The sequence below is a fragment of the Novosphingobium sp. BF6 genome, from assembly GCF_058273105.1.
On sequence record NZ_CM177775.1, the window covers coordinates 3,128,535 to 3,183,424 of the forward strand.

At 66.8% G+C, this 54,890-nt stretch carries 54 protein-coding genes and 2 tRNA genes (2 of these 56 cut by a window edge); 28 read left to right on the forward strand and 28 right to left on the reverse strand.

Annotated features, from left to right (window positions below; translation table 11 throughout):
- The 6 genes from AC4D6D_RS15290 to AC4D6D_RS15315 form a co-directional block, all read left to right on the forward strand.
- On the forward strand, positions 1 to 162 hold the 3' portion of the coding sequence (locus AC4D6D_RS15290; protein ID WP_021232333.1) for a hypothetical protein. Its footprint begins 3 nt before the window's first position; only the last 162 of its 165 coding nucleotides appear in the window; its start codon lies beyond the left edge, outside the window; it ends in the stop codon at positions 160 to 162.
- Positions 162 to 761 (forward strand): 3-isopropylmalate dehydratase small subunit, encoded by a 600-nt coding sequence (leuD, locus tag AC4D6D_RS15295; RefSeq protein WP_491325957.1) that lies wholly within the window; start codon positions 162 to 164, stop codon positions 759 to 761. Before AC4D6D_RS15290 ends, leuD begins: the two co-directional genes overlap by 1 nt.
- A gap of 108 nt (positions 762 to 869) precedes the next feature.
- On the forward strand, positions 870 to 1,187 hold the full coding sequence (locus AC4D6D_RS15300; protein WP_147219471.1) for a DUF1476 domain-containing protein: 318 nt from the start codon (positions 870 to 872) through the stop codon (positions 1,185 to 1,187).
- A gap of 18 nt (positions 1,188 to 1,205) precedes the next feature.
- Entirely contained in the window at positions 1,206 to 1,439 is a 234-nt protein-coding gene (locus AC4D6D_RS15305; RefSeq protein WP_147219470.1) for a BolA family protein, read from the forward strand.
- Positions 1,440 to 1,467: 28 nt separating this feature from the next.
- Positions 1,468 to 1,797 (forward strand): Grx4 family monothiol glutaredoxin, encoded by a 330-nt coding sequence (grxD, locus tag AC4D6D_RS15310; protein WP_147219469.1) that lies wholly within the window; start codon positions 1,468 to 1,470, stop codon positions 1,795 to 1,797.
- Between the two features lie 349 nt (positions 1,798 to 2,146).
- A complete protein-coding gene (locus AC4D6D_RS15315; protein ID WP_491325958.1) occupies positions 2,147 to 2,941 on the forward strand; it encodes an NUDIX hydrolase in 795 nt (264 codons plus the stop codon).
- Positions 2,942 to 2,965: 24 nt separating this feature from the next.
- Here AC4D6D_RS15315 and AC4D6D_RS15320 read toward each other — a convergent pair whose 3' ends face one another.
- From AC4D6D_RS15320 to AC4D6D_RS15340, 5 genes are all read right to left on the reverse strand, one after another.
- Positions 2,966 to 4,246: an MFS transporter gene (locus AC4D6D_RS15320; protein WP_491325959.1), complete on the reverse strand. Its 1,281-nt coding sequence runs from the start codon at positions 4,244 to 4,246 to the stop codon at positions 2,966 to 2,968.
- Between the two features lie 132 nt (positions 4,247 to 4,378).
- On the reverse strand, positions 4,379 to 4,720 hold the full coding sequence (locus AC4D6D_RS15325) for a PilZ domain-containing protein (RefSeq protein ID WP_147219466.1): 342 nt from the start codon (positions 4,718 to 4,720) through the stop codon (positions 4,379 to 4,381).
- Between the two features lie 55 nt (positions 4,721 to 4,775).
- Positions 4,776 to 5,771, reverse strand: a complete 996-nt coding sequence (locus AC4D6D_RS15330) for a bile acid:sodium symporter family protein (RefSeq protein WP_491325960.1) — start codon at positions 5,769 to 5,771, stop codon at positions 4,776 to 4,778.
- Positions 5,772 to 5,871: 100 nt separating this feature from the next.
- A complete protein-coding gene (locus AC4D6D_RS15335; protein WP_147219464.1) occupies positions 5,872 to 6,558 on the reverse strand; it encodes a type 1 glutamine amidotransferase domain-containing protein in 687 nt (228 codons plus the stop codon).
- Positions 6,559 to 6,687: 129 nt separating this feature from the next.
- Positions 6,688 to 6,764, reverse strand: a tRNA-Arg gene (locus AC4D6D_RS15340).
- A gap of 118 nt (positions 6,765 to 6,882) precedes the next feature.
- Here AC4D6D_RS15340 and AC4D6D_RS15345 point away from each other — a divergent pair.
- Together AC4D6D_RS15345 and recF are read left to right on the forward strand one after the other, a co-directional pair.
- Positions 6,883 to 7,701 (forward strand): queuosine precursor transporter, encoded by an 819-nt coding sequence (locus AC4D6D_RS15345; protein WP_147219463.1) that lies wholly within the window; start codon positions 6,883 to 6,885, stop codon positions 7,699 to 7,701.
- Positions 7,702 to 7,754: 53 nt separating this feature from the next.
- Complete coding sequence (recF, locus tag AC4D6D_RS15350) at positions 7,755 to 8,846, forward strand: DNA replication/repair protein RecF (protein ID WP_491325961.1); 1,092 nt, start codon at positions 7,755 to 7,757, stop codon at positions 8,844 to 8,846.
- Here recF and AC4D6D_RS15355 read toward each other — a convergent pair.
- A complete protein-coding gene (locus AC4D6D_RS15355; RefSeq protein ID WP_491327259.1) occupies positions 8,815 to 9,516 on the reverse strand; it encodes an arylesterase in 702 nt (233 codons plus the stop codon). The two genes, recF and AC4D6D_RS15355, sit on opposite strands and share 32 nt — an antisense overlap.
- A 79-nt stretch (positions 9,517 to 9,595) precedes the next feature.
- Here AC4D6D_RS15355 and AC4D6D_RS15360 point away from each other — a divergent pair, with 79 nt between their 5' ends.
- Together AC4D6D_RS15360 and AC4D6D_RS15365 are read left to right on the forward strand one after the other, a co-directional pair.
- Positions 9,596 to 10,306 (forward strand): ABC transporter ATP-binding protein, encoded by a 711-nt coding sequence (locus tag AC4D6D_RS15360; protein ID WP_491327260.1) that lies wholly within the window; start codon positions 9,596 to 9,598, stop codon positions 10,304 to 10,306.
- A complete protein-coding gene (locus tag AC4D6D_RS15365; protein WP_491325962.1) occupies positions 10,275 to 12,839 on the forward strand; it encodes an ABC transporter permease in 2,565 nt (854 codons plus the stop codon). Before AC4D6D_RS15360 ends, AC4D6D_RS15365 begins: the two co-directional genes overlap by 32 nt.
- Here the strand turns inward: AC4D6D_RS15365 and AC4D6D_RS15370 are convergent, their stop codons facing one another.
- Positions 12,840 to 13,304, reverse strand: a complete 465-nt coding sequence (locus AC4D6D_RS15370; RefSeq protein ID WP_147219460.1) for a DUF805 domain-containing protein — start codon at positions 13,302 to 13,304, stop codon at positions 12,840 to 12,842.
- A 576-nt stretch (positions 13,305 to 13,880) separates the two neighbouring features.
- Here AC4D6D_RS15370 and typA point away from each other — a divergent pair.
- A complete protein-coding gene (gene typA / locus AC4D6D_RS15375; protein ID WP_334181696.1) occupies positions 13,881 to 15,707 on the forward strand; it encodes a translational GTPase TypA in 1,827 nt (608 codons plus the stop codon).
- Between the two features lie 105 nt (positions 15,708 to 15,812).
- Here typA and AC4D6D_RS15380 read toward each other — a convergent pair whose 3' ends face one another.
- Positions 15,813 to 16,673: an outer membrane protein gene (locus AC4D6D_RS15380; RefSeq protein WP_491325963.1), complete on the reverse strand. Its 861-nt coding sequence runs from the start codon at positions 16,671 to 16,673 to the stop codon at positions 15,813 to 15,815.
- Positions 16,674 to 16,948: 275 nt separating this feature from the next.
- On the opposite strand from AC4D6D_RS15380, the gene AC4D6D_RS15385 reads away from it, so the two are divergent.
- The 3 genes from AC4D6D_RS15385 to AC4D6D_RS15395 all read left to right on the forward strand — a co-directional run bounded on the left by AC4D6D_RS15385 (position 16,949) and on the right by AC4D6D_RS15395 (position 19,412).
- Positions 16,949 to 17,353: a hypothetical protein gene (locus tag AC4D6D_RS15385; protein ID WP_491325964.1), complete on the forward strand. Its 405-nt coding sequence runs from the start codon at positions 16,949 to 16,951 to the stop codon at positions 17,351 to 17,353.
- Positions 17,354 to 17,594: 241 nt separating this feature from the next.
- A complete protein-coding gene (locus AC4D6D_RS15390; RefSeq protein WP_491325965.1) occupies positions 17,595 to 18,092 on the forward strand; it encodes a hypothetical protein in 498 nt (165 codons plus the stop codon).
- 168 nt (positions 18,093 to 18,260) lie between these two features.
- Complete coding sequence (locus AC4D6D_RS15395) at positions 18,261 to 19,412, forward strand: glycosyltransferase family 4 protein (protein ID WP_147219455.1); 1,152 nt, start codon at positions 18,261 to 18,263, stop codon at positions 19,410 to 19,412.
- A 158-nt stretch (positions 19,413 to 19,570) separates the two neighbouring features.
- Here the strand turns inward: AC4D6D_RS15395 and AC4D6D_RS15400 are convergent, their stop codons facing one another.
- Entirely contained in the window at positions 19,571 to 20,008 is a 438-nt protein-coding gene (locus AC4D6D_RS15400) for a hypothetical protein (protein WP_491325966.1), read from the reverse strand.
- Positions 20,009 to 20,107: 99 nt separating this feature from the next.
- On the opposite strand from AC4D6D_RS15400, the gene AC4D6D_RS15405 reads away from it, so the two are divergent.
- From AC4D6D_RS15405 to AC4D6D_RS15420, 4 genes are all read left to right on the forward strand, one after another.
- Positions 20,108 to 21,430, forward strand: coding sequence for a replication-associated recombination protein A (locus AC4D6D_RS15405; protein ID WP_491325967.1), 1,323 nt, complete (start codon positions 20,108 to 20,110; stop codon positions 21,428 to 21,430).
- 11 nt (positions 21,431 to 21,441) lie between these two features.
- A complete protein-coding gene (locus AC4D6D_RS15410) occupies positions 21,442 to 22,326 on the forward strand; it encodes a hypothetical protein (RefSeq protein WP_491325968.1) in 885 nt (294 codons plus the stop codon).
- A 69-nt stretch (positions 22,327 to 22,395) separates the two neighbouring features.
- A complete protein-coding gene (locus AC4D6D_RS15415) occupies positions 22,396 to 24,132 on the forward strand; it encodes a DUF885 domain-containing protein (protein WP_491325969.1) in 1,737 nt (578 codons plus the stop codon).
- Positions 24,133 to 24,226: 94 nt separating this feature from the next.
- A tRNA-Thr gene (locus tag AC4D6D_RS15420) sits at positions 24,227 to 24,302 on the forward strand.
- Positions 24,303 to 24,324: 22 nt separating this feature from the next.
- On the opposite strand, the gene AC4D6D_RS15425 is transcribed toward AC4D6D_RS15420, so the two are convergent.
- The 4 genes from AC4D6D_RS15425 to AC4D6D_RS15440 all read right to left on the reverse strand — a co-directional run bounded on the left by AC4D6D_RS15425 (position 24,325) and on the right by AC4D6D_RS15440 (position 29,584).
- Positions 24,325 to 25,269: a MarR family transcriptional regulator gene (locus AC4D6D_RS15425; RefSeq protein ID WP_491325970.1), complete on the reverse strand. Its 945-nt coding sequence runs from the start codon at positions 25,267 to 25,269 to the stop codon at positions 24,325 to 24,327.
- An 84-nt stretch (positions 25,270 to 25,353) separates the two neighbouring features.
- Positions 25,354 to 26,361, reverse strand: coding sequence for a ferrochelatase (hemH, locus tag AC4D6D_RS15430; protein WP_491325971.1), 1,008 nt, complete (start codon positions 26,359 to 26,361; stop codon positions 25,354 to 25,356).
- Entirely contained in the window at positions 26,361 to 28,616 is a 2,256-nt protein-coding gene (locus tag AC4D6D_RS15435; protein ID WP_491325972.1) for a xanthine dehydrogenase family protein molybdopterin-binding subunit, read from the reverse strand. Before AC4D6D_RS15435 ends, hemH begins: the two co-directional genes overlap by 1 nt.
- Positions 28,616 to 29,584, reverse strand: a complete 969-nt coding sequence (locus AC4D6D_RS15440; RefSeq protein WP_491325973.1) for an Mrp/NBP35 family ATP-binding protein — start codon at positions 29,582 to 29,584, stop codon at positions 28,616 to 28,618. The genes AC4D6D_RS15435 and AC4D6D_RS15440 overlap by 1 nt, the downstream gene beginning before the upstream one ends.
- 167 nt (positions 29,585 to 29,751) lie before the next feature.
- On the opposite strand from AC4D6D_RS15440, the gene hflK reads away from it, so the two are divergent.
- The 3 genes from hflK (at position 29,752) to AC4D6D_RS15455 (ending at position 33,503) form a co-directional block, all read left to right on the forward strand.
- Positions 29,752 to 30,999: a protease modulator HflK gene (gene hflK / locus AC4D6D_RS15445; protein ID WP_491327261.1), complete on the forward strand. Its 1,248-nt coding sequence runs from the start codon at positions 29,752 to 29,754 to the stop codon at positions 30,997 to 30,999.
- Between the two features lies 1 nt (position 31,000).
- On the forward strand, positions 31,001 to 31,840 hold the full coding sequence (hflC, locus tag AC4D6D_RS15450; protein ID WP_491325974.1) for a protease modulator HflC: 840 nt from the start codon (positions 31,001 to 31,003) through the stop codon (positions 31,838 to 31,840).
- Between the two features lie 127 nt (positions 31,841 to 31,967).
- Positions 31,968 to 33,503, forward strand: a complete 1,536-nt coding sequence (locus AC4D6D_RS15455; RefSeq protein ID WP_186830021.1) for a Do family serine endopeptidase — start codon at positions 31,968 to 31,970, stop codon at positions 33,501 to 33,503.
- 387 nt (positions 33,504 to 33,890) lie between these two features.
- On the opposite strand, the gene AC4D6D_RS15460 is transcribed toward AC4D6D_RS15455, so the two are convergent.
- From AC4D6D_RS15460 to AC4D6D_RS15480, 5 genes are all read right to left on the reverse strand, one after another.
- Positions 33,891 to 36,083, reverse strand: coding sequence for a transglycosylase domain-containing protein (locus AC4D6D_RS15460; RefSeq protein ID WP_491325975.1), 2,193 nt, complete (start codon positions 36,081 to 36,083; stop codon positions 33,891 to 33,893).
- Between the two features lie 106 nt (positions 36,084 to 36,189).
- Positions 36,190 to 37,062: a dienelactone hydrolase family protein gene (locus tag AC4D6D_RS15465; RefSeq protein WP_491325976.1), complete on the reverse strand. Its 873-nt coding sequence runs from the start codon at positions 37,060 to 37,062 to the stop codon at positions 36,190 to 36,192.
- Between the two features lie 76 nt (positions 37,063 to 37,138).
- Positions 37,139 to 37,540 carry a VOC family protein gene (locus tag AC4D6D_RS15470; protein WP_491325977.1) on the reverse strand — a complete coding sequence of 134 codons (402 nt, stop codon included), beginning with the start codon at positions 37,538 to 37,540 and terminating at the stop codon, positions 37,139 to 37,141.
- A 96-nt stretch (positions 37,541 to 37,636) separates the two neighbouring features.
- Positions 37,637 to 38,491, reverse strand: coding sequence for a formyltetrahydrofolate deformylase (gene purU, locus AC4D6D_RS15475; RefSeq protein WP_491325978.1), 855 nt, complete (start codon positions 38,489 to 38,491; stop codon positions 37,637 to 37,639).
- Between the two features lie 3 nt (positions 38,492 to 38,494).
- Positions 38,495 to 39,517 carry an NAD(P)H-dependent flavin oxidoreductase gene (locus tag AC4D6D_RS15480; protein WP_491325979.1) on the reverse strand — a complete coding sequence of 341 codons (1,023 nt, stop codon included), beginning with the start codon at positions 39,515 to 39,517 and terminating at the stop codon, positions 38,495 to 38,497.
- Positions 39,518 to 39,738: 221 nt separating this feature from the next.
- Between AC4D6D_RS15480 and AC4D6D_RS15485 the strand changes: the two genes are divergently transcribed.
- The gene (locus tag AC4D6D_RS15485) at positions 39,739 to 41,271 is read left to right on the forward strand and encodes a catalase (protein ID WP_491325980.1); all 1,533 of its coding nucleotides are present in this window, start codon (positions 39,739 to 39,741) and stop codon (positions 41,269 to 41,271) included.
- 378 nt (positions 41,272 to 41,649) lie between these two features.
- Here the strand turns inward: AC4D6D_RS15485 and AC4D6D_RS15490 are convergent, their stop codons facing one another.
- Complete coding sequence (locus AC4D6D_RS15490; protein WP_491325981.1) at positions 41,650 to 42,909, reverse strand: aspartate kinase; 1,260 nt, start codon at positions 42,907 to 42,909, stop codon at positions 41,650 to 41,652.
- 84 nt (positions 42,910 to 42,993) lie between these two features.
- Here AC4D6D_RS15490 and ubiG point away from each other — a divergent pair, with 84 nt between their 5' ends.
- Entirely contained in the window at positions 42,994 to 43,743 is a 750-nt protein-coding gene (gene ubiG / locus AC4D6D_RS15495; protein WP_491325982.1) for a bifunctional 2-polyprenyl-6-hydroxyphenol methylase/3-demethylubiquinol 3-O-methyltransferase UbiG, read from the forward strand.
- A gap of 182 nt (positions 43,744 to 43,925) precedes the next feature.
- Here the strand turns inward: ubiG and AC4D6D_RS15500 are convergent, their stop codons facing one another.
- The 4 genes from AC4D6D_RS15500 to AC4D6D_RS15515 are packed head-to-tail and all read right to left on the reverse strand — an operon-like array spanning position 43,926 to position 45,679.
- Positions 43,926 to 44,420 carry an ATP/GTP-binding protein gene (locus AC4D6D_RS15500; protein ID WP_147219437.1) on the reverse strand — a complete coding sequence of 165 codons (495 nt, stop codon included), beginning with the start codon at positions 44,418 to 44,420 and terminating at the stop codon, positions 43,926 to 43,928.
- Entirely contained in the window at positions 44,417 to 44,983 is a 567-nt protein-coding gene (pnuC, locus tag AC4D6D_RS15505; protein WP_147219436.1) for a nicotinamide riboside transporter PnuC, read from the reverse strand. The genes AC4D6D_RS15500 and pnuC overlap by 4 nt, the downstream gene beginning before the upstream one ends.
- Before the next feature lie 37 nt (positions 44,984 to 45,020).
- Positions 45,021 to 45,368: an arsenate reductase gene (locus AC4D6D_RS15510; RefSeq protein WP_491325983.1), complete on the reverse strand. Its 348-nt coding sequence runs from the start codon at positions 45,366 to 45,368 to the stop codon at positions 45,021 to 45,023.
- Positions 45,365 to 45,679: an antibiotic biosynthesis monooxygenase family protein gene (locus AC4D6D_RS15515; protein WP_147219627.1), complete on the reverse strand. Its 315-nt coding sequence runs from the start codon at positions 45,677 to 45,679 to the stop codon at positions 45,365 to 45,367. The genes AC4D6D_RS15510 and AC4D6D_RS15515 overlap by 4 nt, the downstream gene beginning before the upstream one ends.
- A gap of 95 nt (positions 45,680 to 45,774) precedes the next feature.
- Between AC4D6D_RS15515 and aroC the strand changes: the two genes are divergently transcribed.
- Together aroC and AC4D6D_RS15525 are read left to right on the forward strand one after the other, a co-directional pair.
- Positions 45,775 to 46,857: a chorismate synthase gene (aroC, locus tag AC4D6D_RS15520; protein ID WP_491325984.1), complete on the forward strand. Its 1,083-nt coding sequence runs from the start codon at positions 45,775 to 45,777 to the stop codon at positions 46,855 to 46,857.
- A gap of 12 nt (positions 46,858 to 46,869) precedes the next feature.
- Positions 46,870 to 47,370, forward strand: coding sequence for a GNAT family N-acetyltransferase (locus AC4D6D_RS15525; protein WP_491325985.1), 501 nt, complete (start codon positions 46,870 to 46,872; stop codon positions 47,368 to 47,370).
- Positions 47,371 to 47,380: 10 nt separating this feature from the next.
- On the opposite strand, the gene AC4D6D_RS15530 is transcribed toward AC4D6D_RS15525, so the two are convergent.
- From AC4D6D_RS15530 to AC4D6D_RS15545, 4 genes are all read right to left on the reverse strand, one after another.
- Positions 47,381 to 47,941, reverse strand: coding sequence for a sugar O-acetyltransferase (locus AC4D6D_RS15530; RefSeq protein ID WP_147219433.1), 561 nt, complete (start codon positions 47,939 to 47,941; stop codon positions 47,381 to 47,383).
- A gap of 7 nt (positions 47,942 to 47,948) precedes the next feature.
- Positions 47,949 to 48,530 carry a Smr/MutS family protein gene (locus tag AC4D6D_RS15535; RefSeq protein ID WP_147219432.1) on the reverse strand — a complete coding sequence of 194 codons (582 nt, stop codon included), beginning with the start codon at positions 48,528 to 48,530 and terminating at the stop codon, positions 47,949 to 47,951.
- 1 nt (position 48,531) lies between these two features.
- A complete protein-coding gene (gene mltA, locus AC4D6D_RS15540; protein WP_491325986.1) occupies positions 48,532 to 49,797 on the reverse strand; it encodes a murein transglycosylase A in 1,266 nt (421 codons plus the stop codon).
- Positions 49,798 to 49,949: 152 nt separating this feature from the next.
- Positions 49,950 to 50,648 (reverse strand): Tim44/TimA family putative adaptor protein, encoded by a 699-nt coding sequence (locus AC4D6D_RS15545; RefSeq protein ID WP_491325987.1) that lies wholly within the window; start codon positions 50,646 to 50,648, stop codon positions 49,950 to 49,952.
- Positions 50,649 to 51,042: 394 nt separating this feature from the next.
- Between AC4D6D_RS15545 and secB the strand changes: the two genes are divergently transcribed.
- From secB to trpS, 3 genes are all read left to right on the forward strand, one after another.
- Positions 51,043 to 51,555, forward strand: a complete 513-nt coding sequence (gene secB / locus AC4D6D_RS15550) for a protein-export chaperone SecB (RefSeq protein WP_147219429.1) — start codon at positions 51,043 to 51,045, stop codon at positions 51,553 to 51,555.
- Between the two features lie 135 nt (positions 51,556 to 51,690).
- A complete protein-coding gene (gene murJ, locus AC4D6D_RS15555; RefSeq protein ID WP_491325988.1) occupies positions 51,691 to 53,262 on the forward strand; it encodes a murein biosynthesis integral membrane protein MurJ in 1,572 nt (523 codons plus the stop codon).
- A gap of 195 nt (positions 53,263 to 53,457) precedes the next feature.
- Complete coding sequence (trpS, locus tag AC4D6D_RS15560) at positions 53,458 to 54,474, forward strand: tryptophan--tRNA ligase (RefSeq protein ID WP_491325989.1); 1,017 nt, start codon at positions 53,458 to 53,460, stop codon at positions 54,472 to 54,474.
- A 46-nt stretch (positions 54,475 to 54,520) separates the two neighbouring features.
- Here trpS and AC4D6D_RS15565 read toward each other — a convergent pair whose 3' ends face one another.
- A protein-coding gene (locus AC4D6D_RS15565) for an MOSC domain-containing protein (protein ID WP_491325990.1) crosses the window boundary here: on the reverse strand, positions 54,521 to 54,890 show its 3' portion. Its footprint extends 311 nt past the window's final position; 370 of the gene's 681 nt are visible here — the last part of the coding sequence; its start codon lies beyond the right edge, outside the window; the stop codon is at positions 54,521 to 54,523.

The window sequence follows — 54,890 nt, forward strand, 5'->3', positions numbered from 1 at the left end:
TCGAACGATTCGGAAAACAACCTGGCCGGAAAGGCCGCTCTCGCTGCCGGTGCCGCCATCGGTTCCGCCGCGATCGCCGCTGCCCTGCTCTTCGTGAAGCGCCGCAAGGCCCGCCAGAACGAAAAGCCGCTGCACCCCGAACAGGCCCCCGAGACCGACTGATGAAGGCGATCTCCCACGTTGCCGGACGGGCCATCCCGTTCGGCCGCAAGAACGTCGATACCGACGTCATCATCCCGGCGCACTGGCTCAAGACCATCACCCGTGAAGGTCTGGGCAAGGGCGCGTTCGAGGCGGTGAAGAAGGAAGAGGGCAACGTCTTCGAGAACCCCGAGTTCTCCGGCGCACCGATCCTGATCGCGGGCGACAACTTCGGCTGCGGCTCCAGCCGCGAACATGCCGCCTGGGCGCTGCTCGACATGGGCGTGACCAGCGTGATCGCGCCGAGCTTCTCGGACATCTTCTCGGGCAATGCCTTCAAGAACGGCATCCTTACCGTGGCCCTGCCGCAGGAAGCGATCGACCGACTGATGGAAGTGGCCCAGACCGATCCGATTGAGATCGATCTGGAGACCCAAACCGTCACCACCCGTTTCCAGGACCGCTACAGCTTCGAGATCGATCCCTTCCGCAAGCACTGCCTGCTCGGCGGTCTCGACGAAGTGGGCCTGACCATGGCGCAGGACGATGCGATCTCGACCCATGAAGCCAAGGCGCGCGACGCTCTGCCCTTCCTGGCGAAGACGCCCGCGACCATCTGAAATCGCCACCCGTCCCGGACAGGATCCGGGACGGGTGCACAAAACGGCATTGCCCCCGCCCGCTTCGCCCCCTATCGGCAGGGTGAAGTCCTATTCCGAGGGTATCCGATGACGAGTTTCCAGGATCGCGAGCGCGCCGAAGAAGCGAAGTTCGTGCATGACGCCGACACCCAGTTCCGCATCCAGGCGCGCCGCAACCGCCTGCTGGGCGAATGGGCTGCCGAGCGCATGGGACTCTCTCACGCCGAAACCGAAGCCTATGCCAAGGCCGTCGTCCAGGCCGACTTCGAGGAAGCCGGTGACGAGGACGTGATCCGCAAGCTGCTGGGCGACCTCATCGCCGCCGGTGTCGATGCCTCCGAACCAGAGATCCGCGCCGCCCTGGAAGCCAAGCAGGTCGAAGCCCGCCGCGCTTTCCTCGGCTGAATTCAAGGAACTTTTCCCATGGCCATGCCAGCCAGCGAAATCGAAGAGATGATCCGCGCCGCCCTGCCCGACGCCGTGGTCGAGATCACCGACCTTGCCGGAGACGGCGACCACTATGCCGCGCGCGTCACCAGCGCCGCCTTCGCGGGCAAGCCCCGCGTCGCCCAGCACAAGATGGTCTACGAAGCGCTGGGCGGCCGCATGGGCGGCGTGCTCCACGCCTTGCAACTCACCACCGCCGTCCCCAACTGATGTCGGTACAGCCAAAGGTTTAACTGAAATGTCCGACGCCAACGCCCGTATAGACGAGATTGTAAAGAACAACGACATCGTCCTCTTCATGAAGGGCACCCCGCTGTTCCCGCAGTGCGGCTTCTCCAGCCGCGCCATCGCCATCCTCGAACAGCTCGGCGCCCCTTACGAGAGCGTCGACGTGCTTCAGGACATGGACATCCGCCAGGGCATCAAGGCCTATTCGGACTGGCCGACGATCCCGCAGCTCTACGTGAAGGGCGAATTCGTCGGCGGCAGCGACATCATGATGGAAATGTACGAAGCCGGTGAACTGCACCAGCTCTTCATCGATACCGGCCTCGCCACCCAGGGTTAAATCCTTAGGGCTGAGCAGCCTGATCGAACGGAATGCCAAAAGGCGCTCGTGGGGAACCTCGGGCGCCTTTTCGTATGGAAGGTAAAGGTGCCGGGCGGCTCGGGAGAGACGGGGCCGGGAGACATTCGGCCCCGTCTCGGTCGAGACTTCTCTCGGGGTACGTTATCCCATAAGCACGAGCCGTGCCATTTCCCGGTTTCCTGCGGAATTACGTTCTTTCAGGGATTGGTCCGGCCCACAGCAGCGGGACGATTGTAAAGTATCCCGACAGTCACGATACTTCGCAATACGACTGTCCATTGACACAATTCCCCTTGCCTCTCCCGTCCTGCCGCGCAAACTCGCGGTCATGACCCTCTACGCCCCCAGCAACGAACCGATGCCGATGGACGGCCCCAAGGTAGTGCCGGCAGCAACCCTCGTGATCTTCCGCAATGCGGCCGATGGCGGGCCTCCGGAGCTGTTGATGGTCCAGCGCGCCCGCGAAATGCGCTTCGCGGGCGGTGCGGCAGTCTTCCCAGGCGGGCGCGTCGATCCGGCCGACCGCGACCTCGCCGCCGCACTCCTGCCGGAAGAGCCGCTCGAACCGGCCGCCGCCCGCATCGCCGCCATTCGCGAGACGCTGGAAGAGACTGGGTTGATGGTCGCCACCCGCCAGCCGGTCAGCACCGCCGAGGCCGCCGAGGGCCGCCTGCTGCTGCTCGAACGCGGCGCCCTCGCCCCGGTGCTGGAGCGGTTCGGCTGGACCCTCGCCCCCGAACGCCTCACGCTCTATGCTCACTGGTGCCCCCCTTGGGACAAGGGCTTCGACACCCGGTTCTTCGTGACCGACCTCGGCACCGGTGCGGTCGACGTGACAGTGGACGCCACGGAAAACACACGTCTGTTCTGGATGAGCGCAGCACAGGCGCTCGACATGGCGACGCGCGGGGAGATTTCGGTAATCTTCCCCACCCGCCGCAACCTGGAACGGCTGGCCCGCTTCGCCAGCCATGAAGAGGCGCTTGCCGATATCGCCCGGCATCCGGTCGAACGCATTCACGCCCGGATCGAGACGGTGGACGGCGAGGAATGGCTGATGATCCCGGAGGGCCATGGCTATCCGGTGCGCGGGCAGCTCAGGTCGAGTGCCGAGCGCGGCTGATCCGCGATCGGCCTCGGCCGGGGGTCAGACCGGTGCCGTTTCCGGCTCCCGTACATTGCGCGGCCCTTCCGCCTTGGGGCCGGTCGCACCGTAGAGTCCGAAAACCACGGCCAGCACGAAGAACACGACCATCGCCTTGATCGCGGGATCGTAGCTACCTGTCAGCGAGAAGGCCTTGGCCGATCCGATCACGGCCGAGGCGATGAACGGCAGGCCGATCAAGGTATTGAGCCCGAAACCCCGGCTATAGCTGGCCTGCCCGAACGCGTCCGACAGCCCCCGCCCCAGCGTCGGGATCGCGCCGACGCCGTGCATGCCGATCAGGGCGACGACCAAGGCGGTCACGGCGAAAGGCGGGTGGAGCAGCAGCACTGCCCAGAGCAAGGCGCAGTCGAACCCGATCAGCGCCAGCGAGCGGCCACCACCGATCCTGTCGGCAATCCAGCCGAAGAGCACTGAGCCGACGATCCCGGCAAGCGACATGAACGACTGAAGCTGCGCCGATTCGGCGCGCGTGAATCCCCAGGACTCGCCCATCGGCACGAGCAACGACCCCAACATCACCGACCCGGCCATGCTCGCTACCGCCGCGAGGCACAGCGCCCAGAAGCGCGGCCGGGCGAGCAGCTGACCCACGCTGAGCGAGCCGTCCGAGGTGCGCCGGTCTCGCGCGACCGGGGCAACCGTCTCCCGGCCGGGCGGATGGTCGATCGTCATCAGGCCGAGCGGGATCATCACTGCCGCCGCGACAAGGCCGATCGCCAGATAGAGTGTGGTCGGCGCCACGCCGCCCAGCGCCTCGTGCAGCAGCCAGGGCATTATCGCGATCACCACGGGCAAGTGCACCACCCCCAGCGCCAGTCCGCGATTGCCGTTGAACCAGCGCGTCACCAGCGTCGCCGGTCCCACCGATCCTGCAAGGCTGAGCGCGGGACCGAAGAACAGACCATAGGCGACCAGATAGAGCGCATAGCTCTGGGTAAAGGCGAGCAGGAAATAGCCGCCGACCATCAACAGCGCGCCCGCCAGCATCAGCAGGCGCAGCGAGACTTTCGCGATCAGCACGCCGACGAACGGCGCCAGGATCGACGAGCCGACCAGCACCAGCGGAATCCCCGCCGCCGCCGCCTCGGCGCTGACGCCGAGGCGCTGCTCTACCGAGGCCAGCAATATCCCGAAGGAGCCCATCACGGTGCCGATCACGAGATTGTGCGAAACCCCGGCGATCACCCCCATGCGGATGGCGAGCGGATGATTCGGCCGCTGATCGGTTTGGTCCGCTGCCCGGCGGGTTGCATGTGCCATAGCTCTCTCCCCGATGGCGAAGCGCCGGACTTTGCCCGTCGCACTTTGCGGGGAAGATACGTGGCCTCGGCTCAGGCGCGAGGAGATTGGCCGCCGGGGCGGGAAATACCGCCCCGGCGAACAGCGGCCACCCTAACCGGCGGCACGCCACTGCGGGGTCGGCTGCGGCGTGAAAGTCGCGTGGAGCCGCACGAGATGGTCCACCACCGGCCCATAGAGCGGATGGTCGAACTCGATTCCGGCGCAATCCGCGCTGACCCAGCGGACGATGCCGGTCAGCCCTTCGAGCGCTTGCGGGCGAATCACCACGCGCATGCCGACGCGCAGCAGCAGGCCGGTGGTCCGCACGCAACAACCTTCGGCGGTGATGTCCGATATCTCGCCCTGATCGCGCAGCCCATTGGCGGTGCGGCACTGCGCCGCCAGCGAAACCGGATGCCGTCTGGATCGGCGCGGAAGGAAGGGGCGGTTCATGTTCCGATCATGACGCAAATCGGTTGATCAACCTTTAACCACGGAGTCCACACGATCAGGCCATCGCCTTCGCCCCGAGCGCTTCCTGCTTCTCACCCTGCGCGGCCAGCCTGCGGGCAAGCACCGCACAGACCATGAGCTGGATCTGGTGGAAGAACATCAGCGGAAGGATGATTGCGCCGACTTGCGCCGCCGGGAACAGCACCCCCGCCAGCGGCACCCCGGTCGCCAGGCTCTTCTTCGAGCCGCAGAACAGGATGACGATGCGGTCCTCATGGCTGAACCCCAGCATGCGGCCCATCACGTTGCCGATCACCATAATCGCGGCCAGCACCGCCAGCGAAAGCGCCGCAATCAGCCCCAGCTCACCGAGAGTTACCTTCTGCCACAACCCTTCCAGCACGGCGGCGCCGAAAGCGGTGTAGACCACCAGCAGGATCGAACCGCGGTCGGTATAGCCCAGCACTTTCTTGTGCCGCTGCACGAAACCGCCGATCCATGGTCGCAGCAGGTGTCCGGCGACGAAAGGCAACAGCAGTTGCACCGAGATCGAGATGATCGGATCGGTCGAGAAGCCCTGCGCCTTGCCGGTGATGAACAGCGCCGTCAGCACCGGAGTAATGAAGATACCGGCGAGGTTGGAAAACGAGGCACTGCACACCGCCGCCGCCACGTTGCCCCGCGCGATCGCGGTAAAGGCGATGGAGGACTGCACGGTCGAGGGCAGCAGGGTCAGGAACAGTACGCCGATCGCCAGCGAAGGCTCCAGCCCCGGAATTGCCATTACGCCGAGTCCGAGCGCGGGGAAGACCACGAAAGTCAGGCAGGCCACCGTCAAATGCAGCTTCCAGGCCCGCGCCCCGTCGAGGATCGCCTCGCGCGAGAGCTTGGCGCCGTGGAGGAAGAACAGCAGCGCGATGGCCGCATCGGCAACCCCGCCTGCAATTCCCGCCCAGATCCCGCGCGCCGGCAGAATCGAGGCAAGACCGACGGTCGCAAGCAGCAGGAGAAGGTAGGGATCGAGGTTGAGGCGGGCGAGCAGACGGTTCATGCGGCCTGTCTAGGAAATAGCGGCCCGAAGCAAAAGCCCCTGCATCAGGCTGTCGGCGCACAAAAACTTGAAGCGTGGCGCGGAGCACCGCCCGATGATTTTATCCCTCCGGCCGCCCCGCCGCCAGCATGGCCCTGGCAACGCCTTCGCTGCTGGCCGGGTTCTGGCCGGTAATCAGGCGTCCATCCTCGACGACGAACGGCGCCCAGTCGGCGCCCTTCTCATAAAGGCCGCCCAATGCCTTGAACTCGTCCTCGACCAGGAACGGCACCACGTCCGTCAGCCCGACGCCCTCTTCCTCGCCGTTGGTGAACCCCGTGACCCGCCGACCGGCCACCAGCGGCCTGCCGTCCGCGGATTTGACATGGCGAAGCACGCCGGGCGCGTGACATACGAAACCGGTGATCTTCCCTGCCCGCTCGAACGCCTCGATAAGGGCGATCGATACCTCGGATTCGGCAAGGTCCCACAAGGGGCCGTGCCCGCCGGGGTAGAAGACCGCATCGAAGTCGTCCGCACGGACCTTGTCCAGCTTCACCGTATTCGCCAGCACGGCCTGGGCATCGGCATCGGTGCCGAACCGGCGGGTCAGGTCGGTCTGAAACTCGGGGAGATCGCTCTTGGGATCGAGCGGCGGCTGACCGCCTGCCGGCGATGCGACCTCGATCTCGGCTCCGGCGTCCTTGAAGGTGTAATAAGGTGCCGCGAATTCCTCCAACCAGAAGCCCGTCTTCTGGCCGGTATCACCGAGGGCATCGTGCGATGTCAGGACGATCAGTATCTTCATAAAGGCTCTCCTGCTCCGGTCGCAGGATACTGCCAGTTCCGCCGTTACGCGGGAAGAGAAGAGTTGGCGCGCCCGTCCGAACAAAGTTCGGACCGCCCGTTGGACTCAGGGCGGACATTCCTCTGGAATTGGCGCGCCCGACAGGGTTCGAACCTGTGACCCCAAGCTTAGAAGGCTCGTGCTCTATCCAGCTGAGCTACGGGCGCGCGTCGCGCTCCCCATAGCGCGGTTCGTCGCGCACGCAAACCGTGCATCCGATCGATCCCCAATGAACTTGAACGGCCGTCAACTTGTGCTTTCCCGAAAGTTCCCGGCGGGTTACCCATGGCCGCGATGAGCGAAGCACCTCTTTCCCGTATCGACGGCATGGCCGGCGCCCGGCGCCATTTCCGCTATTTCGACTATATGCTGGTCGCCTTCGTGGTCATCCTGCTGCTCTCCAACCTGATCGGTGCGGCCAAGCAGGCGGAAGTCTCGTTCCCCTTCGTCGGGCCGGTGACGTTCGGCGCGGGCGTGCTGTTCTTCCCGGTCTCCTACATCATCGGCGACGTGCTGACCGAAGTCTACGGCTATGCCAATGCCCGCCGCTGCATCTGGGTGGGCTTCTTCGCGCTGCTGTTCATGGTGCTGATGAGCGTGGTCGTCGTGGCTATCCCTGCGAACCCGGAATGGGCGCTCGCCTCGGCGACTTACACCGTCGCCGGTCAGCAGGTGACGGCGCCGAACCAGGCCGCGTATTATGCGATCTTCGGCCAGACCCCGCGCATCGTCTTCGCCTCGGTCTGCGCGTTCTGGGCGGGCGAGTTCGTCAATTCCTTCGTGCTGGCGCGGATGAAGGTCTGGACCCAGGGCAAGCACTTGTGGACCCGCACCATCGGATCGACGGTGTTCGGCGAAGGCGTGGACAGCGCGCTGTTCTACCCTCTCGCATTCCTCGGCGTGGCCGGATTCACCCCGCATTCGATCGCGCTGCTGGCGCTGACCCAGTGGCTGATCAAGACCGGCTGGGAAGTCGTGCTGACCCCGGTGACTTACGTGGTCGTCGGCTGGCTCAAGAAGCGCGAGGGCGTCGACGTATTCGACAGCAACGTCGACTTCTCGCCCTTCGCGAAAGCGCGCAAGGCAGTTGCAACCCCGGAATAAAGAGCGCGCGCAGCTTGGCAGGACCGGCCCGCCCCGGTAGGCCCGCGCAAACCATGCTCGACCGCATTCTCCTGTCCCGTTTCCGCAACCACCGCGAGACCGCGGTGGAAGGCACGGCGCAGTTCAACCTGCTGGTGGGCGAGAACGGCGCGGGCAAGACCAATGTGCTGGAAGCCATCTCGCTGCTTTCGCCGGGCCGGGGCCTGCGCCGCGCGGGCCTTGCCGACATGCCGGGACAGGACTTCGACGGCGGCTTCGCGGTCAGCGCCGCGCTTAGGGTCGCGGACGAGGAACCCGTGCAACTGGGCACCGGCGTCCTCGCCGAACGCCCCGGACGGCGCCTCGTCCAGATCAACGGAGCCGAGGCTCCGGCGGTGCGGCTGGCCGAATGGATGTCGATCGGCTGGCTGACCCCGGCCATGGACCGCCTCTTCGTCGAAGGCGCCGGCGCGCGGCGGCGCTTCCTCGACCGGCTGGTACTGGCCGTCCGCCCCGACCACGCGGGCAACGCCACCCGCCTCGAAAGCGCCCTGCGCGAACGCAATCGCCTGCTGTCCGACGATCTGCCGCCCGATCCGCGCTGGCTCGACGCGATCGAGATGCAGCTTGCCGAGGCCGGATCGCTGGTCGCCGCAGCCCGCGCGGAACTGGTCGAGCGGCTGGAGGAAGCCCTGGCGGCCCTGCCGGAATCGCCTTTCGCGCGGCCCTCGCTCGCCTATCAGCCGGGCGGGCCGATCGCGGCCGAGGCGCTCGCCCAGGCCCTGCGCAGCGGCCGCGCCCGCGAACGCGCCGCCCAGCGCACCCTGACCGGGCCGCACCGCGACGAGATTCTCGTGACGATGGCAGGCAAAGGCCAGCCCGCCGCCGAATGCTCGACCGGCGAGCAGAAGGCGATGCTGATCGCGATCACCCTCGCCCATTCGCAGCTGCTGGAAACCGGAACGGAGCAACGCCCGCGCCTGCTGCTGCTCGACGAAGTGGCCGCCCACCTCGATCCCTTACGGCGGGAAGCCCTGTTCGACCGCCTGCGCGCAGGCTCCGCGCAAGTCTGGCTGACCGGCACCGAACTCGCCCCGTTCGACCCGATCGCCGGCGAAGCCGCCGTCTGGGAGGTCAGTTCGGGGGCGGTGCGGCGGCTGGGCTAGCGGTCCCCTCCTGCTTCGGTAAAGCCTCCACCACATCGTCCACCGTGGCGGTCACGATCGCATCGATGCCCAGCGCGGTCGGATGGACGTGGTCCTTCTGCATCAGATCCGGCTTGTCGATTACCGGCTGGAGGAAGAACGGCACCAGAGTCGCGCCATAGTCCTGCGCAAGCTGCGGATAGATCGGGTTGAACTTTGCCGCGTAATCCTTGCCGAGGTTGGGCGCAGCCATCATGCCCAGCAGGACGACGCGGATATTGTCGCCCTTCAGCCGCTTGAGGATCGCTTCCAGATTGCGGCGCGTCTCGGCCGGGGGCAGCGAGCGTAACATATCATTGCCGCCAAGGCTGATGATGGCGAGTTCCGGCTTTGGCGACTGGCTGTTCAGCGTGAAATCAAGCCGCTCCAGCCCCGCCGCCGTCGTGTCGCCCGACACCCCGGCATTGGCGATCTTCGCGTTCACGCCGCGCGCGCGCAGGGCCTGTTCGAGCCGGTCCGGATAGCTTTCGCCGTCGTCGAGACCATAGCCCGCCAGCAGCGAATCCCCGAAGGCGAGAATCCGTCGCTCCGGTCCCATGACCGGAATCGCGGGCGGAGCATCGACGGCGCTCTGCGTCTGCTCGGGCGCGGGAGAGGCGGCCTGATCGCAGGCACCGAGCAGGAACGGCATCAGCAGCGCAGGGGCCAGCAGGACTTTCGCATGGGCGCGCAAGGCTTTCTCCTTGAACTACGGGACTTTGACCACCCATATGGGGCAAGTGAGCGATCCTTCCCAGCCCCCCGCCCCGTCAATTCTTGCGCAGGACCTGCGCCTTACCCTCGGCAGCGGCGAAAGCGCAGTCGAGATTCTCAAGGGCATCGACCTCTTCGTGCCGCAAGGGCAGACGCTGGCACTGCTCGGCCCTTCCGGCTCGGGCAAGTCCTCGCTGATGTCCGTGCTTTCCGGGCTGGAACGCGCGAGTTCCGGCGCCCTCAGCGTCGCCGGACAGGACTTCGCGGCGATGGACGAGGACGCCCTCGCCCGCGCGCGGCGGGGCCGGATCGGCGTGGTGCTCCAGGCCTTCCACCTGCTACCGACGATGACCGCGCTCGAAAACGTCGCGACCCCGCTGGAACTCGCCGGATTGGATAATGCCCGCGAGCGCGCGGAGGCGGAACTCCTCGCCGTCGGCCTCGGCCACCGGCTCTCGCATTATCCGGCCCAGCTTTCCGGCGGCGAGCAGCAGCGCGTGGCGATCGCCCGCGCACTGGCCCCGCGCCCTTCGCTGGTCTTCGCCGATGAGCCGACCGGCAACCTCGACGCCGCCACCGGCGCCGCGATCGTCGACCTGCTCTTCGCCCGCCGCGCCGAAGCGGGCGCGACTCTGCTCATCATCACCCACGACGAAAGCCTCGCCCATCACTGCGAGCGCGTCGTGACCCTCGGCGATGGGCGGATCGCGAGCGACCGACTTGCCTGACCCCCGCGACATCTCCTCGCTCCCCTGGGCCACTGCCTGGAAACTCGCCCGGCGCGATCTTTCCGCGCGGTTCCGGGGCCTGCGCCTGCTGCTGGTCTGCCTGTTCCTCGGCGTCGGCGCGCTGGCTGCAATCGGTACGCTGACCGGCTCGATCGAGCGCGAACTGACGACGCGCGGGCGGGAAGTGCTGGGCGGCGACATCGAACTCCGGACCTGGCAGCGCAGCCTCTCGCAGGAGGAACTGAGCGCCCTCGCCCGCTACGGCAAAGTATCGCCCGGCCTGCGCCTGCAGGCCATCGCGCGCAAGGGCGACCTCACCGCCCCGGTGGCGCTGAAGGCGGTGGACGCGAACTGGCCGCTCTACGGCAGGCTCGAACTCAAGGATGGCCGCAAAGTCGGCGCGCCGCCCCCAGGCACGGTCTGGCTCTCCGAGGGCACCGCCGCCCGGCTCGGCGTGAAGCCCGGCGACACCGTCGCGCTCGGCGGGGTGGAGCAGCGGATCGGCGGGCTGATCGCCAGCGATCCCGAGAAGCTCTCCGAAGGTTTCGCGCTCGGCGATGCGGCGATTTCCACGCTGGACCTGCCCGAACGCGCCGGTCTCACCCAGCCCGGCGCCATGTATCGCAGCGCCACCCGCGTGAAGTTCACCGATCCCGTGCGCGATCCGGATGGCGCCATCAAGGCCCTCGACAAACGCTTCGGCGACGATGCCTTCGAGACCCGCACCCGCAAGTCCGCATCGCCTTCCACCGAGCGCTTCGTCAGCCGCATGGGCCAGTTCCTGACGCTCGTGGGCCTCGCGGCGCTGGTCATCGCCGGGATCGGCATCGGCGGCGGCGTTTCGTCCTATCTCGAAGCGCGGCGCACCTCGATCGCCACGCTCAAGGTGCTCGGCGCCACCAGCCGCGACATTTCCCGCATCTACCTGCTGCAAGTGGGCGCCGCGGCGCTCGTCGGCAGCCTTGCCGGACTCGTGGCGGGCGTGCTGGTCACGCCGCTGCTGGCGGGTGCACTCGGCGCACTGCTGCCGGTCGATACCGGCTTCACGGTCTCGCCGGGGGCGCTGCTGACGGCGGCAGACTATGGCCTGCTGGTCGCGCTGATCTTCGCCGCGCCGCCGCTCGCCAAGGCACGGAGTTTCCCGGCGATGGCGCTGATGCGCGCGCAAGTCTCGCCGCTAGCGGCAAACCGTCGGGCCTGGCTGCTGCCGGTCACGCTGGGCCTTGCCGCCGTGGTGGCACTTGCCCTGCTGAATGCCGCGCAGCCCCTGGTGACGCTGGGCTTCCTCGGCGGCGCCGCGCTGATGCTCGCGCTGCTGGCGCTGATCGGGACCGGCATCCGCCGCCTCGCCGCCAGACTGCCGCGCCCGCGCGATCCGATGCTGCGCGCGGGTCTCGCCAACCTCCACCGCCCCGGCGCCCAGACCGGCGCGCTGGTAACGGCGCTGGGCTTCGGCCTCTCCGCCTTCGTGCTGATCGCCGCCGTCCAGACCAGCCTCGACGCCAATATCCGCAGGACCGTGCCCGCCCGCGCGCCGGACTTCTTCGTGCTCGACGTGCCCAAGGACAAGGCCGGGGAATTCCGCGATGTCGTCGCGCGGGAGGCGCCGGGTTCGACCCTGCGCATGGTCCCCAACATGCGCGGCCGCATCCTCGCCTATGGCCCGAAGGACCGCATGACCCGCGTGTCGGACCTCAAGGAAATTCCCGAGGACGCCTGGGCTCTCAAGGGCGAGCGCGGACTGACCTACTCGGTCGGCGTGCCGGAGGGCAGCACCGTGACTTCCGGCCAGTGGTGGGGCGAATTCCATCGCGGCGAACCGCTGGTCTCGGTGGACGAGAAGTTCGCGCAAACCGTCGGCCTCAAGGTCGGCGACTATGTGACGGTCGGCCTGCTCGGCGTGGAGCGCACCGCGCGGGTCGCGGCGCTGCGACGGATCGACTGGGACACGCTCGGCTTCAACTTCGTGCTGGTGTTCTCGCCCAATGCGCTGGCCGATGCTCCGCACAATCTCGCCGCGACGATCGAGGTTCCACGTGGAAAATCCACGGCAGGACTGCTGCCGCGCCTCGCCCGCGCCTTCCCGTCGAGTTCGGTGATCGAGACCGGCACCCTGCTGCGCGATGCCCGCGACCTGCTGGACCAGATGACGCTGGCCATTCTCGCGGCTGCCTCGGTCGCGGTGCTGGCGGGTCTTGCGGTGCTGCTGGGCGCCATCGCGGCGGCGCGGGCCAGCCGCACTTACGACAACGTGATCCTGCGCGTGCTGGGCGCCAGCCGGGGCCAGCTCCTGCTGCTTCAGATGGCGGAATATGGGCTGATCGCAGCGGTACTCGCCCTCGTCGCGCTAGGCGCTGGCAGCGCCATGGCCTGGGCGGTGATCGTCAAGCTCTTCGCGTTTGAATGGATGCCCGACTGGCCCCGCATTCTCGCCGTGCTCGGGGCCGGGATCGTGCTGATCCTGACCTTCGCTCTCGCCGGTTCGCTGCCGCTACTGCGGGCGAAACCGGCGAGGGCACTCAGAGAGCTGTGATCAGGCGAAAACGTCGGCCCCTGCCGGGTCGAGCGGGTCCGGGCCGAAACGGTTGGGACCGGGTGTGCCCGGCAGGCAGGTAATCACGAACGAGGCAATCGTCGCGATCCAGCCGACGAAGGGGATCACGCCAAGCACGATGAAGCCGAGATACCACCAGCCGCTCATGTCACGGTCGTGGAAGCGGCGCACGGCCACGGCGATACTTGGGATGAATACCGCGAGGCCGTAAAGACCGGCAAGACCGACGAGCGCAAAGAAACCGGCACCGAACAGCGCCGAAGGATCGCCGCCCTGCTCGACTTGCGCAAACGCGCCGAAGGAAAAGCCCAGCACCATCGAAATGCCGAGAATCACGGCGAAGACGATGAAATTGAGCAGTGCGAAGCCCCAATATTCGATCCGAAGCGAACGGCCCTTGAAGTCCGCGTAACGCTTGAACGGCATCACCATATAGTCGAGCATATCTTCCCCTCGTGTTCAAGGCCTTGCGTTATAAGGACAGAAAGCTGAGGAGCAAGCACGCGACATGGTGAAGACACCGGAAAGCAAGATACCGGGCATGGGCGAAGGTCAAAGGAAAAGGTCAAAAAAGGAAAAGGGACGCACAGGCGTACCCGCGCGTCCCTGGCTGAGTTTGCGGTGCCTGCGACTCCTCCCCTGCGCCGTCACCGCTTTTCACGCTCCGGCTGTGCGCCGGTAACGCGCCGCCGCACCCGTAGAGGCACGGCTGGATCTGTTTTCGTTGGATGGCGAAGCTTCGCCCCTTATGGGAAAAACCTAGCGCATCCTCTCCCGGCGGCGATGACTTCTTCGAGTCACCGTCTCGCTCTGATTACGGAACCGACACTAAGAGATTAAGGCGGCCAAAACAATAACTCATGCGGATCCTGCGCAGGCTCCTTCCGGATGTGACACAAGCGCCACAATTGCAGAAGACGCCTTGCGCGCTTGCCGAAATTGCCGGGATCGGTTAAGGGCGCGCCAATTTTGCGGCGCAGCAAGCGCTGCTGGCCAACTCCTCGAACCGATAGGCACTGCATGTCAGCCCCGCTTCCCTTGCGCAATATCGCGATCATTGCGCACGTCGACCACGGCAAGACCACCCTCGTCGACCAGCTTTTCCGCCAGTCCGGCACCTTCCGTGACAACCAGCGCATCGAAGAACGCGCGATGGACTCGAACGACCTCGAAAAGGAACGCGGGATCACCATCCTTGCGAAGCCGACTTCGATCGAGTGGAACGGCTACCGCATCAACATCGTCGACACCCCCGGCCACGCCGACTTCGGCGCCGAAGTGGAACGCATCCTCTCGATGGTCGACGGCGTCGTCCTGCTGGTGGACTCGTCGGAAGGCGCGATGCCGCAGACGAAGTTCGTCACCGGCAAGGCGCTGGGCCTCGGCCTGAAGCCGATCGTCGTCGTCAACAAGATCGACCGTCCCGACGGCCGTCACGCCGAAGTGCTGGACGAAGTGTTCGACCTCTTCGTCAGCCTCGACGCCAACGACGAGCAGCTCGACTTCCCGACCCTCTACGCGTCGGGCCGCAACGGCTACGCCAGCTACGATCCGGACGCCCGCGAAGGCAACCTGACCCCGCTGTTCGAAAAGATCGTCGAGCACGTCCCCGCGCCCGATCTCGACCAGGACGCGCCGTTCTCGTTCCTCGCCACCCTGCTCGACCGTGACAACTTCATGGGCCGCGTCCTCACCGGCCGCGTCCAGTCCGGCAAGCTCAAGGTCAACGACCCGATCCGCGCCATCGACGCCGACGGCAAGGTGATCGAAGTCGGCCGCGCCACGAAGGTGCTGTCCTTCCGCGGTCTCGACCGCGTGCCCGTGGAAGAAGCCCGCGCCGGTGACATCATCGCGCTGGCCGGCCTCGAAAAGGCCACCGTGTCGAACACCATCGCCGATCCCTCGGTTTCGGTGCCGATCAAGGCCCAGCCGATCGATCCGCCGACCCTGGCGATGCGCTTCGCCGTCAACGATTCGCCGCTCGCGGGCCGTGAAGGCGACAAGGTGACCAGCCGCATGATCCGCGACCGCCTGATGCGCGAAGCGGAAACCAACGTCGCCATCCGCGTCACCGAATCGGCCGACCGCGACAGCTTCGAAGTGGCCGGTCGCGGCGAACTTCAGCTGGGCGTCGTGATCGAAACGATGCGCCGCGAAGGCTTCGAGCTGGGCATCAGCCGTCCGCGCGTGCTGTTCGGCAAGGACGAAAACGGTGGCCGCACCGAACCGTACGAAACCGTCGTTATCGACGTGGACGACGAATTCTCGGGCACCGTCGTCGAGAAGATGCAGCGCCGCAAGGCCGAGCTTACCGACATGCGTCCTTCGGGCGCCGGCAAGACCCGCATCACCTTCTCTGCTCCTTCGCGCGGCCTGATCGGCTACCACGGCGAGTTCCTTTCGGACACCCGCGGCACCGGCATCATGAACCGCCTGTTCGAGAAGTATGACGCGCACAAGGGTCCGATCGAAGGCCGCCAGAACGGCGTGCTGATCTCGAACGGCACCGGTGAAGCCGTCGGCTACGCGCTGAACAGCCTCGAAGATCGCGGCATCCTGTTCGTGAAGCCGCAGGAAAAGATCTACGAGGGCATGATCATCGGCGAGAACGCCAAGCCCGACGATCTCGAAGTGAACCCGATGAAGTCGAAGCAGCTGACGAACTTCCGTTCGACCGGCAAGGACGACGCCATCCGCCTCACCCCGCCCCGCGTGATGACGCTGGAGCAGGCGATCGCCTACATCGACGACGACGAAATGGTCGAAGTGACCCCGCAGTCGATCCGCCTGCGCAAGGCCTTCCTCGACCCGAACGAGCGCAAGAAGCAGAGCCGCAAGAAGGACTGATCCTTCGGCAGCTTCGGCTTGCACTGAACGCAATAAAAGGGCGGCAATCTCGCGATTGCCGCCCTTTTACGTTTTAGGCCGTTTTCGGCCCTCTCCCAAACTTGATTAGAAGCGGTAGCCTACCGTCGCGCGCAGCGAGTGGTAGTCGAAGTTCTTGTCGCCGCCCTTGATGCGGGTCGAGCCCGAATCGATCAGGAACGGATTGGTCGCAGGCGCCGTGCCCGGTCCGACCTCGACGTTGTACTTGTTGTCGCTGTAGCGATTGTAGAGATATTCGAGACCCAAGCTGACCTTGTTGGTCACCATGATCTCGGCGCCGCCACCGGCCTGCCAGCCCCAGGCCAGACGGTTGTTCCGCTGCGGATCGAACGAGTTGACGGTGTTGGTGGTGAGGAAGCTGTGGTCGATCTTGGCCACGCCGCCGCCGCCGGTCACATAGAACAACGCGCCGCCGTTCGGGGTGTAGCCCGCACGGACACGACCCGAAAGGCCGTAGTCGAGCTTGCGCTGGATCACATAGCTGGCCGGGGTCGTGCTGAAGCCCGAGGTGGCATCCCTGGCCTCGCTCTTCACGCCTTCGACGAGGCCGCCGACCACGAAGTTGCCCATGCGCTTGTCGTAGCCGAAGCGGACGCCGTATTCCGCGCCGTCCTTGTCGTTGCGGCAGCCGTCGGCCGGGGTGGCGCCGCGCGCGCGGCCGTTGCAGAAGCCCGGGCTGAAGGCATTGTCTCCGGTGGCGGTATTGACGGTGTTGTCGTAGCGACCGTCGCCATCGGTATCGAAGCGCAGGCTGTCACCGTTGTCGTTGCCGCGCGTCGAAAGACCGCCGAAGGCCTGGACGTAGGGGCCGTTGAAGTGACTGTCCCGCTCGGGCGTGGAAGTTGCGATTTCCTGCGCACCGGCGGGAAACGCCGCGGCGACTGCGGCAAGGCCGAGGGCCGTCGTGGCGAGGTGGACAAATTTCATTGTAATATCCCTGTCGTTTTTAGGATCTGGCCCTCCCCGAAGTCTAACCCACGGATTTGGTTTCCTTTCTTGCGACGAGCCGAGGCAGAATCGGAGACGGATCGAGGCCTGCCACAAAATCCCATGCATTTGCGTTCATGTAATTTAAGACAAACATGAACGAAAGCTGCTCGATCCGCTCCGATCCGGTTAAGCCGGGCAGGCCTAGAAGAAATCCAGAAAGGGACGAGACCCCGGCCTCACCGGAGCCCCTTCCCAGCAAGGAGTTTCGAACAATGGCTTTCTTCCGTAACGCAACTATTGCCACTGCCCTCGCCGCCACCGCGCTCGCCAGCGCGACCCCGGCCATGGCCCGCGACTATTATCGCCACAACGACAATACCGCCGCCGTCGCTATCGGCGCGGGCGTGGTCGGTCTGGCGCTCGGCGCGATCATCGCCTCGAACAGCAACGACCGTGATCGCTATCGGGATCGCGACCGCTATTACGACAGCGGCTATGCCTACGACAGCGGCTGGCAATATCGCGACGGCTGGTACTGGGACCGCGACGGCGGCCGTCACAGCCGCGACGATTACGACCGCTACCAGCGCGGCGGCCGGAACGAATGGCGCGGAGATCGCGGCGATTGGCGCCGCGGCTACGACCACGACCGGGGCGACTTCCGCCGCGGCTACTGATCCACCGAAACCGGTCGGATAAACCCCTCTCCGACCGGCACCAAAGGACGCCCGGCTCCCCTCCCGGCCGGGCGTCCTTTCCTTGCTACGGCACCGCTCGCATTTCGGCGACGCCGTTGCCCGGTCCGTCGCAGGTAACGTCAAATTCACGCCAAGTTCACGGCCGGACGTGGATCCTGAAGGTCCAACGTGCCCACCGATTCCGCCGTAACTTGGTTGGCTTGGAAAGGAGTGCGATATCATGAAACTGAACTGGAAGTCCCTGGGCCTTGCAACGGCTCTGGCCGCCTCCGCCCTGACGGCCTCCGCGCCGGCCACGGCGCGCGATTACTACGACCGACGCGGCGGCGGCAACGACGCGGCCATCGCCATCGGCGCCGGCGTGATCGGCCTGGCTTTGGGCGCGGCGATCGCCGATCGCGGCGACGATCGCTATTACGATCGCGACTATTACGATCGCCGTCGCTACGTGACTGTGCGCGACCGTCCGGGCTACTATTATTACTACGACGGCGCGCCCAACCGCTACTACCGCGATCGCTATTACGACCGCTATTACGCGCCCTATTATCGGGAGCGCTGGGGCGGGCGTGATCGCTGGCGCGATGGCCGCCATGCCTGGCGCGACGACCGTCGTGGCTGGCGCGATGACCGCCGCGGCTGGCGCGGCGACCGCAACCGCTGGGATCGCGGCCGCGACCACTGGCGCGACGACCGCAGGCGCGATTGGCGCCGCTGACCCCGATCCCGGCGCGTGACCCGCGCGCCGGGAGTTTCATTTCCTATCGAAAGACGAGAGCGTTTCCCGCCAACAGGCAAACGCTCTCGTAGGTTTTCCGCAATAACGGGCGCGCATCTGTGAAGCCCACTCGCCAATCGCGGCGGGGAAGGCTATGGGGCGCCCACCATGGAAACCGCCGACCTGCGCATTGCCCTGTTTTCGGGCAACTACAACTATGTCCGTGACGGCGCCAACCAGGCGCTCAACCGCCTCGTCGGCTATCTCCTGCGCCAGGGCGCGCAAGTGCGGGTCTACGCGCCCGTCGTGAAAAACCCGGCCTTCGAGCCGACCGGCGACCTGATCGGCATCCACTCGCTGCCGATCCCGAACCGCCCCGAATATCGCATCCCGCTTGCCATCTCGGCAAAGGCGCGCCGCGATCTCAAGGCCTTCGCGCCGCACGTCGTGCACGTCTCCTCGCCCGACCCGGTCGGCCACCAGGCCGTGACCTGGGCGCGCGCCCGCAAGCTGCCAGTGCTTGCCTCGGTGCACACCCGGTTCGAGACGTACTTGCGCTACTACAACATGGCTTGGGGCGAGCCGGTCGTGGAAGCGATCCTGCGCCGCTTCTACCGCCGCTGCGACGCGCTGGTGGCGCCCTCCGAATCGATGGCCCAGCTCCTGCGCGAACAGCGCATGAACTACGACGTGTCGATCTGGTCGCGCGGCGTCGATCGCGAGATTTTCCACCCCGACCGGCGCGATCTTGCCTGGCGCCGCGCCCAGGGGATCGCGGACCATGAAGTGGTGGTAGGCTTCCTCGGCCGCCTGGTCATGGAAAAGGGCCTCGACGTGTTTTCCGACACGCTCGACGACTTGCGCCGCCGCAATGTCGCCCACCGCGTGCTCGTCGTCGGCGAGGGACCGGCGCGCGAATGGTTCCAGGAGCGACTGCCGCAGGCCGCCTTCGTCGGCTTCCAGCAGGGCGCCGACCTCGCCCGCGCAGTGGCCGGGATGGACATGCTGTTCAACCCCTCGGTCACCGAGACTTTCGGCAATGTCACGCTGGAGGCGATGGCCTGTCGCCTGCCCGTCGTCGCCGCCGCCGCCACCGGCAGCCAGAGCCTCGTCGACGATCACGTCTCCGGGCGGCTGATCCCGCCCGGCGCGATCCACCAGTTCGCCGAAGCGCTGAAGGCCTATATCGAGAACCCCGAACTGCGCGCCGCCCACGGCCTCGCCGGGGAAGCCCGCGCGCTCGACTTCAGCTGGGACCGCATCAACCAGGCCGTCGCCGACACCTACTTGCGCCTGATCCGCCAACGCGCGCGCGGCTGAGCCACTTTCCGCCCCACCCTAACTCCTCTTTCTTCGTCATCCTGAACTTGTTTCAGGATCCATTTCTGACCATCGACGGCGGCCAGATCGGCGAGATGGATCCTGAACAAAGTTCAGGATGACGTGGCGTTTTGGGCAAGTGCAGCGGGCAAGCCCTCCTACCGCAGCACGCCCCTGTTGCGCATCCTCACCGCGTACCAGAGCAGCGACATCGCCACGATCCAGATCACCAGGGTAATGCCGATGCTGGCCGGACTGGTCAGCATCCCCGGCATTTCGGAGATGAACGGATAGACCTGGTTCACCGCCAGCCCCAGCAGCGAGACCGTGAAAGCCGCCACCGCCCAGCGCGAGCGCAAGAGCAGCAACAGCGCCCCGGCCAGCCCGCCCCAGACGCCCAGCGCCCATGTCGCCACGGCCCAGCTCGGCGAGGCGTCCAGCCAGTCGATCATTTCCGGAGAGAGCGGCGCCAGCCATTCGGGATTGCGCGTGACGGTCATCGTGAAGTCGGTGCAGCCGAAGGCATTCCACACGAGCGCCAGCACGCCGACGATCCACAAGTGACGCGGGGTCCTGACCCCCAGAGTTCCGATCATCGCCCAAGTTTCCTTCAAAGGGGGCTCCCTTCAAGCCCGCAAGAATAGGCCCGCGGCCAAAACGATGCAATTCCCCGCAACAATGGCTAGATAAGCCCCATGGCCGACCTCTTTGCCGACGACCTTCCCCCCGCCCCTCCGCCCGGCGAGCCGCGCGAGGATGCCCCACTGGCCGACCGCCTGCGCCCGCGCACGCTGGACGACGTGGTCGGGCAGGAGCACCTGACCGGTCCCGAAGGCCCGATCGGCCGCATGGTGGCGGCGGGCCGCCTGTCCTCGATGATTCTCTGGGGACCGCCCGGCACCGGCAAGACCAGCACCGCGCGCCTGCTCGCCGATGCCGTGGGCATGCGCTTCACCGCCGTCTCGGCAGTGTTCTCCGGCGTGGCGGACCTCAAGAAGGCCTTTGCCGAAGCAGATCTCGCCGCGCGGGCCGGGCAGCGCACCCTGCTCTTCGTGGACGAGATCCACCGCTTCAACCGCGCCCAGCAGGACGGCTTCCTGCCTTTCGTCGAGCGCGGCACCGTCACCCTCGTCGGCGCGACCACCGAGAACCCCTCCTTCGCGCTCAACGCCGCCCTGCTCAGCCGGGCCCAGGTACTGATCCTGCACCGCCTCGACGCGGAGGCGCTGAGCACCCTGCTGGACAAGGCCGAGGCGCTGGAAGGCCCGCTCCCGCTCGATGCCGATGCCCGCGCCGCGCTGGTCGCCTCGGCCGACGGCGACGGGCGCTTCCTGCTCAACCAGGCCGAGACGCTCTACGCCGCGCAAATCCGCGAACCGCTGGATCCCGCCGGACTCGGCCAGTTCCTGCAACGCCGCGTGGCGGTCTACGACAAGGACCGCGACGGGCATTACAACCTGATTTCGGCACTCCACAAGGCGGTGCGCGGCTCGGACCCGCAAGCCGCGCTCTACTATCTCGCGCGCATGCTGACGGCGGGCGAGGAACCGCTGTTCTTGCTGCGCCGCCTCGTGCGCATGGCCAGCGAGGACATCGGCCTCGCCGATCCGCAGGCCCTCGTGCAGTGCCTCGCCGCCAAGCAGACTTACGAGTTCCTGGGCTCACCGGAAGGCGAACTGGCGATCGCGCAGGCCTGCCTCTATGTCGCCACTGCGCCGAAATCGAACGCCGCCTACGTCGCCTGGAAAGCCGCCGCCCGCTCCGCCCGCGAAACCGGCTCGCTCTCGCCGCCTGCCAATATCCTCAACGCGCCGACCAAGCTGATGAAGGACATCGGCTACGGCAAGGACTACGCCTACGACCACGACGCGCCGGACGGCTTTTCCGGCGACAACTACTGGCCGGACGACATGGCGCCCGAGACCTTCTACGAGCCCGTCGAGCGCGGCTTCGAGCGCGACATCCGCAAGCGCATCGAATGGTGGGACCGCAAGCGGGCCGAACGGCGCGGCGAATAGCGGCGCAAAGGATGCCCCGTTTCCGGCACTTCATGGCCATCGACTGGTCCGGCGCGCTCGGCCCGCGCCAGAAGGGGATCGCCGTCGCACTTTGCGGGCTTGAGGGGGCGCCGCACCTGCTGCGTCCCAAGAGCCATGCCCACTGGTCCCGCACGGAAGTGCTCGACCTGCTGCTGCACGGCCTGCCGCAGGATACGCTGGTCGGCCTCGACCTCGGCATCTCGCTGCCTTTCGCCGACGCCGGAGCCTTCTTCCCGGACTGGGCGGACAGCCCCGCCGATGCCCATTCGCTCTGGGCGCTGATCGACACGATCTGCGCGACCGACGCGCATCTCGCCGCCGCCAGCTTCGTCGACCATCCCGAACTCAGCGCCTATTTCCGGCGGCACGGCGGCCGCGAAGGCGCGCGCTTCCACCTCCCCGACGCAGACCACCGCCGAGGCCGCATGCGCGTGACCGAGAAGGCGCAGGCCCGCGCCGGGTGCAAGCCCTACTCCAACTTCAACCTCGTCGGTGCCGCACAAGTCGGCAAGTCCAGCCTTACCGGCATGCGGCTGCTGCACCGGCTCGACGGAAGGGTGCCGGTCTGGCCGATCGATCCCTTGCCCGAGACCGGCTCGGTGGTGACCGAGATTTACACGACGCTCGCCGCAGTAGCCGCCGGACGAACGGCCAGCCGGGCGAAGATGACCGATTACCCCGCACTCAATGCCGCCCTCGCCGTGCTCGGCTCACCACCGGTCGAGGGCATCGGCACCATCGACGACCACAGCGCCGACGCTCTGCTCACCGCCGCCTGGCTACGCACCGCTGCCCCGCGCAAGGACATGTGGAAACCCGCCGACCTTACGCCGGAACTGGCCCGAACCGAAGGCTGGACGTTCGGCGCGCCTTAGCCCACAACCTGCCCCATCGAGGCGTCGCACGATGCGCCTCCAACACGACCGACAGGGACAGTTCCACTTATGAAACAAGCCTTGCTGGCAGGTATCGCCTGCCTTGCCCTCAGCCTCGGTGCGCAGACCGCGCAGGCAAAAGCCGCGCCCCAGCCCAGCCCGCTGGCCGTCGCACTGGGCAAGCCGACCACTCCGTGGAAAGCCTTCGTGGACAAGACGATCGAGGCGTGGATGGTGCAGGACCCCGCCTTCGCGGTCTATCAGGGCGCCCACCAGTTCGACGGCAGGCTGCCCGACTGGAGTCCCGTCGGCCTCAAGGCACGCGGCGCGTTCCTGAAGAAGGTGATCGCCAATGCGGGGGCCTTCACCGGCCTCACGACCGAGGACAAGTTCGAGCGCGACTATCTCGTGCAGGTCGCCAAGGGCCAGTTGTTCTGGCTGGAAGACGCCGACAAGCCGCACAACAACCCCGGCTACTACATCGAAAACGGCCTCGATCCGAACGTCTACGTCAGCCGCGCCTACGCCGACAAGCCGACGCGCATGAAGGCCATGATCGCCTTCTTCAAGGCCGTGCCGAACGCCGCCGCGCAGATCCGCGGCAATCTGAAGACGGCGATGCCCGCCAGCTTCATCAAGCTCGGCACCGCAGGCTTCTCGGGCTTCGCGGAATACTATCGGGGCGATGCCCGCGCCGCGTTCGCCGACGTGCAGGACGCCAAGCTCCAGGCCGCGTTCAAGGCCAGCTCGGAAAGCGCGGCCAAGGCCATGCAGGACCTCTCGGACTGGCTCGCCAAGGCCACGCCGACGCAGGGCTTCGCCATGGGCGCGGACCGCTTCTCGCGCATGCTCGCCGCCACCGAGGCGGTCGATGCGCCGCTTAGCGAACTCGAAGCCGTGGGCCGCGCCGACCTCAAGCGCAACCAGGACCTGCTGAAGGCCGCCTGCGCCGAATATGCACCGGGCAAGGACATCCAGGGCTGCTTCGACAAGATGCGCGCGGACAAGCCGGAAGGCGGCCCCGTCGCCGCCGCGCGTCTCCAGATCCCCGAACTAACCAATTTTGTGCGCCAGCACGACATCGCCACGATCCCCGGCACCGAGCAGGCCCTGGTCGAGGAAAGCCCGCCCTACAACCGCCAGAACTCGGCCTATATCGATCCCGCCGGGCCGCTGGAAAAGGGCATTCCCTCGGTCTACTACATCTCGCCGCCCGATCCCTCGTGGTCGCAGCAGATGCAGCAGGACTACATCCCCGGCAAGAACGACCTACTGTTCACCTCGGTCCACGAGGTGATGCCGGGGCACTTCCTGCAATTCCTCCACTCGAACCGCTCGCCTTCGTGGATCGGGCGCCTCTTCGTCGGTTATGCCTATGCCGAAGGCTGGGCGCATTACGCCGAGGAAATGATGTGGGACGCAGGCCTTGGGAACGGTGACGCCGGTGTCCATGTCGGCCAGCTCTCGAACGCCCTGCTGCGCAATTGCCGCTATCTCTCGGCGATCGGCCTCCATGCACGCGGCATGACGCAGGAACAGTCCAAGCGAATGTTCATGGACGAATGCTACCAGGACGAAGGCACCGCAGAACAGCAGGCCGCGCGCGGCACTTACGATCCGGCCTACCTCAACTACACGCTGGGCAAGCTGATGATCCGCAAGCTGCGCGACGACTGGACCGCCTCGCGCGGTGGCCGCGCGGCGTGGAAGCCGTTCCACGACCAGTTCCTGAGCCACGGCGGCCCGCCGATCCCACTCGTGCGGCAGGCAATGATGCAGGAAGACGCCCCCCACGCGATTTTCTGAGCAGATATTTCACAAAAGCAACTGGACCGGCGCCCCTCCCTCGCGGTAAGGGCGCCGGACTTGTTTCGCGCATCGCTTTGTTTCGATGCGCAGGGCCGGCTTAGCTCAGTTGGTAGAGCACCTGATTTGTAATCAGGGGGCCACGGGTTCGAATCCTGTAGCCGGCACCACTTCCCGATACTGCCTGCTCCCTCAGAATGGGATCACTTCCAGGGCGGCGACCTCGTCGAAATAGCGCGCAAGGCGGTCTGCGGCGGCGTCGGTCAGTTCGATGAAGGCGCGGCGGCGGTCGGTTTCGTCGCAGACGCGCTGGAACAGGTCGGCCTGGACGAGCGCGCCGATCCAGCGCAGTGCCGTGGTCGGCGGGACGCCCGAGGCGATGCAGAGCGACGTGACCGATACCTGCTTGCCCTCCACGCGCGCCGCCGCAAGGTCGAGCAGCATGTCCCAGGCCGGATCGGCAAAGAAATCGCCTTCGATGAAGCGCGAACGCAACTGGCGCTGGCGGATCATCCGGCGGATCAGCCGCGCCTCGGGCAGAGTGGCGGCAGCGGCCAGGGGGGCCGCTCTGGCAGGCGGTGGCGGGGTGTACGGCTTCGCGTCCGACGGTGCCAGCCGGTCGATATGGCCCGCGATCTGGCCGACCTGCTCGGTCAGGCGCAGCAGCATCAGGCGATCTGTTTCGGAAAGTTCGCGCAGGCGCGCAGTCGGAAAACCCGCAAGCACCTGCCCGAGCGCGATCACCCGCTCGGCGCGGTTCGGATCGACCAGCAACAGCGGCGCCGACATGTCCATGCAGGCGAAGATGTCGTCCAGCCCCTCCACCGATGTCGAGACGATGAGCCGGGCGCCGCGTTGCGATGCCCGCAAGTCCAGCCCAGCGAGCGCGGCCATCGTCTCGGCATCGACGATCGGGCAATCGAGCAGAACGATGTCGGCCAGCGGTCTGCCGTTCGCTTGCAGGAGATCGCCGAGCGGTCCGGCCTGTGCGACCTCCAGCCCGGCACCCGCCGCATCCTCGCCCATCGTGGCCCGCACGTGCGCCCGATCCGCGAAAATCGCCAGCGAGACCGCTCCGCCGCCACTGGCATCCTGCGGCGTTCCATAGGAAAAATCGGCAACTTCCGAGTGCTGCATGATCGTTCGCCCCCGCTACGATAGCCACCATCAGGGGTAGGTCGCCGCCTGCCGGAGTCAACGGAGGTTATGGTTAAATCCTTGTTACCATCCGGAAAGCTCCCGCGTTACAAGCGTTTGCAGCATGTCCATTCCCGCCGCGCCGTCGTTCAGGCAGGCGAGCACGGCGAGGCGCTCGCCGCCCGCTTCCGCGAAGACTTCCGCCCCGCGAATCGCGAGTTCTTCAAGCGTTTCCACGCAGTCCGCCGAAAAGCCCGGCGCCGCCACCGCCATGCGCCGCGTTCCGGCCTTCGCTTCACGGGCCAGCACATCCTCGGTGGAAGGCTCCAGCCACTTGGCCCGGCCGAAGCGCGACTGGAAGCTGGTCTCGATCCTTAGCTCCGGACGGCGCTGCGCGAGCCGCCCGGTCAGCAGGCGCGAGGTTTCCAGGCAGTGCCGGTAATAGGGATCGCCGAGGTCCGCCGTGCGCTGGGGCATGCCGTGATAGGAGAGCAGCAGCACTTCGGGAACGAAGTCCAGCGCCTCGATCTGGCGCAGGAGGTCGCTTTCCAGCGCGCCGATATAGGCGGGGTCGTCGAAGTAGGGCGGCAGGGTGCGGATCGCGGGCTGGGCGCGCATCGTCGCCAGCGCATCGCCCAGCTTGTCCATGACCGAGGCGGTCGTCGCCCCCGAATAGTGCGGATAGAGCGGTGCGATCAGAATCCGGTCGCACCCGGCATCCTTCATCGCCTGGAGCCGCGAGGGGATCGAGGGATTACCGTAGCGCATCGCCCAATCGACCCTTGCGCGCGTACCCAGCAGGTCCTGCAAACGCACCGCCTGCGCGCGGGTGATCGCGGCGAGCGGCGAACCCTCGTCGGTCCAGACCTGCCGGTAGGCATGGGCGGACTTGGCCGGGCGGGTGCGCAGGATCACGCCGTGAAGGATCGGCTTCCAGGCGATCGCCGGGATTTCGACCACGCGCGGGTCGGACAGGAATTCCGCGAGATAGCGCCGCACCGCCGGGGCCGTGGGCGCGTCCGGCGTACCGAGGTTGACGAGAAGGACGCCGTTCCCGCCGGTTCGGGCGGAAGGCTGTTCACGGACGGGCATTACATATCCTCGGCAAAGAGCGGCAAACGCCGGAAACGAAGTCCGGTTGCCGAATAGAGCGCATTGGCGACGGCAGGCGCAACGACGGTGGTGCCGAGTTCCCCCGGATCGGCAGGGTCGGCAGTGCTTTCGATGAAATCGACCTCGATTTCCGGACAGTCCCCCAGCGTCGGCAGGGCGAGGTCGGAGAGCCGCTCGCCATCCGGCCTGCCGCCCGCGTAGTTCGGGCTGCATCCGAGTGCGAGGCCGAGGCCGAAGACCAGACCGCCCTCGATCTGCTGGCGGGCAATGTCGAAGTTCACGATGCGGCCGATGTCGGCGACGGCGCTCAGCTTGTCCACCCGGACGCCGTTTTCGTCGCGGCGGGCGCTGGCGACCACGGCGATGCGGCCCTCGCCGATGACGTGGCAGGCGATGCCCTGCCCGCTATTGTCGCCGCCCCCGCCCCACTGCGCGAGGCTGGCGGCGCGCTGGAGGCACTCGGCGAGGCGCGGGTCGTGGCCGAGCATCGCCATGCGGAAGGACAGCGGCTCGCGACTGGCCTGATGGGCGAGTTCGTCCACGAAGCTCTCGGTGAAAAAGGCGGTGTAGCCATGGGCATTGCCGCGCATCCGCCCGGTCGGCAGGCCGATCGCGGCGGGAATGTGGTCGACGGCGAGATTGGCCACGGCATAGGCGGGGATCGCGCCTTCCACCGCCATCGGATCGGCGGTCCCGGCCACGGCGTCGAGCGCATCGAACGGGGCATCGCCCGCGAACATGCGGCGGCCGAATTCGCGCGCGGTGGCGGGTGCGGCGATGCGGGCGCGCCAGCTTGTCGGCCTGCCCTCGGCGTCGGGGCGGGCGGCCATCACGGCGACGGCGGGCGCGCGGGGGAAAGTCGCGAAATGCTCCTGCCGCCGCGAATAGGTGAGTTGCACCGGACGACCCGCTTCCTTCGCGAGGACAGCGACCCGAGCGGCATGAGCGCATTCCAGCCGCCGGTCGAAACTGCCGCCGATCGGCATCGGATAGAGCACGACATCCGCCCCGCGCATCCCCAGCGCTTCGGCAGCCGCTGCACGGGCGGCCTCGGGCGCCTGGGTTCCGATCCAGAGTTCGAGGCGGCCGTTTTCCAGGCGCGCGGTGGCACTGGCGGTCTCGATGCTCGCGTGGACCGCCGGAGCGACTTCGTAGCGGATCTGGAGCGGCAGCGCGCCTTCGAGAGCGCCCGCATCGCCCGCAAGGTGGACGCGGGTGGGCGAACCATGCGCAATGGCCTCGTCCAGCGCGCCGTCGATCTCGCCGCTGTCGCTGCCGCGCGCGACGCGGAAGCGTGGGGCGGCGCGGGTGAGTGCGGTTTCCGCCGTCCACCAGTCCTGCGCCAGCGCCGCCACCCAGTCCGGTCCCTGCACGAAGCGCAGGAAGCCGCGCAGACCTTTGGCAGCGTTCTCGTCTAAGCCCGAGACCGTGGCCTTGCCGATCGGCGCATGGCGGATTGCCGCGCGCAGCATGTCGGGCAGGCGCACGTCGCCCGCGAAGGTCCACGATCCGTCCACTTTCGACGGCAGGTCGAGGCGCGGGTAGCGCAAGGGCGCGCCCGGCGGGAACTCACCCGGCTTCTCGGCCATCGGTTCCGGGCGCAGCGGCGGCGGATCGGGCGGGGAGAACGTGGCCGCCTCCGCCGCGAGCGGGCCGAAGTTCAGGCGCTGTTCGCCGTGGATGACGAGGCCGCCCAAGACCTCGCACTCCTCCGCCGCCACCTTCCAGCGCGCCGCGGCGGCCTGGACCAGCAGCGCGCGGGCCGAGGCGGCGGCGGCGCGGGCCGGTTCCTCGTAGGCGGCCAGCGAAGTGCCGTCGGCAGTGACGTTGAAGCGGTGATCCTCGGCCCAGCGCCCGGCGATCATGCCGTCCGGAGCTTCGGCGAGGCCCGGCATGAAGGGCATCCACAGCGGCGCCCACTTCGCGGCCAGTACGGCATTGGCATAGAGCGCGCTCACCGGCGCCGGCTCGACCGCCACCTGCCGCCAGTCCGCCCCGAGTTCGTGGGCGACGAACTGCGGCAGGAGCGTCGTCACCCCCTGCCCCATCTCGACTTGCGGCACGGCGACGCTGACCACGCCGTCCGCCGCGATCTTGATCCAGGCGCCGAAGGCATATTCGTCGCGGCCGGGTTCGAGCGGCAGCGGAAAGCGGCGCGGGCGCAGCAGGTATCCCACCGCCAGCCCGCCACCCGCCAATGCGCCGACAAGGATTCCCCGGCGCGACAAAGCCATCAATGCGTGTCCAGCCAGTCCGAAACCTGGGCGGCGAGCGCGGCGAAAGCCTCGGCCTGCGGGCCGTCCCCGGCCGCGGGCGGCTTGCCCGCGTCGCTGTCGCGGCGAATGACGATGTCGAGCGGGATGCGGCCGAGGAAGGTCTGTCCCATGTCCTTCGCCGCCGCCTCGGCCCCGCCCACACCGAAGGGATCGCTCACTTCGCCGCAGTGCGGGCAGGCATAGCCCGCCATGTTTTCGACCACGCCGACCACCGGCACGCCGCTCTTCTCGAACAGCTCGACCGCGCGGGTGGCATCCATCAGCGCGAGGTCCTGCGGCGTCGAGACGATTACCGCGCCGGCCGGCTTGAATTTCTGGAGCATGGTCAGCTGGACGTCGCCGGTGCCGGGCGGCAGGTCCACCACCACAATCTCGGCATTATCCCAGTGCCCTTCGAGCATCTTGGTGAGAGCGCCCGCCACCATCGGCCCGCGCCAGGCGATCGCCTGCCCCGGCTCCAGCAGGTTGGCCATCGACAGCACCGGCACGCCGAACTGGCTGGCGACGGGAACCAGGCGGCTTTCATGCGCGACCGGGCGCTGCCCTTCGGTGCCGAGCAGGCGCGCCTGCGAGGGTCCGTAGATGTCCGCATCGACCAGCCCGACCTTGCGCCCCATGCGCGAGAGCGCCACCGCGAGATTGGCTGCCAGCGTCGACTTGCCGACCCCGCCCTTGCCCGATCCCACCGCCAGGATGCGCCGCACCGGCTTGTCTGCCATGATCGCCACGCGCACCTCGGCAATGTCCGGCTGGCCTTGGAAGGCGCCGGAAACCACCTGTTCCAGCCCCGCGCGGTCCTGCACGGAAAGGCCGGTAGCATCGATCACCACGCTCGCCGTGCCGTCGCTTAGCCGCAGCGACTGCACCCTCTGGGCCACCTCGACCGGCAGGAGTGCTTTCAGTCGATCGGCATCGGGACTTGTCATCGGATCCTTTTCCAGAACTTGCATGGAGGGAGGGAGGGGGAATTTGCGGTTCAGGTGGAGCACTGCGCGAAAAAGGGCAAGAGAGGCACTGTTTTTGTGCGAATAGCGCACCTATAGATAAACATATGAAAGCAATTGGTGATGCAATCTCGCCCGAAGGTCTTGCCATGAGCGGGCGCCAGAGCCCCTGGGGCGGCGGCGGGAACTCGGACGGGGGTTCGCCCGGAGATTCAGGCGGAGAGCCTGACAAAAGCGCTCCCGAGGATGGCGAAGAGAAGGATGGCGGGAAGAGCGAAAGCCCGGATCGCAAGCCGGAAGAGCGGCCTGCCGACCGCCCCGGCGACCGCAAGGGTGGTCCCCGCAACCCCTGGCTGCCCAGTGGCGACACCCCGCCGCGCCGTTCGGCCGGTCTCGACGACATCTTCCGCCCGCGCGACCCGCGCCGCCCCAGCGGCGGCGGCGGAGGCGGCGGTTTCGGCGGCGGTTTTCCCAATATCCCGCGCCGCCCGGACGGCAAGTCGTGGCTGCCGCTCGGCATCGGCGTCGCGGTCGTGGCGGTTCTCGGCATTTCGATGGTGCACATGCTCGGTCCAAAGGACCAGGGCATCGTCACCCGGCTCGGCGGCTATTCGCGGACCATCGATTCCGGCCTCTCGCTGACCCTGCCCTGGCCGATCGAATCCGTGGACGTGACCGACGTACGCAGCTTCAACGTTGACTCCATCCCCGATGGCGAAGGCGAGAAGCTAATGCTGACGAGCGACAAGAACCTTGTCGACCTCAGCTATCTGGTGCGCTGGAACATCAAGAACCTGAAGGATTACAACTTCCGCCTGACCGATCCGAAGGAGACGGTGCGAGAAGTGGCGGAAGCGGCGATGCGCGCCTCGATCGCGCAGGTCACGCTGAACCAGGCGCTTTCCGGCGCCGGTCGCGCGGCGGTGGAACAGGACGTGCGCGAGCGCACCCAGCGCATTCTCGACCAGTATCGCGCCGGGGTCTCGATCCAGGGCGTGGAGATCAAGAAGGCGGACCCGCCGGCCAAGACCCGCGAGGCCTTCGACCAGGTCAACGTCGCCCAGCAGGAAGCCGACCGCGACCGCTCCAAGGCCCGTGCCTGGGCGCAGCAGACGCTGGCCCGCGCCCAGGGTGCCTCGGCCTCGTTCGACAAGGTCTACGAACAGTACAAGCTGGCGCCCGAAGTGACGCGCCGCCGCATGTATTACGAAACGATGGAGAGCGTGCTGCGCGACAACGATGTGGTCGTCAGCGATTCCAGCAACATGACGTCCTACCTGCCCCTGCCCGAAGTGAAGCGCCGCCCGCGCGCCAGCGACGAGACCGTGGTGACCGTTCCTGCCGGAACCGCAACCGGCACCGCGACCGCGACCCCTGCCGCCAAGGGAGGCCAGTAAGATGAGCAGCTTCTGGCAGGACTACAGGGTTCCCCTGAGCCTCGGCGGCGCGGCGCTGGTGGCGCTCATGCTGAGCGTCATCGTGGTTCCCGAAACCGAGCAGGCCGTCGTGGTCCGCACCGGGCGTCCGGTGGCGGTCTACAACCAGTTCAACCCCAAGGCCGACTACGGCAGCACCGGCGCGGGCGTGCACTTCCGCATCCCGGTGGTCGACCGGGTGATCCGCATCGACAAGCGCCTGCTCTCGCTGGACATGCAGCAGCAGCAGGTGCTCTCCACCGACCAGCTGCGCCTGAACGTCGATGCCTACGCCCGCTATCGCATCATCGATCCGATCAAGATGGTCGAGACCGCCGGAACCACCGAGCGCGTGACCGAGCAGCTCGAACCGATCCTCTCCTCGGTCCTGCGCCAGGAACTGGGCAAGCGCACCTTCGAATCCCTGCTCACCGCCGAGCGCGGCAAGGCCATGGAGAACATCCGCGACGGGCTCGACCGCGAGGCGCGGGAATATGGCGCCCAGGTGGTGGACGTGCGGATCAAGCGCGCCGACCTTCCCGAAGGCGCCCTCGAAAGCGCCTTCACCCGCATGCAGGCGGCGCGCACCGAGGAATCGCGCACGATCGCCGCGCAGGGCCAGAAGGACGCGCAGATCATCCAGGCCGAAGCCGAGGCACAGGCCGCCAAGATCTATGCGGAAAGCTTCGGCAAGGATCCGAAGTTCTACGACTTCTACCGCTCGATGCAGAGCTATTCGGTGACCTTCGGCAAGGGGGATACGGAAAAGACGATCCTGCTCTCGCCCAATAACGCCTATCTCAATCACTTCAGGGAACCCTAACCGACTCCAGGCGCTGAATTGGCCGTCTATTCAAACCCGGTTAAGCTCTTGAGGGTTCAATCGGGAACGGACGGCGGAGAGTTCCGCAGCACTGCCAAGATTGAAGGAATCAAAGGACGTGAAGCCCGTGCGATACGCTTATGGACTGACCACAGCGCTCCTGCTGGGGGGCGCGACCGCCACTTTGGTGACAGGCTTCCCCGCCGGAGCCCAGGTCGCCCAGAACGAAGCCAGCCAGATGGCCCGCGTGGCGCCCCGCGCCGGTGCCCCGGCCAGCTTCGCCGACCTGACCGAGCAGCTTCAGCCTGCGGTGGTCAACATCTCGACCCGCCAGCGCGTGCAGGTGGCCGGCGGCGGCAACAATCCCTTTGCCGGGACGCCGTTCGAAGGCCTGTTCGGCGGCGGTGGCAGCGGCACCCCGCAGACCCGCGAGGCCCAGTCGCTCGGCTCGGGCTTCATCGTTTCGGCGGACGGCTACATCGTCACCAACAACCACGTCATCACGGCCGAGGGCAAGGGCGAGATCGAATCGATCACCGTCATCATGCCCGACGGCACCGAGTACCCGGCCAAGCTGATCGGCAAGGACGCGCAATCGGACCTTGCGGTGCTCAAGATCACCGCCTCCAAGCCGCTGCCCTTCGTGAAGTTCGGCGACAGCTCGAAGGCCCGCGTGGGCGACTGGGTGCTGGCGATCGGCAATCCCTTCGGTCTCGGCGGCACCGTGACGGCGGGCATCATCTCGGCCGTCTACCGCAACACCGGCGCGGGCGGCGCCTATGACCGCTATCTCCAGACCGACGCCTCGATCAACCGCGGCAACTCGGGCGGCCCGATGTTCGACATGAACGGCCAGGTGATCGGCATCAACAACGCGATCTTCTCGCCCACCGGCGGCAGTGTCGGCATCGGCTTCTCGATTCCGGCCGAGATCGCCTCGCCGATCGTCGAAAAGCTGATGAAGGGCCAGGCGATCGAGCGCGGCTACCTCGGCGTGACCATCCAGCAGCTCAACGAAGACCTCGCGGATTCGATGGGGCTGGAGCACAACAAGGGCGAGTTCATCCAGAGCGTCGTTCCCGACGGTGCGGGCGCCAAGGCCGGCATCCAGGCGGGCGACGTCGTGGTGAAGGTGAACGGCAAGGAAGTGACGCGTGACCAGACGCTCTCGTTCCTCGTCGCCAACACCGCGCCGGGCACCCGCATCCCGATCGAGCTGATCCGCAACGGCCGCCGCCAGACGCTGACCGCCACCGTCGCCAAGCGTCCGTCCGACGACGAGCTTCAGCAGAGCTTCGATCCCAGCACTGACCAGGACGGCGATGCCTTCAACAACCCGCCGAAGCAGCAGGGCGAAAGCGCCGTGCAGAAGTCGCTGGGCCTCTCGGTCACGCCACTGACGCCGCAGATCGCCCGCCAGATCGGCGCGGCGGAAGGCACGCGCGGTCTGGTGATCGTGGGTGTCGATCCCAGCTCCGACGCCGGGCAGAAGGGCCTCGCCCGCGGCTTCGTGATCCTCTCGGCCAACAATGCGCCGGTGACGACGCAGGCCGACCTGGAGAACGCGATCAAGGCCGCCAAGGCCGACGGTCGCTCGGCAATCCTGCTGCGCATCCAGCCGCGTGGCCAGCAGGCGGTCTACATGCCGGTTCGTCTGCGCTGATATTCAGCCAGCAGCGATCATGAGAAACGCCCGCCGGAGCGATCCGGCGGGCGTTTTCTTTTGCATGCTTCGGGCAAGCTCAGGATGAGCGGGGCGGAGAGGAGAAGCCATCCAACCGAACTCCCACTCCCCGTCGCCCCCGCGAAGGCGGGGGCCCCGCTTTTCAGTTTCACGCAGAGACGCGAAGACTCAGAGCTGCCGTGCAGCATCGCCCCCGACCTCTCTGCATCTCCGCGTCTCTACGTGCTTCAAAAGAAAGCGGGGCCCCCGCCTTCGCGGGACGACGGATAGGATGTGAAGGCCTGCAACTGAGATGCAGAGTGCCCGCAACGAAAAACGCCCGCCGAGACACTCAGCGGGCGTTTTCATTTCACCTCAACGTCGGGATCAGTCGCCCGGCGTGCGGCTCGGTGTCGGACGCGGGCCGGGCGCGCTCTGGCGATTCCCCAGCCCCTGCCCCGCCCGCAGCCCCGGATCGTCGCTGCGCGAGCGGCCGGTGGCGCGGTCGAGGAAATCCTCGTTCGCCGCCGGGGGCGCTTGGCCGGGGCCGTAGTCCGGCATCTGCGGCTGGCCCGGACCCGAGCCCGGCCCCGTGGTGCCGTCCTCGTAGCGCGGCTGACCCTCGGGCGCTTGCGCGCCGCCTTCCGGCCGCACGATATTGCCGTTCTCGTCGACGTAGTAATAGTCGTCGGGATTGCCCTGCATCGCCTCGTCGTCGGGTTCGAGCTGCCACTCGGGCAGTTTCACTTCCGTCTGGAACTGCTCGACCGGACGCTTGGCCACGGCGACCTTCATGTAGTCGGAGAAAGCGCGCGCGGGGGCATGGCCGCCCGAGAGGCCGGGCACCGGACGGGCATCGTCGCGGCCCATCCACACGCCGGTAGTGATGCCGCTGGAGAAGCCGAGGAACCAGCCGTCCTTGTTCGAGCTGGTCGTCCCGGTCTTGCCCGCGACCGGACGGCCGATCTGCGCGGCGCGCCCCGTGCCGGTGGCGACAGTGGTCTGGAGCAGGTCGGTGATCCCCGCCGCGACATTGGGCGGCACCAGCACCTGACCCCGCGTCGACTTATGCTCGTAGAGCACTTCGCCCGAGGCCGCCGTCACCTTGACGATGCCGTAAGGCTCCACCGAAGTGCCGCCCGCCGAGATCGCCGCGAAGGCGCGGGTCATGTCGATGACGTGGACTTCGGAGGTGCCCAGCACCATGGCGGGCTTGGTGTTGATCGGGGTGGAAATGCCGAAGCGGCGCGCCATCGAGGCGACCGTGCCGAAGCCCACCTCATTGCCGAGCTGCGCGGCGATGGTGTTCTTCGAATAGGCGAAGGCGGTGCGGATATCGATCTGGCCGGCGAAGTTGCGGCCGTCGTTCTGCGGGCTCCAGCCGTCGATCGTCACCGGCTCGTCGACCACGCGATCATCTGGGGTGTAGCCCGCTTCGAACGCCGAAAGGTACACGAACAACTTCCACGCCGAGCCGGGCTGGCGCAGCGCGGTGGTGGCGCGGTTGTAGTTCGAATTCACGTAGTCGGTGCCGCCGACCATTGCCAGCACCGCACCGTCGCGGTCGAGGCTGACGAGCGCGCCTTGCGCGCCCTTGGGCGCATTGGCGGTGATCGCGTTGGTCGCCGCCTGCTGCATCTTCGGGTCGAGCGTGGTCCAGACCTCGATCGGCTCGTTGGTTTCGGGCAGCAGCATGTCGAGCTGGGGCAACGCCCAGTCGGTGAAGTAGCGGACCGCGTTCTGGCCCTTTTCCTTCACGACCTTGACGTCGGCGATGTCGGCCTGGTCGGCTTCGGACTGCGAAATCGCGCCGTTCTTGACCATCAGGCCCAGCACGACTTCGCCGCGATCCTTGGCCGCCTCGACGTCGGCGGTCGGCGAATAGTTCGACGGTGCCTTCACGAGACCGGCGATGATCGCCGCCTCGGCGGTCGAAAGCTCGGTGGCCGGGTGGCCGAAGAACTTGCGGCTGGCCGCGTCGATGCCATAGGCGCCGCCGCCGAAGTAGACCTTGTTGAGGTAGAGTTCGAGGATCTGGTCCTTGCTGAACTTGCGCTCCAGCGCCAGCGCCAGTACCGCCTCGCGCGCCTTGCGCGTGAAGGAGCGGCTGTTGTTCAGGAACACGTTGCGCGCGAGCTGCTGGGTGATCGTGGAAGTCGCCTTGGCGCGGCCGCCCGTCGTCGTCGAGACGTAAACGGCGCGCAGCAGGCCCAGCGCATCGACGCCGATGTGCTCGCGGAAGCGGCGGTCTTCCACGGAAACCATGGCGCCCTTCATCACTTCGGGAATCTGGTCGTAACTCAGCCACTTGCCATAACTCGGCCCGAGCGAGACGAGTTCGGTGCCGTCGCGCGCGCGCACGACGATCATCTGGCCGTTCTGGCCGCTCTTGAGCGAGTTATATTCCGGCAGCTCGCTCATCGTGAAGACGACGGCGGTGCCCAGGAAAATCACGCCCAGAACGACGAGAGCGGAACCCCAGATCAGGACGCCGCGAACGATTCGGCGCCAGAGAGGTTTCTTCTTGGCAGGAGAGGAAGGCCCGCTGGTCGAGCGGCGCCGGCCGGAATCATTGGCCATTTTCTAGGTACAAATCCCTTAAGCAGGCCGAGCGGCCCGAGCGCTTCCTACACCGTGGACGCGGCTATTGTAACCCGCAGTTAACGAGCCGATGACAAACGCCGCGCTACAGCGTCGCGTAGAGGGCCAGCATCCGCTGCCAGGCCTTGTCCGCCGCGTCCGGGTCCCACGCCGGAGAATCGGGCACGCACCAGCCGTGGTCGGCAGGATAGACTTCCACTTCGGCCGGGCGCCCGGCGGCGGCAGCGGCATTCTTCAACTCCGCCTTCTGCACGGGCTGCTTGGCATCGTCGTTGCGGGCGATGGCGAAGAGATAGGAGGCGCGGGTGCTGGCGAGCAGGCGGTGCGGGCTGTCCGGCTTGTCAGTCGCCAGTCCCGCACCGTGGAACGAGGCCGCCGCGCGTACCCGGCCGGGCACTGCCGCCGCCGTGCGCACGGTGAACGGCCCGCCCATGCAATAGCCGTTCGAGCCGATCCCGCGCTTCGTATCGACCGCTTTCTGGTCGTCGAGGAAAGCGACATAAGCCTTGGCGTCGCGGGTGATCGCCTCGGGCGTGAGCGCGGCACGCAGGGGTTCAACCTTGGCCTGCCCTTCCGGAGTGCGGAAACCGGCGAAGCTCTCGAAGACCGGGGCGGGCTGCCCGCGATAGTAGGGATTGACGACGAGCACCGCATAGCCCTCCGCCGCCAGCGTCCGGGCCATGATCTTCTTGGCCTCGCGCAGACCCGCGATATCCGGCCAGAGGATCACGCCGGGATGGGCGCCCTTGGCGGGATGAACGAAAAACGCATCGGCCACGCCGTCTGCCGTGGTGATCGAGACCATACGCTCCTGCACCGAATTGGCGGGGTGCGTCTTCATGATCCCCGCGCATCCGGCGAGCGCGGCACTCGCGCCGAGCGCCGTGAAAGCGCGCCGGTCCAGCCCGCGCCGGGCAAGGTTGGCGTCTTCGGCCTCCGCCGTGAAGTCATCGCACATCGAAAGGCGCTCCGGTCTCTGGAAAGTCAGCTTGTTGCCGCAAGGCTACCGAACCGGGAGCAGGATGGCGAGCCTTTCAATTGCCCGCGAAGTTCAGTTCCAGATTCACCGCATTGGGATCGACCAGGAAAACCTGCCGCAGCCCCAGCGCGGGATGCTCGGCCACGCGGTGCGCAAGGCCGAGTTGCTCGATCTTCGCCACGGTCTCGGCAAAGCCGGTGCAGCGCAGGGCGAAGTGGTGGAGTGCGTTGGTCGGCTGGCCGGGACGATAGGCCTCGTAGCGGTTTCCGGTGGTAGTACGGTCCACGAGATGGACGATGGCGCTGCCCGCCGCGTCGCGCATCCAGTACCCGTCCGTGCCCTTGCCGATCGTCGAATTCGGGCTGCGGGTAAGGCCGAGGACCTGTTCGTAGAACGAGGCGGTCGCTTCGAGATCGTCGGTGAGGATGTTGACGTGATCGACGCCGCTCACGGGCATGGCCGCTCTCCCTTCTTAGAAAATCAGCCACAGGCGGATTTTCCAAACAAACTCCTAGGACGACACCATCGACCGATGCGTGCCGCCCCGCAAGTCTCAGCTGCGGAAGACCACCGTGCGCGAACCGTTCAGCAGCACGCGGTCCTCAAGGTGCAAACGCACGGCTTCGGCCAGCACCCGGCGCTCGATGTCGCGGCCCTTGCGGACCATGTCCTCGGGCGTGTCCGAATGAGTCACGGCCTCGACGTCCTGATGGATGATCGGGCCTTCGTCGAGATCGGCGGTGACGTAGTGCGCGGTCGCGCCGATCATCTTCACGCCGCGCGCATGGGCCTGGTGATAGGGCTTGGCGCCCTTGAAGCCCGGCAGGAACGAGTGGTGGATATTGATGCAGCGCCCCGAAAGGAACGCCGCCATCTCATCCGAGAGGATCTGCATGTAGCGCGCCAAGACCACCAGTTCCGCGCGGGTCTCTTCTACCAGCGCGCGGATCTGCGCTTCCTGCTCGGCCTTGCTATCTTTGGTGATCGGCAAGTGATGGAAGGGGAAATCCCCGATCATCAGCGAGTTGATCGCCTCGCGCGGATGGTTGGAGACGATGCCGACGACTTCCATCGGCATTTCGCCGATGCGCTGGCGGTAGAGCAGATCGGCCAGGCAGTGGTCGAATTTGCTGACCAGCAGCAGCACCCGGCGCGGCCGGTCGCGGCGGGTCATCGACCACGCCATGCCGTATTCGTGAGCAATCGCGCCGAAGCCTTCGCTGAACGCCTCGCGCTCGGCAGTGCCCGGATCGAAGGCAACCCGCATGAAGAACTTGTCTTCCTCAAGGTCGTTGAACTGCTGCGCCTCGATAATATTGCCGCCCGCCTGCGCGAGGTAGCCCGTTACGCGAGCGACGATGCCGGGACGGTCGGCGCAGGAGAGCGCGAGGATCAGCGGTTCGGCCATCGATCAGGTCCCTAAGGCAGAACGGTTGGAGAGCGCGGCCTCGGATTCGGCCATGAGCGCGGCGATGATCTCGCTCACCGGCTCTTCCTTACTCACCATGCCGACCGACTGGCCCGCCATGACCGAGCCGCTCTCGACGTCGCCATCGATCACCGCGCGGCGCAGGGCACCGGCCCAGAAGTGCTCGATCTTGAGCTGGGCCTCGCCCATGTCGACCTCGCCGGAGTCGAGCAGGCGCGCCACTTCGATCTGCTTGGCGGTGAATTCCTCGGTGCCCTTGTTCTTGAGCGCGCGGACCGGGATCACCGGCAGGCGCGGGTCGACCTGCACCGAGGCCACGGCGTCGCGGGCATTGGCGCGGAAGAAGGCCTTCTTGAAGTCCGGGTGGGCGATCGATTCGCTGGCGCAGGCAAAGCGGGTGCCGAGCTGCACGCCGGAAGCGCCCATTTCAAGGTATCCGGCCATCGCCTCGCCGCGGCCGATGCCGCCCGCCACGAAGACTAGGTGATCCTCGGCCAGCGCGGGCAGGATTTCCTGCGCCAGCACCGAAGTCGAGACCGGGCCGATGTGGCCGCCCGCTTCCATGCCCTCGATCACCAGCGCGTCCGCGCCCGAGCGCAGCAGCTTCTTGCCCAGCGCCAGCGTCGGCGCGAAGCAGATGACCTTGGCGCCCGATTCCTTGATCGCCTCGACGCTGCCCTTGGGCGGAATGCCGCCCGCCAGCACGACATGGCCGACCTTGTGCCTGGCGCAGACCGCGATCAGGTCGAACAGCTGCGGGTGCATGGTGATGAGGTTCACGCCGAACGGCTTGTCGGTCAGCGCGCGCGTGCCCGCGATTTCCTTGTCGAGCAGTTCGGGGTTCATCGCCCCGCAGGCGATCACGCCGAAGCCGCCCGCGTTGCTGATCGCCGAGACGAGGTTACGCTCCGACACCCAGGACATGGCGCCGCACAGGATCGCATATTCGGTACCGAGAAATTCGCGTCCGCGCGTCATCAGTGCGGAAGTCTTGGAGGTGGCCATCGATGCTCCCATAGCCGGCAATTCGAGAAAATGTGCGTGCGCCATAGATGGGCACAGCCCCGCGCACAAGCGTCCCCGCCGCGGAGCCTTTCCCTCTAACTAATCGCCTGAACCGATCACACTTACATCTTCGTATAGTTTCACCGATCGCCTCCCGCGCGCTAACCCGTTCCCATAGCCGGGAAAAACAGCCCGATACCGATCAGACAAGGAGTGAGACCATGACCGAGACCCCACCTAGCGGCGGCAAGTGCCCCTACGCCCACGGCGAGACCTCGCTCACTCCGACCCCGCTCACCACCGCCTTCGGCGCCCCCGTCGTCGACGCTTCCAACTCGATGACCGCCGGTCCGCGCGGGCCCCTGCTGATGCAGGACGTCTGGCTGCTGGAGAAGCTGGCCAATCTCAACCGCGAAGTGATCCCCGAGCGCCGCATGCACGCCAAGGGTTCGGGCGCCTTCGGCACCTTCACCGTCACCGGCGACATGTCGAAGTACACCCGCGCGAAGTTCCTCCAGCCCGGCAAGCAGACCGAACTGTTCGCCCGCTTCACCACCGTTGCCGGTGAGCGCGGCGCCGCCGATGCCGAGCGCGACATTCGCGGCTTCGCGGTGAAGTTCTACACCGAAGAAGGCAACTGGGACATGGTCGGCAACAACACGCCGGTCTTCTTCGTGCGCGACCCGCGCCACTTCGCCGATCTCAACAAGGCGGTGAAGCGCGATCCCCGCACCAACATGCGAAGCGCCACTAACAACTGGGACTTCTGGACCCTGCTGCCCGAGGCGCTCCACCAGGTCACCTACGTCATGGGCGACCGCGGCATTCCCAAGTCGTACCGCCACATGGACGGCTTCTCCAGCCACACCTACTCGTTCTACAACGAGGCGGGCGAGCGCTTCTGGGTGCAGTGGCACTTCAAGACCCAGCAGGGCCATGCCCACCTGACCGACGCCGAAGCCGCCGCCGTCGTGGCCGGTGACCGCGAATCGCACCAACGCGACCTCTACGAGGCCATCGAGCGCGGCGAATTCCCCAAGTGGAAGGTCATGGTCCAGATCATGGCCGAGGAAGAAGCGGCGACCTGCGGCTTCCATCCCTTCGACCTCACCAAGGTCTGGTCGCAGAAGACCTACCCGCTGATCGAGGTCGGCGTAATGGAACTGAACCGCAACCCGGAGAACTTCTTCGCCGACGTGGAACAGAGCGCCTTCTCGCCCTCGAACCTCGTCCCCGGCATCGGCGTCTCGCCGGACAAGATGCTCCAGGCGCGGCTCTTCGCCTACTCGGACGCGCAGCGCTATCGCCTCGGCGTCAACCACCACCAGATTCCGGTCAACGCCGCGCGCTGCCCGGTGTTCAACAACCACCGCGACGGCCAGGGCCGGGTCGACGGCAACTACGGCGGGTTGCCCCACTACCACCCGAACTCGTTCGGTCAGTGGCAGGGCCAGCCCGAGTTCCGCGAGCCGCCGCTCAAAATTGACGGTAACGCCGATTTCTGGAACTTCCGCGAGGACGAGCACGACTACTACAGCCAGCCGCGCGCCCTGTTCGAACTGTTCGACGCCGACCAGAAGCAGCGCCTGTTCGACAACACCGCCCGCGCCATGGGCGACGCGCCGGACTTCATCAAGCAGCGGCACATCGACAACTGCACCCGCTGCCACCCGGCTTACGGTGAAGGCGTGGCCAAGGCACTGGGCATGAGCGTGAACCCCGCGCTCTCGCCGGAACCCGAAACTGCCGACTGACCTTCCGGCCGTCGCCTTCCCTCCCCCCGCCCTCGCGACGGCCACGATCCCGCCCCTTCCCCCGAGGGGCGGGATCTTCCCCGTTGAAGAACAAGAGAAGTTCTGGGGGATGATCCCCCAGACCCTCGGAATGTCAGCGTCGCGCGCGACTGTTCCTCGTGCGCTCCCTGCGGCGCAGCCAATTAGGTCTCCCGACGCCACCATGGGCGCGCAACGGAGTTGGTCCGCGTGACCTAGACATTACCGGGGGTGCAGGGGGGCTTTGCTCCCCTGCTTATTCTCTACTTCTTCCCGCGGAAACGAGAAAGGCGGCGCTCATCGCGCCGCCTTTCTCTAACTCAAGCTGTTAAGCCCGCTCACCTTGAGCTTGGCGAAGGGTCAGGCAGCAGCATCAAGCCCGTAAGCCGTGTGCAGCACGCGCACCGCCAGTTCGGTCTCATCCGTATCGATCAGGACCGAAACCTTGATCTCGCTGGTCGAGATGGCAATGATGTTGATGCCGCGATCGGCCAGCGTCTTGAACATCGTCGAGGCGACACCGGCATGGCTACGCATGCCGACGCCGACGACGCTGATCTTCGCGACATTGCTGTCGGCGATCATGCGGTAGTAGCCGATCGATTCCTTGCGCTCTTCCAGCAGCGCCTGTGCGCGGACGAGGTCGGCCTGCGGCACCGTGAAGGTGACGTCGGTCTCGCCTTTGTCCTTGGCGACGTTCTGGATGATCATGTCGACGTTGATGTTCGATTCCGCGAGCGGCGCAAAGATCGCGGCCACGGCGCCGGGGCGGTCGGGCACGCGGGTCAGCGTGACCTTGGCTTCGTTCTTGTCGGCGGCGATGCCGGTGATCAGCTGGCGTTCCATGTCGCTTCCTTCCAGTTCTTCGTCGCTCACGATCATCGTGCCGGGCAGGGTATCGGCGGCCGGCGCGTTCTCGTCGATGAACGAGGACAGCACCTGCACGCGCACCTTTTCCTTCATGGCCAGCGAGACGGAGCGGGTCTGCAGGACCTTCGAACCGACCGAGGCCAGTTCGAGCATTTCTTCATACGTCACCAGCGGCAGCTTGCGCGCCTTGGCAACGATACGCGGGTCGGTGGTGTAGACGCCGTCGACATCGGTGTAGATGTCGCAGCGATCGGCCTTCACCGCCGCCGCCACGGCCACGGCCGAAGTGTCCGAGCCGCCGCGCCCCAGCGTGGTGATGCGGTTATCGGGCGAAACGCCCTGAAAACCGGGGATCACCGCGATTTCGCCGGCGGCCATCGAGGCCAGCAGCGCTTCCGAATCGAAGTCCTCGATACGCGCCTTGGCGTGGGCATCGTCGGTCTTGATCGGCAGTTGCCAGCCGAGCCACGAACGCGCCTTGCAGCCCATCGACTGCAAAGTCAGCGCCAGCAGGCCGGAAGTGACCTGCTCGCCCGAAGCGACGACCACGTCATATTCCGCCGGATCGTAGAGGGCATTGGCTTCGCGGCAGAAGTTCACGAGGCGGTCGGTCTCGCCGGCCATGGCCGATACGACGACGGCGACTTCGTGGCCCGCTTCCTGCTGGCGTTTGACAATGCCCGCCACGCGCCGGATTCGCTCGGTTCCGGCCATGGAAGTGCCGCCGAATTTCATCACGATACGTGCCAAGGTGCCACTGCTCCCCGTCGGTTGTTGCGCAAAGATAGATATGCGCATGTGGATAAGAGTCGGGCGCGCTGTTAGGGGGGAGTGATGGACAATGCAACTGCTTCGAACGCACCTTCCCGCGCAACAATCGATCCGAAAGAGGCCGCTCACTTCGGTTCGCTGGCGGCGGAATGGTGGGATCCCAAGGGTTCCTCGGCCATGCTGCACAAGCTGAACCCGGTGCGTCTGGCCTTTATCCGCGCCGAGATCGACCGGCATTTCTCCACCGACTCGCGCATGCTGCGCCCGCTTGCAGGCAAGCGCGCGCTCGATGCGGGCTGCGGCGCGGGCCTGCTCTGCGAACCTCTCGCCCGCCTCGGCGCGGCGGTGACGGGCGTGGACGCGGCGGCGGAAAATATCGCGGCAGCCAGCGCCCATGCCGAAGCCATGGGTCTCACCATCGACTACCGCCACGGCGAACTGGGACAGCTCGGCCTCTCCGGCTACGACCTCGTCTGCTCACTGGAAGTGATCGAGCACGTGACCGACAAGGCACTGTTCATCGGCCAGCTTGCCGATGCGCTGGCGGACGACGGGCTGATGTTCCTCTCGTGCCCCAACCGCACCCCGGCCTCGCGTCTTCTGCTGGTCGAGGCGGCGGAAAGGCTGGGCAAAGTCCCGCGCGGCACGCACGACTGGAATGCCTTCGCCACGCCCGACGAACTGCGCGATCTCGCGGAGGGCGCCGGGCTGGTGCTGGGCGAACCCAAGGGCATCGCCTGGTCGCCCACGGCGGGGCTGCATCTGTCGGACGATCTCTCGCTGAACTTCATCGCCACGGCGCGGAAGAAGTAAGGGACAAAGCAGGGGCCATCGCCCCTGCACCCCATTACCGTCCAGGTCGGGTGCCACCTATCCGTTGCGCGCCCATGGCTGCGTCGGGAGACATATTGGCTGCGCCGCAAGGAGCGCACGACCGATAGGTGGGGCGCAGCGTCGACATTCCGAGGGTCTGGGGGATCATCCCCCAGGACTTCCTACCTCAAACCTTCAATAATTGCCCGAGCCTGCAACTCCCGCTCCTCCCACGAACCGCCGACCCGCGAAAACGGCACCCCGGCCCGCACCAGCATTTCCTCGGCCAGCGCGGCAAAGCGCGCGCGCCTCTCGTCCGAGCCGAAGAACCGCGTGCCGTCCTCCCGCCAGGGAACGTCGGGCGCGAAGAGCAGGTAGTGGTCCGCCTTGGGGTAGTTCAGCAGCACATCCGGCACCTCACCGAACAGCATCTGCGCCCAGGCGGCCGTCATGAGCTGGTCGGTATCGAGCAGCAGCACCGGCGAACGCGCCGCCATCGCCTTGCGATTTTCCTCGGCCTGGCCCTCGGCAATGGCGAGGAGGTCCGCCATCGTCAGGTCAGTGCCGCGCTCCTCGCAGTAGGTACGGCCATATTCCGGCACCCAGGGGTAGCCGAGCCGCTCGGCCAGCACCGACTTCCCGGTGCTTTCGGCACCGTGGAGGCACACGGTGATCACGCGGCTTGCGCTTTCTCCGCCGCGATCCATTCGCGCAGGCCCAGCACCGACATCGCCAGCAGAACCACATAGAGCGCGGCGGTCGGCCAGAGTTCCTTGTAGAGATACACACCGATCGAGGCGACATCGATCGCGATCCACAGCACCCAGTTCTCGATGCGGCGGAAGCCGAGCAGGATCTGCGCGGCGATGCTGGCTCCCGCGATGGCCGAGTCCGCATAAGGCAGCGAGGCGTCGGTGAACCGGTGCATGACCCAGCCGAGGTTGAGCGCCAGCGCCGCCGTGGCCATCAGCCAGAGCAGCCTTGCGAAATTGCCGAGACGGCGTACCGGCACCCGGCTCTCGCCATGGCCCGCGCGCACCCAGAGCGCCCAGCCCCAGACTTGCGCGGCGAAGAAGAACACCTGCAGCCCCGCCTCGCCGTAGAGCCTCGCTTCCCGGAACACGACGAAGTAGAGCGCCACCATCGCCATGCCGAACGGGTAGTTCCACACGCTGCGCCGCACCAGCAGCGCGATATTGGCGAGGCCCAGGCCCGCCGCCACCCATTCGACCGTGTTCATGTGCCCCGGTTCATCCGCTTTCGGCCCGTCGCTCTGGTCAGCCCAGCGCAGCTTCCCATTCCGGCTCCTTGAAGCCGACCAGCAGCCCGCCTGGATATTCAACAACCGGCCGTTTGATGCAACTGGGGTTGGCGGCCATGATCGCCACCGCCTTGGCGGCATCGATATCGGCCTTGTCCTCCTCCGACAGCTTCTTGAAGGTCGTCCCGGCGCGGTTGAGCACTTTTTCCCAACCGGCCTGCGCCACCCACTTTTCGAGCCGTGTGGCGTCGGCGCCTTCCTTCTTGTAGTCGTGGAAGGTGTAGTCGCTGCCCCGCGCCTCCAGCCACTTCCGCGCCTTCTTCACGGTGTCGCAGTTGGGGATCCCGTAGAATTCAAGGCTCACGATTCGGTTTCCCTTTCGAAATGGCGCACGCGCGGTTCGTTGCAGGCGAAGGCGGTATAGCTCTGGTAATAGTGCTCGCGGCCCTTGGCCTGCACTTCGGCATGGGCGGCGACGCGGCGCCATGCCAGCGCGGCAGCCTCGTCCTGCCACTCGGACAGCGCGATCACTTCGCCATCCTCGCTGGTGTAGCTCTTGAAGGAGAGGAAACCGGGCTGGGCGCGGGCGAGCGCATCCATGGCCTCGGCATCGGCGGAATAGGCGGCGGCGTCGATATCGGCGCGCTTGCGATTGCGGAATACTACCAGGAACATGGCTGCGCTCATGGGCCTTCGCGAATCGTTCCGCAAGCATGTGACTCGCACCCCCATGCTGGACAATCCGAAGATTGCGCGCCAAGGCGCGGAGCATGAGCGTGAACACTTTCGGCCGCCTTCTGCGATTCACCACCTGGGGCGAGAGCCATGGCCCTGCCATCGGCGCCGTCGTCGACGGGTGCCCGCCGGGCCTCGCGATCGACGAGAGCGTGATCCAGCCCTTCCTCGACGCGCGCCGCCCCGGCCAGTCGAAGTTCACGACGCAGCGGCAGGAGCCGGATCAGGTCCGCATCCTCTCCGGCGTGTTCGAAGGCCAAGATGGCGTACAACGCACCACCGGCACGCCGATCTCGCTGATGATCGAGAACGTCGACCAGCGCTCGAAAGACTATTCGGACGTCGCCAAGGCCTATCGCCCCGGCCATGCCGACTATGCCTATGACGCCAAGTACGGCTTCCGCGACTATCGCGGCGGCGGCCGCAGCTCGGCGCGCGAGACCGCCAGCCGCGTGGCGGCAGGCGGCGTGGCACGGCTGGTGATCCCGGAAGTGACGATCCTCGCCTATGTCTCGGAGATCGGCGGCGACGCCATCGATAGGACCAACTTCGACGCCGCCGAGATCGGCAACAACCCGTTCTTCTGCCCCGATGCCGAGGCCGCGAAGCGCTGGGAGAAGATCGTCGACGATGCACGCCTGGCCGGGTCTTCGGTCGGCGCCGTGGTCGAATGCATCGCCACCGGCGTTCCCGCCGGTTGGGGCGCGCCGCTCTACGGCAAGCTCGATGCCGATCTGGCCGCCGCGATGATGGGCATCAACGCGGTGAAGGGCGTGGAGATCGGCGACGGTTTCGCCGCCGCACGCCTGACCGGCGAACAGAATGCCGATCCGATGCATCCCGGCACGAATGGCCCCGAATTCAGCGCCAACCACGCCGGAGGGATTGCCGGTGGCATCTCGACCGGCCAGCCGGTCCTGGTGCGCGTGGCCTTCAAGCCGACCAGCTCGATTCTCACCCCGCAGCCCACGATCAACCGCGAAGGCGAGGCGACCGAGCTGTTCACCAAGGGCCGCCACGACCCCTGCGTCGGCATTCGCGGCGTGCCGGTGGTAGAGGCGATGATGGCGCTGGTGCTGGCCGACCACAAGCTGCTGCACCGCGGCCAATGCGGCTGACGGCAGACTGAGGTGATCGCCCTTCGCCCCGAGCGGAACGGCGACGCCGCAACCATCCGTGCCGTCGTGACCGCCGCCTTCCTCAAGACCGAGCATTCGAGCGGCACCGAAGGCGCTATCGTCGATGCCCTGCGCGCCTCGGGCATGCTCGCCGTCTCACTGGTGGCCGAGGACGACGGTGCGATCGTCGGCCATGTCGCCTTTTCGCCCGTCACTATCGACGGGCACGATCGGGGCTGGTTCGGCCTCGGCCCGGTGGCGGTCGATCCCCGCTTTCAGCGCCAGGGCATCGGCGCCCGGCTGATCGAGGCAGGGCTTGCACAATTGCGGGAAGCGGGCGCGCAAGGCTGCGTGGTGCTGGGCGACCCGGGCTACTATGCCCGCTTTGGTTTCGCGAGCGCACCCACGCTGACTTATCCCGGTGTTCCCGCCAAATATTTCCAGAGGCTGGCATTCGCGGGAGCCGCGCCCACCGGCACCGTCGCCTACTCCGCCTGCTTCGACGCCGCGTAAGCGCCTTCCGTCAGTCCAGAGGGCTGCGCACCCGCGCCGGATTGCCGACCACCGTCGCGCCTTCCGGCACGTCGCGCGTGACGACGCTTCCCGCGCCGATCACTGCATCGTCGCCGACCGTGACGCCGGGCAGGACGATAGCACCGCCGCCGATCCAGACATTGCGCCCGATCCGGATCGGACGCCCCCATTCACGACCGGTCGCGCGCTCGGCAGGGTCTCGCGGGTGATCGGCGGTGAGTATCTGCACACCGGGGCCGATCTGGGTGCCATCCCCGATCACGACTTCCACCACATCGAGCACGACGCAGTTGAAGTTCAGGAACACGCCGCTGCCCAGGCTGATGTTGAACCCGTAGTCGCAATGAAACGGCGGCCGGATCACGCAATGCGCACCGACCGCGCCGAAACGCTCGCGCAGCAAAGCCTCGCGCTCGGCGGGAGGGAGCGGTCCGGCATGGTTGAAACGGTGCATCCATTCCGCCGCCGCCTGCTGGTCCGCGGCAATCTCGGGATCGCTCGCATGATAAGGCTCGCCCGCGAGCATCTTCTGCTTTTCCGAACGCTCCATGCCCCTGCTACCTTCGCTTCCTGAGAACGACATAGATCGCGCCTTGCCCGCCGTGGCGGCGGTGGGCGCCGCGAACTGCCACGATGTCGTTGGCATGGTCGCTGGCGCCGAGCCAGTCGGTGATCTTGGCGCGGATCGCGCCGCGTGCGGTGCCCCGGTCCATCGCATCGACCGGCCGGGGCTTGCCCGTCACGATCAGCACCACCCGCGCGCCCATCGCCTTGGCCTGGGTAAGACCGTGCATCAGCCGCACATAGGCTTGGTCGAGATTCGATCCGTGAAGGTCGAGGCTGAAATCCGGCGCCAGCGTGCCCTTGGAAATGCGCTTCTCCCACGACCCGTCGAGATGAAGCGGCGCATCGGCCTTCGGTTTCGGCACGACCGGCTTGGGCGGAAGCGGCGCCGGTACGCGGCCCTTCACTTTCTTCGGCGGCGAGACGGGCACCGAAACGACCGCCTTGGTGGGGGCCGTCGCCAACACCGCCGCCTGCACCGCGGCACGGCGCTTTTCGAGCGGCGTCACCGTGCGGGCGACTTGCGCCCACACTTCGGCTTCCTCCGCCGTCAGTCGCCGCCCCGGTCGTCGCATCTTATCTTACACCGAGGCGCGCGAGCGTGCCCTTGGGCACGAGGATCAGCGCCTCGCCCCGGCCGCTCATGCCGCCTGCGGTGTGCCGTGCCTGCTCGCCGGAACCCCAGAAGGTGTCGAAGCGGTTGGCGCCCTTGATCGCGCCGCCGGTATCCTGCGCCACCCACAGCCCGGTCGCCTCGCGCCGGTCGAGCCGCAGCCAGACCGGCGCGCCCAGCGGCACGAAGCGCGGGTCCGCCGCGACCGAGGCATGGGCGCGCACCGGCACGCCGAGCGCACCGAGCGGGCCGTCGCCCTTGAGTTCCTTGAAGAAGACCCACGACTTGTTCTCGCGCATCAGCGCGGCGCCGTCGTTGGGGTTGTCGTGAATGTACTGGATGATGCCCTGCATCGAGCCGGAATATTGCCCCGGTCCCGGACCGACGAGGCCGCGATCGCGCATCACCCCGCCGATGCCGGTATAGGGCAAGCCGTTCTGCCCGGCATAACCGATCCGCATCACGCTGCCGTCCGGCGCGCGCAGGCGGCCCGAACCCTGAACCTGGAGGAAGAAGAACTCGATCGGATCGGCAACCCAGGCGATCTCCAGCCCCTTGCCGGAAAGCACGCCCTGCTCGATCGCGGCGCGGTCGTAATAGGGCACGAAAACCCCGCTCACGTCGTAGCGCCCGAGCGGCATGCGTCCGCTGGAAGTCGGCGTTGCATCGCCCGGTTTCGCGCGCACGAGATCGCCCGGCATGGCGTAGACCGGAACCGCATAGCCCGGCACCGGCAGGCGCGACCCGGCGATTTCCGGTTCGTAGTAGCCGGTGGCGAAGCCCCGGCCGTCGCCGATGCGCGCGGTCTCGAAATAGGTCTGGAAGAACTGCGCGGCAGGCTTGCCGCTCCAGCTTGCGGCAGCGGCGCAGGCGGCGCGCCAGTCGGCGGGGCGGGTGAGGCCGCTGGCATCGGTGCGCACGGTGACGCGCGGGCAGCTTTCGCGGAACGAGGCGAGCGCGGCGGCGGCATCGCTGCCGCCGAGTGGCAGAGAGGAAACCGCTGGCCCGGCCTTCACCCCTGCGGCAACGGCGCTGCCTGTCTGCGGCTGGGCAGGCTGGCTCGGCTTCTGCGTCGACTTCTGCACGGGCGGCCTTGCCGGAGGGCGCGAAGGTCCCTTGGGACCGGGGACGACCTGCACACAGGCAGCCAGCAGGGCAGACAGGATGAATGCGGGCAATGGGCGCCATGGGAAACGCCAGGACGAACATCCACCCCGACGCCGCGACATGCTTCCTTCCCGCAAGATCGATCTCCGCAAACTTACAACAACGCCGATAACAGCGCCAAGAACAACGCTGATATAACAACAAGGCCGGACCTTGCGGCCCGGCCTGTCGATCCTTGTGGGATCATGGGTGCGAAATCAACCGCGCGGGGCGGTCAACCGGCGTCGGTTTCGTCGAGCAGCCAGTCGGGACCGGACGAGTTGAGCGAACGGCTGAAAGTCCAGACGTCCACCGCCTCGATCGCATCGTCGAGCGAACCGGCAATCACATGACCTTCGGCATCGCGCGTGACGGCGGCGATATCCGAACGGAAGCGCAGGGTGATGCGGGCATAGCCGCCTTCCACCCCGGCCGAGACGATCGCCACGTCCTCGATGCGGATCAGGCGGTTGTCCATGGTTTCGCCAGCCGCAACGCGGGCGTCGACGGCAGCGGCGAAGCTGTCGTAGACGTCGCCGTCGCAGAGTGCGCGAAGCTCGGCCTTGTCGCCCTTCCAGAACGATTCCAGGATCAGGCGATAGGCACTGCGCGCGCCTTCGAGGAAGGCATAGGCGTCGAAGCGGCGATCGGCGCCGGAGATTTCGGCAAGGCCGCGCTCGACCGAGGGCGGCGCCAGCGGCATTTCGCGCAGGCGCTGGGGCTGACCGATCCGTCCGCGCTCTTCCGCCTTGGCTTCGGGCTTGCCGTCTGCCTTGGGGGCGGAAACGCGCGGCGCACCGGGCTGGCCCTGGCGGCCTTCGAAGCGCCCCTGGATCGGCTCTTCCTCATGCTCGGCGCGGCGACCGAGTACCGAATAGAGCCGCAGGCCGAGGAAGGCTGCGATCATGGCCAGGATCACGATTTCCGGTGTCACGTTCCTTTGTCCATCCTTGTGTTGGACGCTTCGGGGGGTTCGGGTGGAGGTTTTCGCCATCCGCCCGAAGGCGCCATCATAGACCCAGATAGGTACGGTTTTCAAATGAACAACGCGTGAGCGCCGATTACCGCGTTTTATCCGGTGTTTTTCGGCCGATAATCAGGGCTCACGAAAACAACGCCCGAAGCCTTCCCGCGTTCCGCCCCGCAGGCACAGCCACGGCGAATCACCCGCCGCCGCTCCTTTCCATGCCGCCATGCCCGCCATTTTCGAACAATTTACGATAGCTGGGGAGTTCCACAGGTCCGCAAAATGCTTTAGGCGCGCGGCCAGACTTTCCATGCGCAGGCCCGCTCGGGGCGATACGCGTGTTTTAACGGGAACGAAGCAAATGGCCGACGAAGGCAACGTCATCTCCGACCTCAACCTCGGCAACGGCGAGGATTCCGCGCCGGCCGCCGGCATCATCTCGCAGTACGTCAAGGATCTCTCGGTCGAGAACCCGAACGCGCCGCAGAGCTTCTCGTGGCAGGACCAGCCGCAGATCGAAGTGCAGTTCAACATCGGCGCCCGCCAGATCGACGGCGAAGTGCACGAAGTCGAGCTGAAGATCACGTGCGCCTCGAAGGCCCCGCAAGGCACCGCTTTCGCGGTCGAACTGGCCTATGCCGCGCTCGTCGGCATGCGCAATCTCGATGAAGGCCAGGGCCACGCGTTCCTCTACGCCGAAGCCCCGCGCATCCTGTTCCCCTTCGCCCGCCGCGTGGTGGCCGATGCCGTGCGCGATGCCGGTTTCCCGCCGCTAATGCTGGAGCCGATCGACTTCAACGGGCTCTACATCCAGCAGCTCCAGGCGCAGCAGGAGGCCGACGCGACCCAGGGCCAGCCGGTCGGCCACGCCTGAGCACCTGCCTGAACCCCAGCTTGAACGGGGCATGACGCACGTTCCTGCAACATCGGCCCGCGCCTCCACCCCGGAGACGTGGGCCGTTGGCTTATCCGGGCCTTTCATTTCGGCGATCATCGGGAGCCTGCGGGCATGAACCTTACCAAGGCGCTGGCCAGCGTCGGCGGCCTCACTCTGGCCAGCCGCGTGCTCGGCCTGGTCCGCGACAGCCTCTTCGCCCGCTTCGTCGGCGCGGGCTTCGCCTCGGACGCCTTCCTGATCGCCTTCCGCCTGCCGAACATGTTCCGCGCGCTCTTCGCGGAAGGGGCCTTTGCCTCGGCCTTCATTCCGATGTTCAACCAGAAAGTCGCCGACAAGGACGGACCGGGACTTTCGGCGGGCATCACTTTCGCGGAGCAGGCTCTCGCCGTGCTCCTGCCGATCCTGATCGCCATGACGGTGGTACTGGAACTCTTCGCCTGGCCGGTGACGCTCCTGCTTTCGGGCAAGTTCAACGGCGTCAGCCACGAACAGTTCGCCTATGCCGTGCAATTGAGCCGGATCACGATCCCCTATCTGGCGCTCATCAGCCTCGTCTCGCTGCTGGGCGGCATTCTTAATTCGCTCAACAAGTTCTGGGTCAATGCCGCCGCGCCGATCCTCCTCAACCTGACGCTGATCGTGGCACTACTTGGCTTCCATTCGAGCAATGCGCTGGTGACGGCACGCAACCAGGCGATCGGCGTCTCGGTCTCGGGCGCGCTCCAGCTGCTCTGGCTCATGTGGGCCTGCCGCGCCAACGGCGTCTCGATGCGCCTGCGCATGCCGAAGTGGAACGCGGACGTGAAGCAGCTGATGAAGCTGATCCTCCCCGCCGCCGCCGGAGCGGGCGCCGTGCAGATCAACCTCGTGATCTCGACCGCGCTCGCCGCCTCGCTACTGGCCCACGGCTCGGTGACGTATATCTACATGGCAGACCGCCTGAACCAGTTGCCGCTCGGCCTGATCGGCATCGGTCTCGGCACCGTGCTGCTGCCGACGATCTCGCGCCAGCTCGGCGGCGGCGAGCATGCGGCAGCGATGGACACCCAGAACCGCGGCATGGAACTCGCCCTGCTGCTGACCCTGCCCGCCGCGGTCGCGCTGATCGTCTGCGGCCAGCCGATCGCCGCCGCGCTGTTCGGCTACGGCAAGTTCGACGCCGACGACGTCGCCCGCACCGCCGAGGCGCTCGCCGCGTTCTCGGTCGGCCTGCCCAGCTATATCCTCGTGAAGGTACTGACGCCCGGCTTCTACGCCCGGCAGGACACCCGGACGCCGGTGCGCTATGCGATGATCTCGATGGCGGTGAACCTGATCGGCAACCTCGCGCTGATCGTGCCGCTCCAGCACATGGGGCCGCCGCTGGCGACCGCCATTGCTTCCTCGGTCAATGTCGCCATGCTCTACTGGACGCTGGTGAAACGCGGCCATTTCCAGGCCGATGCCCGCCTGAAACGCCGCGCCCCGCGCCTTGCGCTGGCCGCCTTGGCCATGGGCGCGGTGTTGTGGTTCGGGCAGGACCTGCTGACGCCCTATCTCCACGGCACCTGGCTGGTGCGCGGACTGGCCCTTGCGGTGCTGGTCTCGGCAGGCGGCGCCGTCTACGCGCTGGCGACACTGGTAACGGGCGCCTTCACCCGCGCCGATCTCGCCCTGCTGCGCCGCCGCCGCGCCGCGTCGTAAGGCTTCCATCCATGTGCGTTTATGGTATGAGCCCAGCCCATGCAGGACCTTTCGCTCCCGAAGTCTGCCTTTTCTCGCCGCACCTGGCGATGGCGGAACGCCGCGCGCTCGCCGCGCTAACCGCACCTGCATCCGTGCCTTTCGGGGCGCCACCTCCACACTTCTGACAACTCACAACTCGCGAAGGACGCATCCATGCGTATCGTCTCCGGCATTCAGCCTACCGGCAACCTGCATCTCGGCAACTATCTCGGTGCGATCCGCAATTGGGTGAAGATGCAGGACGACGTTGCCGCCGAGGGCGGTGACAGCCTTTACTTCCTGGCCGACCTTCACGCGATCTCGATGCCGCACGATCCCGCGACCCTCTCCGCCAACACCCGCGAGATGGTGGCCGCGCTGGTCGCCTGCGGCGTCGATCCCGACCGCTCGATCCTGTTCAACCAGACCCAGGTGCCCCAGCACGCCGAACTGCAATGGCTGCTCAACGGCACCGCCCGCATGGGCTGGCTGAACCGCATGACCCAGTGGAAAGACAAGGCAGGCAAGAACCGCGAAGGCGCCTCGGTCGCGCTGTTCACCTATCCGGTGCTTCAGGCCGCCGACGTGCTGCTCTACCAGGCCACCCACGTCCCGGTGGGCGAGGACCAGAAGCAGCACCTCGAACTCGCCCGCGATATCGCGCAGAAGTTCAACAACGACTTCGCCTCGGAAGAGAACCCGGTCTTCACCCTGCCCGCGCCGATCATCCCGCCCGAAGCCGCCCGCATCATGAGCCTGCGCGACGGTTCCTCGAAGATGAGCAAGTCCGACCCCTCGGACATGGCCCGCATCAACCTCACCGACGATGCCGACACGATCATGCAGAAGGTCAAGAAGGCCAAGACCGACCCCGAGCCGCTGCCCTCGGAGAAGGAAGGCCTCGAAGGCCGCGCCGAAGCCCGCAACCTCGTGGGCATCTATGCGGTAATGGCCGGAACCACGGTCGAGGCGGTGCTGTCGGACTTCGGCGGCGAAGGGTTCGGCAAGTTCAAGCCCGCGCTGGGTGAACTGCTGGTGGAGAAGCTGGCGCCGATCAACGCCCGCTTCGTCGAGCTGCGCGGCGACCGCGACGCGCTCGACGCGATCCTCCGCAAGGGTTCGGAAAAGGCGCGCGCGCTGGCCGTGCCGACGCTGGACAAGGCTTACGAAGCCCTCGGCCTGGTGCGCTGATCCAACGGTTCAGACGTCGCCCCGCAATCGCGGGGCGACGTTCTTCTTATGACTCCAACCCCAGCAGCCTCGCCCGCCGCCTGATCCAGGTCGCGGCAAGCGGAGCAACTTCGCCCAGAGCTTCCAGCCCCTCGCGATCCTGCTTGTGCGCGCCTGCGATCAACAGGCCGAACACGCGCTTCACGGTCCAGTCCGGATAGGGCCGCTCGACCAGCACCATGTCGTCCCCGGCGGCGACTTCGCCTTCCTCCAGAACCCGGTAGTACCAGCCCGAGCGGCGCGATTTCACGACGCGGGCGTTGACCGCCGCGCCATCGAAGCGGTGATCGAGCTTCCAGCACGGCTGGCGACCCTGGCTCACTTCGACCAGCGCCGTTCCCAGGCGCCAGCGGTCGCCCACGCAGATCCTATCCTCG

Excerpts from the sequence above, each read along its gene's own strand:
- hflC (WP_491325974.1), top strand. The coding sequence starts at position 31,001 with ATGAGCAGCTTCTGGCAGGACTACAGGGTTCCCCTGAGCCTCGGCGGC.
- AC4D6D_RS15345 (WP_147219463.1), top strand. The coding sequence starts at position 6,883 with ATGGCCGCGATGAGCGAAGCACCTCTTTCCCGTATCGACGGCATGGCC.
- AC4D6D_RS15460 (WP_491325975.1), bottom strand. The coding sequence starts at position 36,083 with ATGGCCAATGATTCCGGCCGGCGCCGCTCGACCAGCGGGCCTTCCTCT.
- AC4D6D_RS15335 (WP_147219464.1), bottom strand. The coding sequence starts at position 6,558 with ATGAAGATACTGATCGTCCTGACATCGCACGATGCCCTCGGTGATACC.
- AC4D6D_RS15380 (WP_491325963.1), bottom strand. The coding sequence starts at position 16,673 with ATGAAATTTGTCCACCTCGCCACGACGGCCCTCGGCCTTGCCGCAGTC.
- mltA (WP_491325986.1), bottom strand. The coding sequence starts at position 49,797 with ATGTCGCGGCGTCGGGGTGGATGTTCGTCCTGGCGTTTCCCATGGCGC.
- AC4D6D_RS15530 (WP_147219433.1), bottom strand. The coding sequence starts at position 47,941 with ATGGAGCGTTCGGAAAAGCAGAAGATGCTCGCGGGCGAGCCTTATCAT.
- AC4D6D_RS15325 (WP_147219466.1), bottom strand. The coding sequence starts at position 4,720 with ATGAACCGCCCCTTCCTTCCGCGCCGATCCAGACGGCATCCGGTTTCG.
- AC4D6D_RS15400 (WP_491325966.1), bottom strand. The coding sequence starts at position 20,008 with ATGATCGGAACTCTGGGGGTCAGGACCCCGCGTCACTTGTGGATCGTC.
- AC4D6D_RS15405 (WP_491325967.1), top strand. The coding sequence starts at position 20,108 with ATGGCCGACCTCTTTGCCGACGACCTTCCCCCCGCCCCTCCGCCCGGC.
- AC4D6D_RS15415 (WP_491325969.1), top strand. The coding sequence starts at position 22,396 with ATGAAACAAGCCTTGCTGGCAGGTATCGCCTGCCTTGCCCTCAGCCTC.
- AC4D6D_RS15425 (WP_491325970.1), bottom strand. The coding sequence starts at position 25,269 with ATGCAGCACTCGGAAGTTGCCGATTTTTCCTATGGAACGCCGCAGGAT.
- ubiG (WP_491325982.1), top strand. The coding sequence starts at position 42,994 with ATGGACAATGCAACTGCTTCGAACGCACCTTCCCGCGCAACAATCGAT.
- AC4D6D_RS15320 (WP_491325959.1), bottom strand. The coding sequence starts at position 4,246 with ATGGCACATGCAACCCGCCGGGCAGCGGACCAAACCGATCAGCGGCCG.
- murJ (WP_491325988.1), top strand. The coding sequence starts at position 51,691 with ATGAACCTTACCAAGGCGCTGGCCAGCGTCGGCGGCCTCACTCTGGCC.
- AC4D6D_RS15440 (WP_491325973.1), bottom strand. The coding sequence starts at position 29,584 with ATGACAAGTCCCGATGCCGATCGACTGAAAGCACTCCTGCCGGTCGAG.
- grxD (WP_147219469.1), top strand. The coding sequence starts at position 1,468 with ATGTCCGACGCCAACGCCCGTATAGACGAGATTGTAAAGAACAACGAC.
- AC4D6D_RS15370 (WP_147219460.1), bottom strand. The coding sequence starts at position 13,304 with ATGCTCGACTATATGGTGATGCCGTTCAAGCGTTACGCGGACTTCAAG.
- AC4D6D_RS15480 (WP_491325979.1), bottom strand. The coding sequence starts at position 39,517 with ATGGCCACCTCCAAGACTTCCGCACTGATGACGCGCGGACGCGAATTT.
- AC4D6D_RS15365 (WP_491325962.1), top strand. The coding sequence starts at position 10,275 with ATGGGCGGATCGCGAGCGACCGACTTGCCTGACCCCCGCGACATCTCC.
- AC4D6D_RS15330 (WP_491325960.1), bottom strand. The coding sequence starts at position 5,771 with ATGAACCGTCTGCTCGCCCGCCTCAACCTCGATCCCTACCTTCTCCTG.
- AC4D6D_RS15395 (WP_147219455.1), top strand. The coding sequence starts at position 18,261 with ATGGAAACCGCCGACCTGCGCATTGCCCTGTTTTCGGGCAACTACAAC.
- AC4D6D_RS15300 (WP_147219471.1), top strand. The coding sequence starts at position 870 with ATGACGAGTTTCCAGGATCGCGAGCGCGCCGAAGAAGCGAAGTTCGTG.
- purU (WP_491325978.1), bottom strand. The coding sequence starts at position 38,491 with ATGGCCGAACCGCTGATCCTCGCGCTCTCCTGCGCCGACCGTCCCGGC.
- AC4D6D_RS15390 (WP_491325965.1), top strand. The coding sequence starts at position 17,595 with ATGAAACTGAACTGGAAGTCCCTGGGCCTTGCAACGGCTCTGGCCGCC.
- hemH (WP_491325971.1), bottom strand. The coding sequence starts at position 26,361 with ATGCCCGTCCGTGAACAGCCTTCCGCCCGAACCGGCGGGAACGGCGTC.
- AC4D6D_RS15355 (WP_491327259.1), bottom strand. The coding sequence starts at position 9,516 with ATGCCGTTCCTGCTCGGTGCCTGCGATCAGGCCGCCTCTCCCGCGCCC.
- recF (WP_491325961.1), top strand. The coding sequence starts at position 7,755 with ATGCTCGACCGCATTCTCCTGTCCCGTTTCCGCAACCACCGCGAGACC.
- AC4D6D_RS15515 (WP_147219627.1), bottom strand. The coding sequence starts at position 45,679 with ATGTTCCTGGTAGTATTCCGCAATCGCAAGCGCGCCGATATCGACGCC.
- AC4D6D_RS15485 (WP_491325980.1), top strand. The coding sequence starts at position 39,739 with ATGACCGAGACCCCACCTAGCGGCGGCAAGTGCCCCTACGCCCACGGC.
- AC4D6D_RS15410 (WP_491325968.1), top strand. The coding sequence starts at position 21,442 with ATGCCCCGTTTCCGGCACTTCATGGCCATCGACTGGTCCGGCGCGCTC.
- pnuC (WP_147219436.1), bottom strand. The coding sequence starts at position 44,983 with ATGAACACGGTCGAATGGGTGGCGGCGGGCCTGGGCCTCGCCAATATC.
- AC4D6D_RS15360 (WP_491327260.1), top strand. The coding sequence starts at position 9,596 with ATGGGGCAAGTGAGCGATCCTTCCCAGCCCCCCGCCCCGTCAATTCTT.
- secB (WP_147219429.1), top strand. The coding sequence starts at position 51,043 with ATGGCCGACGAAGGCAACGTCATCTCCGACCTCAACCTCGGCAACGGC.
- trpS (WP_491325989.1), top strand. The coding sequence starts at position 53,458 with ATGCGTATCGTCTCCGGCATTCAGCCTACCGGCAACCTGCATCTCGGC.
- AC4D6D_RS15305 (WP_147219470.1), top strand. The coding sequence starts at position 1,206 with ATGGCCATGCCAGCCAGCGAAATCGAAGAGATGATCCGCGCCGCCCTG.
- typA (WP_334181696.1), top strand. The coding sequence starts at position 13,881 with ATGTCAGCCCCGCTTCCCTTGCGCAATATCGCGATCATTGCGCACGTC.
- aroC (WP_491325984.1), top strand. The coding sequence starts at position 45,775 with ATGAGCGTGAACACTTTCGGCCGCCTTCTGCGATTCACCACCTGGGGC.
- AC4D6D_RS15535 (WP_147219432.1), bottom strand. The coding sequence starts at position 48,530 with ATGCGACGACCGGGGCGGCGACTGACGGCGGAGGAAGCCGAAGTGTGG.
- hflK (WP_491327261.1), top strand. The coding sequence starts at position 29,752 with ATGAGCGGGCGCCAGAGCCCCTGGGGCGGCGGCGGGAACTCGGACGGG.
- AC4D6D_RS15470 (WP_491325977.1), bottom strand. The coding sequence starts at position 37,540 with ATGCCCGTGAGCGGCGTCGATCACGTCAACATCCTCACCGACGATCTC.
- leuD (WP_491325957.1), top strand. The coding sequence starts at position 162 with ATGAAGGCGATCTCCCACGTTGCCGGACGGGCCATCCCGTTCGGCCGC.
- AC4D6D_RS15385 (WP_491325964.1), top strand. The coding sequence starts at position 16,949 with ATGGCTTTCTTCCGTAACGCAACTATTGCCACTGCCCTCGCCGCCACC.
- AC4D6D_RS15435 (WP_491325972.1), bottom strand. The coding sequence starts at position 28,616 with ATGGCTTTGTCGCGCCGGGGAATCCTTGTCGGCGCATTGGCGGGTGGC.
- AC4D6D_RS15465 (WP_491325976.1), bottom strand. The coding sequence starts at position 37,062 with ATGTGCGATGACTTCACGGCGGAGGCCGAAGACGCCAACCTTGCCCGG.
- AC4D6D_RS15315 (WP_491325958.1), top strand. The coding sequence starts at position 2,147 with ATGACCCTCTACGCCCCCAGCAACGAACCGATGCCGATGGACGGCCCC.